General features: G+C 60.8%; 48 protein-coding genes, 3 tRNA genes and 1 pseudogene. 15 read left to right on the top strand and 37 right to left on the bottom strand.

Features of this window, described 5'->3' with window-relative positions; genetic code table 11:
- Positions 1-95: 95 nt before the first annotated feature.
- The 5 genes from OKB87_RS16650 to OKB87_RS16630 all read right to left on the bottom strand — a co-directional run bounded on the left by OKB87_RS16650 (position 96) and on the right by OKB87_RS16630 (position 5616).
- A complete protein-coding gene (locus OKB87_RS16650) occupies positions 96-431 on the bottom strand; it encodes a hypothetical protein (protein ID WP_005303968.1) in 336 nt (111 codons plus the stop codon).
- Between the two features lie 126 nt (positions 432-557).
- Positions 558-899: a DUF2956 domain-containing protein gene (locus OKB87_RS16645; protein WP_252411018.1), complete on the bottom strand. Its 342-nt coding sequence runs from the start codon at positions 897-899 to the stop codon at positions 558-560.
- 86 nt (positions 900-985) lie between these two features.
- On the bottom strand, positions 986-2824 hold the full coding sequence (locus tag OKB87_RS16640; RefSeq protein ID WP_011704942.1) for a bifunctional metallophosphatase/5'-nucleotidase: 1839 nt from the start codon (positions 2822-2824) through the stop codon (positions 986-988).
- 232 nt (positions 2825-3056) lie between these two features.
- On the bottom strand, positions 3057-4598 hold the full coding sequence (locus OKB87_RS16635) for a cyclic diguanylate phosphodiesterase (RefSeq protein WP_270828036.1): 1542 nt from the start codon (positions 4596-4598) through the stop codon (positions 3057-3059).
- A 178-nt stretch (positions 4599-4776) separates the two neighbouring features.
- The gene (locus OKB87_RS16630; RefSeq protein ID WP_270828035.1) at positions 4777-5616 is read right to left on the bottom strand and encodes a Tim44 domain-containing protein; all 840 of its coding nucleotides are present in this window, start codon (positions 5614-5616) and stop codon (positions 4777-4779) included.
- Positions 5617-6048: 432 nt separating this feature from the next.
- Here OKB87_RS16630 and dnaB point away from each other — a divergent pair, with 432 nt between their 5' ends.
- Both dnaB and alr read left to right on the top strand, forming a co-directional pair.
- Positions 6049-7443, top strand: a complete 1395-nt coding sequence (gene dnaB / locus OKB87_RS16625; RefSeq protein ID WP_011704946.1) for a replicative DNA helicase — start codon at positions 6049-6051, stop codon at positions 7441-7443.
- 150 nt (positions 7444-7593) lie between these two features.
- Positions 7594-8667, top strand: a complete 1074-nt coding sequence (alr, locus tag OKB87_RS16620; RefSeq protein ID WP_016349727.1) for an alanine racemase — start codon at positions 7594-7596, stop codon at positions 8665-8667.
- 83 nt (positions 8668-8750) lie between these two features.
- Here alr and OKB87_RS23690 read toward each other — a convergent pair.
- The 4 genes and pseudogenes from OKB87_RS23690 to OKB87_RS16605 all read right to left on the bottom strand — a co-directional run.
- A pseudogene (locus OKB87_RS23690) lies at positions 8751-8819 on the bottom strand (YfhL family 4Fe-4S dicluster ferredoxin); the annotation flags it as partial.
- A gap of 42 nt (positions 8820-8861) precedes the next feature.
- A complete protein-coding gene (locus tag OKB87_RS16615) occupies positions 8862-9110 on the bottom strand; it encodes a YfhL family 4Fe-4S dicluster ferredoxin (protein WP_005334896.1) in 249 nt (82 codons plus the stop codon).
- Position 9111: 1 nt separating this feature from the next.
- Positions 9112-10473, bottom strand: a complete 1362-nt coding sequence (trhP, locus tag OKB87_RS16610) for a prephenate-dependent tRNA uridine(34) hydroxylase TrhP (protein WP_270828034.1) — start codon at positions 10471-10473, stop codon at positions 9112-9114.
- 233 nt (positions 10474-10706) lie between these two features.
- Positions 10707-11444 carry an EAL domain-containing protein gene (locus OKB87_RS16605; protein WP_065476044.1) on the bottom strand — a complete coding sequence of 246 codons (738 nt, stop codon included), beginning with the start codon at positions 11442-11444 and terminating at the stop codon, positions 10707-10709.
- A 225-nt stretch (positions 11445-11669) separates the two neighbouring features.
- Between OKB87_RS16605 and OKB87_RS16600 the strand changes: the two genes are divergently transcribed.
- The 4 genes from OKB87_RS16600 (at position 11670) to OKB87_RS16585 (ending at position 16648) form a co-directional block, all read left to right on the top strand.
- Positions 11670-12392 (top strand): hypothetical protein, encoded by a 723-nt coding sequence (locus OKB87_RS16600; RefSeq protein ID WP_270828033.1) that lies wholly within the window; start codon positions 11670-11672, stop codon positions 12390-12392.
- A 30-nt stretch (positions 12393-12422) separates the two neighbouring features.
- A complete protein-coding gene (locus OKB87_RS16595) occupies positions 12423-12914 on the top strand; it encodes a CS1 type fimbrial major subunit (RefSeq protein ID WP_041216421.1) in 492 nt (163 codons plus the stop codon).
- Positions 12915-13093: 179 nt separating this feature from the next.
- Positions 13094-15427, top strand: coding sequence for a fimbrial biogenesis outer membrane usher protein (locus tag OKB87_RS16590; RefSeq protein WP_270828031.1), 2334 nt, complete (start codon positions 13094-13096; stop codon positions 15425-15427).
- 21 nt (positions 15428-15448) lie between these two features.
- On the top strand, positions 15449-16648 hold the full coding sequence (locus OKB87_RS16585; RefSeq protein ID WP_270828030.1) for a hypothetical protein: 1200 nt from the start codon (positions 15449-15451) through the stop codon (positions 16646-16648).
- A 28-nt stretch (positions 16649-16676) separates the two neighbouring features.
- On the opposite strand, the gene OKB87_RS16580 is transcribed toward OKB87_RS16585, so the two are convergent.
- Positions 16677-17315 (bottom strand): response regulator, encoded by a 639-nt coding sequence (locus tag OKB87_RS16580; protein ID WP_029301659.1) that lies wholly within the window; start codon positions 17313-17315, stop codon positions 16677-16679.
- A gap of 328 nt (positions 17316-17643) precedes the next feature.
- Between OKB87_RS16580 and OKB87_RS16575 the strand changes: the two genes are divergently transcribed.
- Complete coding sequence (locus tag OKB87_RS16575) at positions 17644-20868, top strand: response regulator (protein ID WP_333563328.1); 3225 nt, start codon at positions 17644-17646, stop codon at positions 20866-20868.
- Here the strand turns inward: OKB87_RS16575 and OKB87_RS16570 are convergent.
- From OKB87_RS16570 to OKB87_RS16555, 4 genes are all read right to left on the bottom strand, one after another.
- A complete protein-coding gene (locus tag OKB87_RS16570) occupies positions 20830-21123 on the bottom strand; it encodes a hypothetical protein (protein ID WP_270828029.1) in 294 nt (97 codons plus the stop codon). The two genes, OKB87_RS16575 and OKB87_RS16570, sit on opposite strands and share 39 nt — an antisense overlap.
- A gap of 134 nt (positions 21124-21257) precedes the next feature.
- Positions 21258-21342 (bottom strand) — tRNA-Tyr (locus OKB87_RS16565).
- 31 nt (positions 21343-21373) lie between these two features.
- A tRNA-Tyr gene (locus OKB87_RS16560) sits at positions 21374-21458 on the bottom strand.
- Between the two features lie 31 nt (positions 21459-21489).
- Positions 21490-21574, bottom strand: a tRNA-Tyr gene (locus OKB87_RS16555).
- A 335-nt stretch (positions 21575-21909) separates the two neighbouring features.
- Between OKB87_RS16555 and OKB87_RS16550 the strand changes: the two genes are divergently transcribed.
- Complete coding sequence (locus OKB87_RS16550) at positions 21910-23142, top strand: cysteine desulfurase-like protein (RefSeq protein WP_270828028.1); 1233 nt, start codon at positions 21910-21912, stop codon at positions 23140-23142.
- Between the two features lie 58 nt (positions 23143-23200).
- Here OKB87_RS16550 and OKB87_RS16545 read toward each other — a convergent pair whose 3' ends face one another.
- The 11 genes from OKB87_RS16545 to OKB87_RS16495 all read right to left on the bottom strand — a co-directional run bounded on the left by OKB87_RS16545 (position 23201) and on the right by OKB87_RS16495 (position 35947).
- Complete coding sequence (locus OKB87_RS16545) at positions 23201-24262, bottom strand: protein-glutamate methylesterase/protein-glutamine glutaminase (RefSeq protein ID WP_041216427.1); 1062 nt, start codon at positions 24260-24262, stop codon at positions 23201-23203.
- 10 nt (positions 24263-24272) lie between these two features.
- The gene (gene cheD, locus OKB87_RS16540; protein WP_011704960.1) at positions 24273-24743 is read right to left on the bottom strand and encodes a chemoreceptor glutamine deamidase CheD; all 471 of its coding nucleotides are present in this window, start codon (positions 24741-24743) and stop codon (positions 24273-24275) included.
- A 10-nt stretch (positions 24744-24753) separates the two neighbouring features.
- Positions 24754-25557 carry a CheR family methyltransferase gene (locus OKB87_RS16535; protein WP_029301656.1) on the bottom strand — a complete coding sequence of 268 codons (804 nt, stop codon included), beginning with the start codon at positions 25555-25557 and terminating at the stop codon, positions 24754-24756.
- Positions 25558-25613: 56 nt separating this feature from the next.
- A complete protein-coding gene (locus OKB87_RS16530; protein WP_270828027.1) occupies positions 25614-27782 on the bottom strand; it encodes a methyl-accepting chemotaxis protein in 2169 nt (722 codons plus the stop codon).
- A gap of 75 nt (positions 27783-27857) precedes the next feature.
- A complete protein-coding gene (locus tag OKB87_RS16525) occupies positions 27858-28430 on the bottom strand; it encodes a chemotaxis protein CheW (protein ID WP_016349735.1) in 573 nt (190 codons plus the stop codon).
- Between the two features lie 12 nt (positions 28431-28442).
- Positions 28443-30365, bottom strand: a complete 1923-nt coding sequence (locus OKB87_RS16520) for a methyl-accepting chemotaxis protein (RefSeq protein ID WP_206819474.1) — start codon at positions 30363-30365, stop codon at positions 28443-28445.
- Between the two features lie 15 nt (positions 30366-30380).
- On the bottom strand, positions 30381-32594 hold the full coding sequence (locus OKB87_RS16515) for a chemotaxis protein CheA (protein ID WP_270828026.1): 2214 nt from the start codon (positions 32592-32594) through the stop codon (positions 30381-30383).
- Between the two features lie 26 nt (positions 32595-32620).
- On the bottom strand, positions 32621-32947 hold the full coding sequence (locus tag OKB87_RS16510) for an STAS domain-containing protein (protein ID WP_017408761.1): 327 nt from the start codon (positions 32945-32947) through the stop codon (positions 32621-32623).
- Between the two features lie 14 nt (positions 32948-32961).
- The gene (locus OKB87_RS16505) at positions 32962-33330 is read right to left on the bottom strand and encodes a response regulator (RefSeq protein ID WP_011704967.1); all 369 of its coding nucleotides are present in this window, start codon (positions 33328-33330) and stop codon (positions 32962-32964) included.
- Between the two features lie 9 nt (positions 33331-33339).
- Entirely contained in the window at positions 33340-34554 is a 1215-nt protein-coding gene (locus tag OKB87_RS16500) for a methyl-accepting chemotaxis protein (RefSeq protein ID WP_270828025.1), read from the bottom strand.
- A gap of 304 nt (positions 34555-34858) precedes the next feature.
- Positions 34859-35947 carry a ketoacyl-ACP synthase III gene (locus OKB87_RS16495; RefSeq protein WP_270828024.1) on the bottom strand — a complete coding sequence of 363 codons (1089 nt, stop codon included), beginning with the start codon at positions 35945-35947 and terminating at the stop codon, positions 34859-34861.
- A gap of 202 nt (positions 35948-36149) precedes the next feature.
- Here OKB87_RS16495 and OKB87_RS16490 point away from each other — a divergent pair, with 202 nt between their 5' ends.
- From OKB87_RS16490 to OKB87_RS16475, 4 genes are all read left to right on the top strand, one after another.
- On the top strand, positions 36150-37091 hold the full coding sequence (locus OKB87_RS16490; protein WP_042049609.1) for a LysR family transcriptional regulator: 942 nt from the start codon (positions 36150-36152) through the stop codon (positions 37089-37091).
- 128 nt (positions 37092-37219) lie between these two features.
- On the top strand, positions 37220-37828 hold the full coding sequence (locus OKB87_RS16485) for a LysE family translocator (protein WP_016349742.1): 609 nt from the start codon (positions 37220-37222) through the stop codon (positions 37826-37828).
- Positions 37829-38067: 239 nt separating this feature from the next.
- Entirely contained in the window at positions 38068-39927 is a 1860-nt protein-coding gene (locus tag OKB87_RS16480; protein WP_270828023.1) for a peptidase U32 family protein, read from the top strand.
- Between the two features lie 88 nt (positions 39928-40015).
- The gene (locus tag OKB87_RS16475) at positions 40016-40678 is read left to right on the top strand and encodes a class I SAM-dependent methyltransferase (protein ID WP_270828022.1); all 663 of its coding nucleotides are present in this window, start codon (positions 40016-40018) and stop codon (positions 40676-40678) included.
- A 15-nt stretch (positions 40679-40693) separates the two neighbouring features.
- Here OKB87_RS16475 and OKB87_RS16470 read toward each other — a convergent pair whose 3' ends face one another.
- Positions 40694-41170: a methylated-DNA--[protein]-cysteine S-methyltransferase gene (locus tag OKB87_RS16470; RefSeq protein WP_211067212.1), complete on the bottom strand. Its 477-nt coding sequence runs from the start codon at positions 41168-41170 to the stop codon at positions 40694-40696.
- On the bottom strand, positions 41167-42744 hold the full coding sequence (locus tag OKB87_RS16465; RefSeq protein WP_270828021.1) for an AlkA N-terminal domain-containing protein: 1578 nt from the start codon (positions 42742-42744) through the stop codon (positions 41167-41169). The genes OKB87_RS16470 and OKB87_RS16465 overlap by 4 nt, the downstream gene beginning before the upstream one ends.
- A gap of 209 nt (positions 42745-42953) precedes the next feature.
- On the opposite strand from OKB87_RS16465, the gene OKB87_RS16460 reads away from it, so the two are divergent.
- Positions 42954-43355, top strand: a complete 402-nt coding sequence (locus OKB87_RS16460; RefSeq protein WP_017787743.1) for a VOC family protein — start codon at positions 42954-42956, stop codon at positions 43353-43355.
- Positions 43356-43424: 69 nt separating this feature from the next.
- Here OKB87_RS16460 and OKB87_RS16455 read toward each other — a convergent pair whose 3' ends face one another.
- The 4 genes from OKB87_RS16455 to OKB87_RS16440 all read right to left on the bottom strand — a co-directional run bounded on the left by OKB87_RS16455 (position 43425) and on the right by OKB87_RS16440 (position 46983).
- Positions 43425-44903, bottom strand: coding sequence for a carboxypeptidase M32 (locus OKB87_RS16455; protein ID WP_270828020.1), 1479 nt, complete (start codon positions 44901-44903; stop codon positions 43425-43427).
- A 133-nt stretch (positions 44904-45036) separates the two neighbouring features.
- The gene (gene smrA / locus OKB87_RS16450) at positions 45037-45618 is read right to left on the bottom strand and encodes a DNA endonuclease SmrA (RefSeq protein WP_270828018.1); all 582 of its coding nucleotides are present in this window, start codon (positions 45616-45618) and stop codon (positions 45037-45039) included.
- A 153-nt stretch (positions 45619-45771) separates the two neighbouring features.
- Positions 45772-45957 carry a DUF3149 domain-containing protein gene (locus OKB87_RS16445; RefSeq protein ID WP_011704978.1) on the bottom strand — a complete coding sequence of 62 codons (186 nt, stop codon included), beginning with the start codon at positions 45955-45957 and terminating at the stop codon, positions 45772-45774.
- A gap of 132 nt (positions 45958-46089) precedes the next feature.
- Entirely contained in the window at positions 46090-46983 is an 894-nt protein-coding gene (locus OKB87_RS16440) for a TraB/GumN family protein (protein WP_270828017.1), read from the bottom strand.
- Positions 46984-47070: 87 nt separating this feature from the next.
- Between OKB87_RS16440 and OKB87_RS16435 the strand changes: the two genes are divergently transcribed.
- Entirely contained in the window at positions 47071-47403 is a 333-nt protein-coding gene (locus OKB87_RS16435; protein WP_039215483.1) for a DUF1904 family protein, read from the top strand.
- Positions 47404-47560: 157 nt separating this feature from the next.
- Here the strand turns inward: OKB87_RS16435 and OKB87_RS16430 are convergent, their stop codons facing one another.
- The 5 genes from OKB87_RS16430 to OKB87_RS16410 all read right to left on the bottom strand — a co-directional run bounded on the left by OKB87_RS16430 (position 47561) and on the right by OKB87_RS16410 (position 54626).
- Positions 47561-48388, bottom strand: a complete 828-nt coding sequence (locus tag OKB87_RS16430) for an SDR family oxidoreductase (protein ID WP_016349753.1) — start codon at positions 48386-48388, stop codon at positions 47561-47563.
- 118 nt (positions 48389-48506) lie between these two features.
- On the bottom strand, positions 48507-49952 hold the full coding sequence (locus OKB87_RS16425; RefSeq protein WP_011704981.1) for an OprD family outer membrane porin: 1446 nt from the start codon (positions 49950-49952) through the stop codon (positions 48507-48509).
- A gap of 507 nt (positions 49953-50459) precedes the next feature.
- Positions 50460-52397 carry a methyl-accepting chemotaxis protein gene (locus tag OKB87_RS16420; protein ID WP_270828016.1) on the bottom strand — a complete coding sequence of 646 codons (1938 nt, stop codon included), beginning with the start codon at positions 52395-52397 and terminating at the stop codon, positions 50460-50462.
- Between the two features lie 118 nt (positions 52398-52515).
- Positions 52516-53412 (bottom strand): DMT family transporter, encoded by an 897-nt coding sequence (locus tag OKB87_RS16415; protein ID WP_270828015.1) that lies wholly within the window; start codon positions 53410-53412, stop codon positions 52516-52518.
- Between the two features lie 152 nt (positions 53413-53564).
- Positions 53565-54626, bottom strand: coding sequence for a PQQ-dependent sugar dehydrogenase (locus tag OKB87_RS16410; protein WP_270828013.1), 1062 nt, complete (start codon positions 54624-54626; stop codon positions 53565-53567).
- Positions 54627-54849: 223 nt separating this feature from the next.
- Between OKB87_RS16410 and OKB87_RS16405 the strand changes: the two genes are divergently transcribed.
- A complete protein-coding gene (locus OKB87_RS16405; protein ID WP_270828012.1) occupies positions 54850-56490 on the top strand; it encodes a SulP family inorganic anion transporter in 1641 nt (546 codons plus the stop codon).
- A 24-nt stretch (positions 56491-56514) separates the two neighbouring features.
- Here OKB87_RS16405 and ppk2 read toward each other — a convergent pair whose 3' ends face one another.
- A complete protein-coding gene (gene ppk2, locus OKB87_RS16400) occupies positions 56515-57339 on the bottom strand; it encodes a polyphosphate kinase 2 (RefSeq protein WP_270828011.1) in 825 nt (274 codons plus the stop codon).
- Between the last annotated feature and the right edge of the window lie 332 nt (positions 57340-57671).

The raw sequence follows: 57671 nt of genomic DNA, 5'->3' as shown, positions 1-57671 counted from the left end.
ATCCTCCCCCCAAGATGCCTGCAGGCCATTGTTTGTACAAGGGGCCCCCGTCACAGAGTGCCCCTTGAGTCATGTTCGCATCAGTGGCGAGCCGGTCAGTAGACCATGGCCAGGCTCATCAACATCAGGCCGAGGGCGGCGAAGGCTCCCTCCTTGATGGCGAGGCGCGGCACCAGCGCCTTGGGCAGGGCCGGGAACAGGCTGAGGGCGAAGCCGAGCCCCGGCATCAGCCAGTGAAAGGCCGGGTTGCGCAGGCTCGGGTCTGCCGCACCATTGATGATGATGAGCAGGATGAAGAGGGTGAAGGCCGGCAGAATAAACCAGCGGGCGCTGCCGGCCGCAACGGCGCGCAGCGGCGAGATGCGATAGAGCAGCAGGGTCACGATAAACAGCACCAGGGGTGCCAGCAGGTAGAGTGGAGCCGGGTTCATAACGGGTATCCTGAAAAAAGGCGTGAGCAGCAGTGGCGGGATTTAATCAGCCCGGGGCGGGGATGACCAGCCACAAGGGCCCGGGCTGTGAAGCAGATCCCGGGCAAAGGTTTGTCGGCCTGGGCTTCAGCGCAGCCAGAACCAGGCGGCAAAGCCCAGCCAGCTGACGGCCAGCAGCAGCCAGGGCAGCGGATGCTGGCGAGAAACCTCGACCAGCTCGACGATGTCGTCCGGTTCCTCATCCTGCGGCGCTGCGTGGGACTGTTTGGCCTTGGCCTGCAGTTTTTTCTGACGACTGGCCTCGCGGGCCCGCACCTTCATCTGTTTCTTGTATTCGTCTATGCCTTTCTGGATCCCCTGCGCGATCAGCTGGGTCTGCTCCTTGGTCTGCCCCGGCTTCTGGTTGGCACGGGCAATTTTCATCGCCTCCTGCTGGGTCTCGGGGGAAATCTTGTCGTACTTCGCCATCAAAGGGTCTCCTCGGCATCGATTGGCGGGGAGTATGCCATAAAAACGGCGCCCTCAGGCGCCGTTGCAACAGCTTGTGAGCCGGATCAGGGCTTGTAGTAGGTCACGGTCGCGTAGGGCAGCGGGTTGAGGGTGCCCTGGGACTCGGCATACTCCATGAACATCTCGTTCTCACCGACGCCGGAGTCGACGTAGTCACCCTTGTTGGGCAGCTCTTCACGCTTGAGCAGGCCGTTGTAGCCATCCTTGCCGGAAGCGATGTAGGTGTTGGCACCGACCCGGTACACCTTCTCGTCATCCAGCGGCTGCCACTGGCCGTTGGCGTCCAGCAGTTCCAGCTTGGTGATGCGGGAGCCCTTGGCCAGCTTGCCGTCGTAGGTGTAGCTCAGGTGGCCGACGTAGGGGAAGGCACCGCTGGAAGCGGCGATCCCGGTCTCCAGACCGATGGAGTAGTCAACGGCGTACTCCAGGGTGGCCCGAACGTCCTTGCCCTTGAGGTTGAAGGCGGCGATCTTGTTGCCAAACGGCAGCAGGGTACCCATCACGTAACCGACCGAGAGCGGGCCGGCATTCACGTCGGCACGCACGCCACCGGCGTTCTGGATGGTGAAGTCGACCTTGGTGTTGAGCTTGTTGAGCTTCCAGTAGAGCGACTCGGCCACCAGGGGATCGATGAGGCCGGCGCCGTCCGGAGTGGTCGGCACGCGCACGTGGGTCAGCTTGGTCGGCACGTCGGCGATGATCTTGGCTTCGAGCTCGGCCACGGCCGGCTTGTACTCGGTGTCGATCACATCGCGCATGGCGGTGTTTTCCGGCACGATCTCGATGACCGGGGACTTGTTGATGAAGTCGACCACATTGGTCTGCTCGGTGCCGCTGAGTGGCACTTTCTTCTTGGCCACTTCCTTGGTGAAGTCGTCGCCGGTCATCAGGGTGTTGCGGCCCTCACACTTGGTGAGCTGGCCTTCCTTGCTGAGGGAGACGTTGACCAGGCCGTAGCCCTTGGCCCATTCACCGGCCTGCACGATACAGGTCTTGCCGCCGTCCGGGTTGCTGACGATCTGGGCATAGGTATTGTCGTCGGCCGGGTTCTGGTTGTGGGCGGTGTAGCCGATGCTGTTGAGCTCGGTGATGTCGCCGAGGAAGGTCTGGGAGTGACCGCCGACGATCAGGTCGATGCCGTTGACGGCCTTGGCGACCGCCTGGTCATTTTGCAGGCCGATATGGGTGACCATGATGATCTTGTTGGCACCCTTGGATTTGAGGGTGTCGACCATTTTCTGGGCGGTCTCAATCATCGGCAGGAATTTGGTGTCGGTATCCGGTGAGGAGATGTCATGCATATTTTCCAGCACCAGCCCGAAAATACCCACGCTCTCGCCATTGACTTCCTTAATGACATATTCGTGAATATTTTCACTGTCCTTCAGGGTGGCGCTACTGGATTTCACCATATTGGAAGCCAATACCGGGAAATTCACCCGTGAGACAAAGTCTTTAATAGCCTGGTTGCCCAGATCGAATTCGTGGTTGCCGAGCACCATGGCATCGATACCCATGTCGGAGAGCAGCCGGGACTCCTCTTCACCCTTGAACTGGGTGAAATAGAGGGTGCCCTGGAAGGCGTCACCACCGTTGAGCACCATGAAGTTGCGGCCCTCGTTGGCGGCCTGGCTGCGCAGCTCGTCCAGCTTGAACTTCAGGCGCGGATAGCCGCCCAGCTTGGCGTTGAACTTGAACAGCTCCTGGCCGGTGGGCTGGATCGCCAGCGCATTTTCGGTCGGGTCGAGGTGGGCGTGGGTATCATTGATGTGGGCAATGGTCAGATCCAGCGGAATATGTTCCTTGCTGCTGTTTTCTGAATTGCAGGCGGTCAGCCCGAACAGGGTAATAGAGACGGTGACGGCCAGTAGCGTCTTCTTCATCGGTAATATTCCTCTTGTTGTTATAGTCCTGTATATCGTTCCTGCATGACAGGAGTGTGGCGATTCTAGGCAAAAAGTAATAATTGGAAATAAACAGAGCTGATTCCTTTGAGCTACTGCACATTAATAAAGCAAATAAACGTTTGCTCTATTTGGCAGAGCAGGGGAAGGCGCGGCGGGGATTTTCCGCCAGCATGGGTGTCAATGCAACCCCATTGGTGTCAGGGGCGCTTCAAGGTGCGGGAGTGGGGCTCAGCTGCTGCAGAAATTGCTGCGGGGTGAGCGGGCGGCCATACAGGTAGCCTTGCAGGTAATCGACCTGCCGCTCGACCAGAAAGTCGGCCTGCTCCTGGGTCTCGACCCCTTCGGCGATGGTTTGCAGCCCCAGCCGGGTCGCCAGGCTGATGGTGCTGTCAAGAATATGGCGGGAGAGGGCGTTGGTGCCGATCATGGCGACGAAGCTCTGATCGATCTTGAGATAGTCCACGTGAAACTGCTGCAGATAGGTGAGGCTGGAGTGGCCGGTACCAAAGTCGTCCAGCCCGATCCTGACCCCCATCTGCCGCAACTCCTCAAACAGCCGCTCGGTGAGGTGGTTGGGGGTGATGAGCTCGCGCTCGGTCAGCTCCAGCACCAGGGTGATCGGGTTGGCGGTGAAGGCGGCGAGAAAGCTGCGGCAGTCATCCAGCAGGCTCAGCTGCTGGCAGTGGCGGGCACAGATGTTGAAGCTGAAGTGAAAGCGGGGCGGCAGCGCCGCCGCGTGGGGGGCAAACTGCAGCCGCACCTGCTGCATCAGGGTCTGGGTCATCAAGATGATGAGGCCGCTCTCCTCCGCCAGTGGAATGAAGAGATCTGGCCGGATCAGTCCCTGGCGGTGGTGCTGCCAGCGCATCAATACCTCGCAGCCGTGCAGCTGGCCGTTCTGGCTGACGACGATGGGCTGCAGATAGGGCACGAACTCCTGCTTGATGATGGCGCGCCTGAGCTCCTGGGTCGGGGTCGAGATATGGCTCCACCAGCGGTAGGTGGCAAGGCCGGCCAGCCCCCCCAGGGCCAGGATCAGCAGCACCATGCTGCCCTGCTTTTGCAGGGTCATGGCCAGCACGGCACTCAGCGGGAACCCCTGGTTGAGGCTGTAGCCGAAGGTGGCCGAGTCGAGCCGGTAATTGAAGCCCCGCAGCCTGGGCGGTTGGCCATCGTGCACCTTGCCCTGCAGGTCGAGCCACTGCTTGCCTATTTGTACCCAGCTGTGGCGTCCGGCGAGATGCCACTGCAACGGTTTGCTCAGATGATAGGGGTTGATGGCGACCACCACCGCATGATCCCCTTCGCTCAGGTGGTAGAACAGCAGCGACGGTTTGCGTCCGAGCTGGGTGACCGCCTCCAGCCTGAGCAGCTCGTGCTGGCTGTTCTGCAGCCGGTCTTTGAGATCGATCTCGTCGAAGATGGAGGAGCAGTAGAGGCGGCCGTTGCGGGAGAGATTGACCGAGCGCACATAGGGGGAGGTGGCGACCAGCACCCGCAGCTCGCGGGCCACCTCGCGGCAGGGACGGCTGGCCAGCGGCAGCGCCGCCTTGGCCGCCAGGGTCGAGTGGTGCAGCGCGCTGTCGATCTGCGTCATGGCGCGTTCGGCGGCGGTCTGGGCCTGCTGGCGCGTCATCGACCAGGTCTGCCAGTAGAGGGTGACGAGGGAGATGAGGATCAGGGTGGCGCAGCACAGCAGGCTGGCCAGGAGACGAGGCATGTTGCTGCGACGCAGAAAAGGAAGAGCCATGGGCCACGCCTCGATGAAGAGTCAATTGAACAAAAAAAGGTCGGTCATACTACACAATCACACCTCAATCTCATAGCCGGTACAAGGGGCGGCATGGGCGGGCGCAGGGGGTTGGAAATGCCAAAAAGCAAAGACGGCCCGCAGGCCGCCTTTGTTTGTCATCGCAGGGAAAGCGCGTTTACAGCTGCTCGATGCCGACGATATGCCAGGGGGCATTGTCCTTGGCGAGGTTGCGCTCGAGGTGCCACACCTCCTTGATGTCCTCCTCGACCTGCTCCTGGCGATCCATGTAGCGGCCGCTGAAGCGCACGCTGACCTGGGCCCAGTCGCTGCCGTAGTCGGCACGCACCAGCTGGGTGTCCACATACATCACTTCGGTATGCTGTTCACCGGTGAGCTCGGCACGCTCGGCCTTGAGCTGTTCAAACAGCTCAGGACTCACGTACTCGCGTACCTTTTCCAGATCGTTTTTGTTCCAGGCTTCCTGCAGGGTGCGGTAGTGATCGCGAGCCCCGGCCAGAAAACCGTTCATGTCAAAACCTGGCGGCAGGCGGAACGGCACGTCGCTGTCGGCAAAACCGGTGGCCTGCGGGGCGCTGTGGTTCTGCTCGAACTGCTGGGGCGGCTGATAGCCGGCATAGGCCGTCTGCTGCTGTGGCGCCGCCATCTTGCCCTTGCGCAGGGTGCGGATCAGGAACACGGCCCCCAGTGCCAGCAGGGCGATCAGCAGGAAGTCCATCCCTTGCAGACCTTCAAAAGCGCCACTGCCCAGCAGGTAGGCGAACAGACCGCCGGCCAGCAGGCCGCCGAGCAGGCCGCCCATCATGCCGCCCTTCTTGGGTGCCTGGGCGCCCACGGTGGGGTTCTTGGTGTCGACGGGTTTGGCGGCCGGTTGGGCCGGAGCCGTTTTATAGCTCTTGCCAAAGGATTTGCCGCCGCCAAATTTCTTGGCCTCGGCAATGGGTGCCCCCAGGCCAATGGCCAGGATCACGGCAAACAGGGTCAGCATCTTTTTCATTTTGACTCTTTTCACTCTCATCAGTGGGTGGGGCATGCTCTGCTTTGGCAAGCTCAGCGAGGCGCATGGCAGGCTGCCTGTCCCTCGTTGTATTGCAGCTTGCGACTATGATTAACATGATTGGCATGAATTATTCATGAACAGATTGCCCCGATCGGGGGCGTTGCGAGGAGACAGGCCATGAAAAGTCGACGACCGAGCCGCAAGGAGCGCAAGCTGCGCAATAAGGCGAGAGCCAAACCGCAGGATCAGACCCTGGTCTGGCCCTTCATGATGGTATGAATGCGAAACGAATTTCATCGACAGGCGGCGCCAGCAACCATCAGGAGGGCGGTTGTGGCTGACAGAAGTGAATAGCGTGCATTTGCACTCGCGATGACGGGGTTTCTTTTGTAAAATTCCCGTCCCCTTCCCGCTGCGGTTTTTATGTGTATGGCAGAGCAAGTGACGGCGAAAAAAGACGCCAAGACACAACAGCTGAAAGTACCTCCCCACTCTTTTGAGGCCGAACAGTCCGTACTGGGCGGCCTGATGCTGGACAACGAGGCCTGGGATCGGGTCGCCGAACGGGTGATCGACAAGGATTTCTACAGCCGCCCGCACCGTCTGATCTTCCAGGCCATGACCCGCCTCTCCAATGCGGGTAACCCCATCGATCTCATCACCTTGCAGGAGGAGCTGGAGCGCTCCGAACAGCTGGAAGAGGCCGGTGGCTTCGCCTATCTGGTGGAGATCGCCAAGAACACCCCGAGTGCTGCCAACATCAGTGCCTACGCCGAGATCGTGCGTGAGCGGGCGGTAGTGCGGGAGATGATCTCGGTCGCCAACGAGATAGTCGAAGCAGGCTATGAGCCGCAGGGGCGCACCTCCGGCGATCTGCTCGACCTGGCCGAGAGCAAGGTATTCAAGATTGCCGAGCAGCGCAGCAGCGCCAACGAGGGGCCCCAGCCGCTCAAGCTTATTCTCGAGCAGACCGTCGACAAGATTGAAGAGCTGTTCAAGACGCCCCACAACGGCGTGACCGGGGTATCGAGCGGGTACGGTGATCTCGACAAGATGACCGCCGGCCTGCAGCGCTCGGATCTGGTGATCGTCGCCGCCCGTCCCTCCATGGGCAAGACGACGTTTGCCATGAACCTGTGCGAGCATGCGGCGCTCACCGCCGACAAGCCGGTACTGATCTTCTCCCTCGAGATGCCCTCCGAGCAGATCATCATGCGTATGCTCGCCTCGGTGGGGCGCATCGACCAGACCAAGGTGCGGACCGGTCAGCTCGACGACGAGGATTGGGCGCGGCTCTCCTCCACCATGGGATTGCTGCTGGAGAAGGGCAAGATGTACATCGATGACGCCTCCGGCCTCACCCCGACCGACGTGCGTTCTCGCGCCCGTCGTATCGCCCGTGAGCACGGCGGCCTCTCGATGATCATGATCGACTACCTGCAGTTGATGCGGGTGCCGGCGCTGTCTGACAACCGGACCCTGGAGATCGGCGAGATCTCCCGCTCCCTCAAGGCCTTGGCGAAAGAGTTGCAGTGCCCGGTGGTGGCGCTCTCCCAGCTCAACCGAAGCCTGGAACAGCGGGCCGACAAGCGCCCGGTCAACTCGGATCTGCGGGAATCGGGCTCCATCGAGCAGGATGCGGACTTGATCATGTTCATCTACCGCGACGAGGTCTATCACGACGACAGTCCCGACAAGGGGATCGCCGAGATCATCATCGGCAAGCAGCGTAACGGTCCCATCGGCCGGGTACGCCTCACCTTCCAGGGCCAGTTCTCGCGCTTTGACAACTACGCGGGCCCGGCGTTTGATGATGACTACTAAGTAAGCCGGGAGCCTGCTCCCGGTATCCAGAAACAGTTTTCCCGGTTCGACAATTCTGCCGGTCCGGCCTTAGACGATGACAATTAAGGGCTGACACCCCCCGGTGCCTGGCGCGTTCGCGCGTTATCATGCCCTCGTAAGGGAAAACAGATGAAAGCGGCTATCGCCCAAATCAATACCGCGGCCCTGCGCCACAACCTCGCCGTGGTGAAACGCCACGCCCCCCAATGCAAGATCATTGCCGTGGTCAAGGCCAACGCCTATGGCCATGGGCTGCTGCCGGTCGCCCGCACCCTGGTGGATGCGGATGCCTATGCGGTGGCCCGCATCGAAGAGGCGCTGATGCTGCGCTCCTGCGCGGTGGTCAAGCCCATCGTGCTGCTGGAAGGCTTCTTCAGCGCGGCCGACCTGCCGGTGCTGGCGGCCAACAACCTGCAGACTGCGGTGCACACCTGGGAGCAGCTTGAAGCGCTGGAGCAGGCGGATCTGCCTGCCCCCGTGGTGGCCTGGCTCAAGCTCGACACCGGCATGCACCGCCTCGGCGTACGGGCCGACGAGATGCCCGCCTTTATCGAGCGGCTCGCCAGGTGCAAGAACGTGGTTCAACCGTTCAACATCATGACCCACTTCAGCCGCTCCGATGAGCTGGAGCAGCCCACGACTCGCGAGCAGATAGACTTGTTCAGCCAGTTGACCGCGCCGCTGTTGGGCGAGCGGGCCATGGCCAACTCCGCGGGCATCCTGGCCTGGCCGGATTCCCACTGCGACTGGATCCGCCCCGGCGTGATCCTCTATGGCGTCTCCCCCTTCCCCAACACGGTGGCGGCCGATTACGACCTGCAGCCGGTGATGACCCTCAAGACACAACTGATCGCGGTGCGGGATCACAAGGCGGGCGAGCCGGTGGGCTATGGCGCCAACTGGGTGTCGGATCGCGATACCCGACTCGGTGTCATCGCCATCGGTTATGGCGACGGCTATCCACGCATGGCCCCCAACGGCACGCCGGTGCTGGTCAACGGCCGCATCGTGCCGCTGGTGGGTCGGGTCTCCATGGACATGACCACGGTGGACCTCGGCCCCGGCGCCACCGACAAGGCCGGTGATGAGGCGGTGCTGTGGGGTGAAGGGCTGCCGGTAGAGCGGGTGGCCGACCAGATCGGCACCATCCCCTACGAGCTCATCACCAAGCTCACCTCCCGGGTCTTCATGGAATACGTCTAGGTGCCGTGAGCGCCAAACGTCAAAAAGCCCCGCATGCGGGGCTTTTTTTATGTGTCGTCAGCGACCTACGGATTACCGATATTTTACTGCCTGTGCATCCGCACAAACTTCTCCATCAGCTGATCTTCGGTTTCCACCATATGGACGGGATCCCGGAGGGTGCCGTCCATGTAGAGCAGATGCTGATGCCGAGGTTACTGCCGGTGCATCCGTACAAACTTTTCCATCAGCTGATCTTCGGTTTCCACGTGAGCGGGATCCCAGATGATGCAGTCGATGGGGCAGACGCTGATGCAGGTCGGCTTCTCGTAGTGACCGACGCACTCGGTGCAGCGACTGGGGTCGATCTCGTAGATCTCCTCGCCGAGGCTGATGGCCTGGTTCGGACACTCGGGATCGCACATGTCACAGTTGATGCACTTGTCGGTGATGAGCAGTGCCATCTCAGGCGGCCGAGTGCGGCTGACGGGTATCCTGGCGCTCACCGAGGTTGCGCAGCAGGATGCCGTAGTCAACGTCCACTTCCTTCGGCACCGGCACATAGACCACGTGGCCGTTGCCCGGCGCGGTGTCGATGAGCTCGCCCTTGCGGTTCTGCATCTGCTCCAGATTGAAGCTGAGGTTGCCCTGCGGGGTCATCAGTTCCAGGCTGTTGCCCACCAGGAACTTGTTTTTCACCTCGACTTCCACCATGTCACCGTTGCGACCGGTGATCTCGCCGACAAACTGTTGGGTGTCGGAGACGGAGTAGCCGTAGTCGTAGTTCTGGTATTCGCTGTGGTTGTGACGACGCAGGAAGCCCTCGGTATAGCCGCGGTGGGCCAGGTTTTCGAGGGTGCCCATCAGGCTGCGGTCAAACGGCCGGCCGGCTACCGCATCGTCGATCGCCTTGCGATAGACCTGAGCGGTGCGGGCGCAGTAGTAGAAGGACTTGGTGCGGCCTTCGATTTTCAGGGAGTGCACGCCCATCCTGGTCAGTCGCTCGACGTGCTCGACCGCGCGCAGATCCTTGGAGTTCATGATGTAGGTGCCGTGCTCGTCTTCGAACGCGCTCATGTACTCGCCCGGGCGGTTGGACTCTTCCAGCAGCACCAGCGCATCGGTCGGTTTGCCAAGACCCAGGGTGTTGTCCGGGCGGATGGCGATGGGCTCCTGACGGTGGACGATCTGGCCCACGTCATCTTCCTTGCCTTCGTGCACCTTGTACTCCCAGCGGCAGGAGTTGGTGCAGGTGCCCTGGTTGGGGTCACGCTTGTTGATGTAGCCGGAGAGCAGGCAGCGGCCGGAGTAGGCCATGCACAGCGCCCCGTGGACGAACACTTCCAGCTCCATCTCCGGCACCTGCATGCGGATCTCCTCGATCTCGTCCAGCGACAGTTCGCGGGAGAGGATGACCCGGGTCAGGCCCATCTGATGCCAGAACTTCACCGTGGCCCAGTTGACCGCGTTGGCCTGTACCGAGAGGTGGATCGGCATGTCGGGGAAGGCTTCGCGCATCATCATGATGAGACCGGGGTCGGACATGATCAGCGCATCCGGCTTCATCTCCACCACAGGGCGCATGTCGCGGATGAAGGTCTTGAGCTTGGAGTTGTGGGGCTGGATGTTGGCCACCACGTAAAACTGTTTGCCGAGGGTATGGGCTTCGTTGATGCCGAGCTGCAGATTCTCGTGATCGAATTCGTTGTTGCGCACCCGCAGGCTGTAACGGGGCTGGCCGGCATAGACGGCATCGGCGCCATAGGCGTAGGCGTAACGCATGTTCTTGAGGGAACCTGCGGGGGAGAGCAATTCTGGTTTAAACATGGCGGACTCTTCGTATCTGATTGCAAATCAGGACGGCGCCACCTGATGGCGCCGTATGGGTTGAGCTGCGCCGGGAGTGGATACTCGCTCGGCGCGACCCGATAACGGCATATCCGGGCTGCAGCAGCATGCACCGGATAAACGGGGTGCGAGATTGTACTCGCCCTCACCGCATCATGCAATTTGGCAGGGGAACGTCCCCGGCGCGAGTCGGCGGTCAAAAAAGGGGCGGTTCAGGCCCAGCGAGAGAGGGGGGAGGGCATGGCGTAGGCGTAGCCTTGCTGATAGTCACAACCGAGCCGGTTGGCGATCTCGATGTGTTGCAGGGTCTCGACCCCTTCGCACACCACCTTCATGCCGAGCCGCTGCAGGTACTCCACCAGACCGGTCAGCATGCGCAGGGCATGGGGCGTCTTGCTGGCTTGCAGCAGCAGGGAGCGATCCAGCTTGATGACCTCGTAGGGCAGCGCCAGCATGCGCTGGAAGTTGCACTCCAGGGTGCCGAAGTCATCGCAGGCAATATGGGCACCGTGGCTGCGCAGTACCTCGATCAGTGCCCTGTGCTGCCGCTGCAGTGGGGCCTGTTCCAGCACCTCGAACCAGACCTCGATCCCCAGCTTGCGCGCCTGCATCAGCACCAGCAGCAACAGGTTCTGATAGGTGGGGCTGTTCAGGGTCGGGTTGAGATTGATGGAAAGAAAATAGGGTCCGGCCTGCGCCAGGGTCGGCAGATCCCGCATGATGGCCCTGAGCATGACGATGTCCAGATGCAGGGATTGCTCCTCACTGAGGGAGGCAAAGTCGATGCCCTGATAGCTCTGCTGGGCCGGCTCCCAGCGTCTGGCCAGCACCTCATAACCCTTGACCTGATGATCCCGACCTATGATCGGCTGATAGAAGGGCACGGCAAGATCGGCCACCGCGATGCTTGCCATGTCACTTATTGGGTACTCTTCTTGAAATGCAAACACGGCACTCACCTGTTGACGGATATGGCTGCGGATAATACAGGAGAGATGGGTTAATGCTCTGTAGGAATTGTCCGATAATGCAGCTGAATTTGTAAAGTCAATATAGGACTATTCTGATTAACTTCTCCTCGGGTTCTAAATAGACTGGCTCCAGTGATATGCAGCCAGCTTGTATTTTTTTTGATAAATAAAAATCTGGCATGTGGAACCCAGTCTGGAATTGTCATGAAAAAAATGTTCTTTATCTTGTCGCTGATATTCAGTGGCAATGCGCTGGCATCGGCTGAAATCAGTATAGGTACGCTCTATGACTATATGTCTGGCCAGCAGAGTACTTATTTAAAGCGTATTCGTAATCAGGGTGATGCTACCGCCTTTGTAAAAGTCTCCATTCACGAAATAACCTACGATACGGCTGGCCAGCCGCAGGAGTCGGCAGAGTTAACCGAGGGGCGTAGAACACTGATTGCCAGCCCCTCCCGCATGATTATTCCGGCCAATGGGGTGCAGGCGACCCGGCTGCTGTTTATGGGTGAGCGGGACAAGGAGCGCTATTTCAGGGTCCGTTTTATTCCTGTGTTGCCAAAGCAGGAGGATGGCTTCGATTTGGATGCCAATTCGGTTCAGAAGGAACAGCAGCAAGTCTCAGCCGGGGTAAATATATTGACAGGCTTTGGCGCCATTATTTTTGTGATGCCAACAAAGAGTCGGTTTGATACCCAGTTTATAAAAACGGACACCATGACGACAGTCGTGAATAAGGGTAACGCCACCATAGTGCTGGATTTTTTTGAAGAGTGTGATGGGCGGAAAAAAAACTGTTCCACCCCAAGCAAGATCCATCTGTTGCCAAATATGCAGAAGCAACTGATGAAAAAGAGCGATCACCTTTACCGGTTTGAACTGATTGAGGGTGACAAGAGCAGAAACATGGTGATTGGTCACTGATGTTTCTTATATCCGAGAGAGGAGAGAGTAATGAAAGTATGGATAGCTGCGCCCCTGGCCATGCTTGTGTCGGCCAATCTGATGGCTGCTGAACGTATTGAGCATCAGGTCACTGTGACCGCCCAGATCCCGACCGAAGCTTTCTATGTACAGCCGACCGGCGGGGACAACTGGATGAGCACGCCGCAGAAGCTGGCCTACAACCCTTATACCAAGAAGCTGGACAAGCTGAGCAAACAGCTGGATGCCAAGAGCACCATAGGTGCCATCACCGGTTACCTGACCAACCCGGCCGTGATGGCCAGCGGCAACGACAACATCGCACTGACTGTCAAAATCGGTGGCGTCGCCCTGTCGACCACCTCCGTTGAAGTAATGAAGGCTGATGATGCCAAGACCGGCAAGTTGCTGGGGCTGGAAGTGATCCCGGCGGATGCCCCGGTCGCTGGCTACAAGCCAGGCAACTACCAGGGGGTAGTCAACATGATATTTGAATCGGAAGCCCCTAAAGGCGGCGCATAAGCCGATTGATGGAGGCTCCCTGTATCGGGGGAGCCTTTTTGTCTGCGCTTAGAAGAGTGAGATAGGTCGTGCCGTATTTATCTTTCCTGTTGCTCCTGGTTGTATTGTGCGTACCGGCCTGGGCCACAACAGGGGGGCGCGTCGCACAACCTCTTGATCTGCTGCAACAAGCAGAAGAGTTGCCTGATGGTTTTGCCGATCACTTCTTCGGCGTCCCGCTGGCGGTGCGCATCCTGGTGGATGGGCAGTTGTTGGGGGAAGGCGAGATAGTGTTGGGCAAAGACACCAGTGTACAACTGCTGGCTCTGACTGACAGCCACGAGAGCGAGCTGGAAGAACGGGACCGCCAGCGCTGGAGCAAGGTGCTGACGGCATCCCATCGACTGGGCCCATGTCAGAATCTGTGCACAGACGAGGTTCTGGCGCTGGAGTACAGCCTGGAGAACTCCCAATTGTCGGTGCTGACGGCCGGTGCCGAGAAGGGGCAGCCGCTGACCCGTTATCATAACCTGCCCAGTGGGGGCAGCTATGGCGCTTTGTTACGTCACCAGTTGAACCTGACCCAGGGGGAAGGGGATCAGCGCAGTGGCCGTTACAACCTGATGGCACAGGGCAGCATAGGACAGTGGACTCCGCTGCTGGAGGGAGAAGTGAGCCAGTCTGGCAGCGGGCAGGCGGCTCAGCATCATGTGCAGCAACTTTATGCCGAACACGAAGGTACAGGACATTTCTATCGGCTGGGCTACTTCTCGCCCTATGCCCAGGGGCTGGTGCGTCAGCCCACCCTGTTTGGCGGCGGCACTCCGACCGTGCTGGGGGTCATGCTGGGTGACTCCGACACCCTGTTGATAGAACAGGGCCAGGCCAGTACCACACCTGTCTATGTCACCCCGAGCCGACCCGGCATGGTCGAGATCTATCGAGATGGGCAGCTCATCAACTCGCAGCAGGTGCTCTCCGGCTTGCAGGCGCTGGATACCAAAGTGCTGCCCACCGGCATCTACGAGGTGGAGCTGCGTGTGCTGGAAGATGGTCAGGTGACCGAGCGGCGCAGAGAGATGATCTACAAGCCGATGAACTGGCAAAACCCGGATGAAAGCTGGCGCTTCAACCTGTTTGTGGGCCAGCAGACCCGCTTGTTCAGCAACTGGGAGGAGGACACGGCCCGGCCTCTGAGCAGCGGCGTCATGCTCAACCATCTGCTCACCCCTTCGGTGGTAGTCGGGGCCTCCAGCCAGTATATCGACCAGCGCTGGCAGCATGGTCTCTCTGCCGACTGGAGCTTGGATAAACAGTGGCGGTTGTTTGGCAACCTGATGGCGACCCAGGCGCTCGGCAGCGGCTTCGATCTGCAGGCCTTGTATCACTATGGCGAAGGCAGCCTGGTGCTGAGCCACCAGCAGCAGCGCCAGCATGAGCAAATGGGGGAGGAGAGCCGTGACCTCAAGCAGAGCAACCTGTCGTTGCAGCAGCGGCTCGATGAGCGCCACTCTGCCAACTTTTATCTGGCACACCAGGTGGGGCGGGGGCTGGGGGCCGATCTGGGCTGGCGTTACAACGGAGAGTTGCTTGGTCAAACAGTGAGCTGGAATCTGACAGTGTTTGACCGGCCAGGTAGCATCAGTACCGATCATGCGAGGGACAGGGGTGGCATGCTCTCCCTGAGCATGAATCTGGGAGGAGAGCGTAGCCTACTGGCCATCGGTATCGGCAGTCGAACCTCTCGCTCCGGTGGGCAGGAGCGCAACGCCTCCCTCGGGTACCAGCAACAGTTGGAGTGGGGCGCACTGCAGAGCGTGGGGGCCAATTTGACTACCGACAGTTACGGCGTCGGCACGGCAGGCTACGCCAGGTTTCAGGAGGAGTTGGTCAGTGGTGATGCCCACCTGCAATCATCCTCCTATAACCGTGCGCTGAGCGGGGGGCTCAACCTCGACAGTACCCTGGCGTTTGGCGATGACGGCAGCCTGACCATGACAGGTCAATCGCAAGGGTACGAGGCGGGCATGATAGTGGACCTGGAGTCCGATATGCCCGAGCTGACCCTGCGCGCCGATGACGATCAGGGTAGCAATATCAAGTTGCGGCCCGGTCGCAACCTGATACCCGTTGCCGCCTATCGCAGTGGCGCCGTGCAGCTGGATCTGGCAGAGCACGATGCGCCCTCGGTGAGCATTCGCCCCAACGTGCTGCCCTATCATCTCAACAAGGGGGGGGTGGCCTATCACAAAGTCAGGGTCATGCAGACAGTCACCGTCATCGGTCGATTGTTGGATGAGAAGGGCGATCCCTTGAGAGGCGCCATGGTGGTCAACCACGCGGGCCGCACAGTCAGCGAGGCCGATGGCTTCTTTGCGGTGGAGATGAGCGAACGCAATCCCAGCTTGCAGGTGGAATATCAGGGAGCACAGCAGTGCGATCTGGCGCTGGACACGGCCCGAGCCGAACGCCAACAGGCTGTGTTGTTACTGGGTGATCTGGTCTGCAGTGCCCAGGCCTGGGCCAGTCAATAAGTGCTTGAGCAGGAAGAGATAATGAGAGCTGGTGCGATGTACGGATATTGGTGGTTAATAGCAGGCTTGCTCTTTGGATTTCCATGTCAGGCTGCAGTCGTTAAAGTGACTGCTGAATATAAGCCTGCAGTCTATGAGGCTGATAATGGAACCTTTGTTAGCACTACAAAATGTGTGAAAACCAGTGAGGGAATGTGGCTTTCATCCTGTAGTGGCGGTGTAATGTCACTTGATAGCTTGTTGTTTTCATTAAAAACTAAAGTAAAGCGAAATGTGAAAAGGGATTTTTCAAATACAAGAGATTCTTTTGTTTCCCTAGGTTCGTTGGGAAACAAAACCATGATTATTACATCTGATAAAGGGCAACAGTTCTCGGTTTTATTTAAGCCTGATAAGTTAGGAGTGCATTTTGATTCTGTTGTCAATCCAAATGATGGCTGGAAAATTTATAATACCGCATTTACAAACCCTAAGGGGGGGTGCCGATATCTTGAACGAGAGGTTGCAGGCAATATTAATCTAACCTCTTGGATCGTATTATGGGGAGATGTTGGGGGGAAATCTTGTTATACAGGCCTGTCTGTGGATGGTACATCTGATATACAAGCGATGTTTTTTGGATTTAAAATAACACCTCCTTCTCCGCTGAAAATGCCAAATGGAATTTATACCGGTTCAATAATTCTCTCTGTAGGCCAAAATAAAGATATCGATCTTGGTAATGGGGTATATGAAGATAATCAACTGATAATAGAATTGACATTAAAAGTTCAACATCAAATAAAGGTAGAGTTTCCTCCTGGTGGTGACAAAGTCGTGTTGCAACCTCCTGGTGGATGGCATGATTGGATTTATCGTGGGAAATCACGTATTCCTCCCTATTTGATTGCGGAGTTACCATATCGACTATGGAGTAGTTCAGATTTTAATGTCTGGCTGAACTGCCAGTATGCCATTGGTGAAGTCTGTATGCTGAATAATGAAAGGCTCGGGATGCAAGTCAGACTTGATGTGATTTATGTAAATAAATCCAAAGAAGAGATTCCCTTGAAACATGGCGTCAAGAAATTATTCTCAGCAAGTTTACGAGGCCCATATTTCATAAATGAAGAGCGAAGCATCATATTTAAAGTTCAGGAACCAGTCTTGGCCTTGATGATGGAATATCCGGGCAGCACTTATAAAGGTAATGTAACCCTTATTTATGATGCCGCTATTTAAGGCTCGGGTGATTCACCAAGGTCAAGATTCAGGCCAGCCCTTGCTCTTTGGCATAGTGAAACAGGTCGCTATCGCTTTGCAGGCCGAGGCGTACCATGGCACTCTTTTTCTGGGTGCTGATGGTCTTGACGCTGCGGTGCAGGTACTCGGCCACCTGGGTGACAGACATTCCACTGGCTAATAAACGCACGACTTCGCTCTCCTTGGGGGTAAGTTGACCCAGGCTGGTCTGGTGATCCAGGCCCGCTTCGGCCAGCAGGGTTTTCACTGATCTGCCGATATAGTTGTGGCCAGATAATATTTGACGAATGGCTTCGGATAGTTCGCTGATCACAGCTTTTTTGAGCAGGACACCGCTTACCCCCAATTGGAGCAATGACTGCAAGATGCCGGCATTGTGGATCTGGGTCAGCACCAGAATAGGTAGGGTAGGATAATCTCGTTTCAATTGCTGGATCATGGTCAGCCCATCGCTGCGTTCATCCCCTGGCATACTGAAGTCAGTGATCAATAGATTACAGGGATGTTTCTTTAATGTGTTTAAAAGTTCGGAGACTTGATGTGCTTCGGCAACAACTTCGCAACCAGGCTGATTGTGTGCAATAAGGCTGCGGATACCTGCCAGTATCAGTGGATGGTCGTCGGCAAGAATGATCTTGAAAGACATAGGTGAGCCCCATATAAAACAGCGAATAATATTTAAACTACCAAACATCTCATTTCTATACTACTTTGCGCACCGCATTTTTTCGAGCGTTTATATGATGTCACCTTTTTCAGGATTGGCACGATGAGGTGTTCTCATGTGGCTATATCCCGATGCATAATCGTTATACTGGTATTTAATATCAGTATATTCAGTCAACCACTCTTTGCGAAAAAAAACGCGTTATTACCAACAGTAAGTGTCGGGTTACTAGTGGGGGGGGTGGGGGCCATTTCAGCAGTGGGATGGTCATAATGCCAGTGGTTTCAGCGTCGCCCTGATCAGCATATTGGCCAAGAACCTTGATTACCGGATTGAGTGGAAAGTATATCCGGACTGGACTCGCCTATATGCGGCCAGTTGTCGTGGTGAGGTCGATATTCTACTGGATGCTTTTCGCGCGGAAGAGCGGGAATGCATTTCATACACGCGCCCTTATTATTCGTCATCGACTGTGGTCGTGGTGCGCCATGACTCTCCTTTCTTCCGTGATGTCAGTGGTTTGAATCAATCTCGTATCGCTATCGAAGCTGGTTTTCTGACCGAAAAGCTGGTTAGGATCCATTATCCCGATGTGTCTCGTATTCTATTTCGGGACTCCAGTTCTGCTTTGCAGGCGGTGCTGGATAAACGAGCCGATGCCTATATTGGCAATTTGCATGTCACGAATCAGTTTATTGCCCAACATCCAGAACTGGCCGTGGTCGCTCAGGCCCCCTTGTTGATGGAGAGCCTTCACCTTGGTATCAGCAAACATAAATCCAGACTGGGAGTCCGGTTTGATACCGCGATTCAGGCGCTGACGGTAGAGGAGCGCAGCGCTCTGGAGCAAAGCTGGCTGGGTGACAGCAGTTTGAGTTTTCAGGGGCACAGCGGTTTTTTACTGCGCCCTGATGAGCGTGAGTGGCTCTCCCGTCTGCCTCCCCTTAGGCTGGGTTTTATTCCTGGGTGGGTGCCGTTTTCCTATGCGGATCACGAGGGTAAATTGACGGGGTTGATAGGCGACTATCTGGATGTATTCAAGGACAAGCTGGGCTTGGCCTATCAATACCGTGTTGATCAGAGTTGGCCAGAGTTGCTGCAGGCATTGCTCCATCAAGACGCTGATATTGCAGTCATTCCTATTCGAATCAGCCAGAGGGTTGCGGGTTGGCAGGTGAGCCAACCTATTGCGTCCTTTCCCGTGGTCATTGCCATGTCTCGTGGCAGCAGCACTTTTGGGGGATTTGCAGAGCTGGCGGGCAAGCACTTGATCGTCACCGACAGCTTGTTGATCGCCGAGTTGAAGTCCCGGATCCCTGACATACAGACCACGGTTGTTTCCAGCCCAAGAGAGGGGTTGGCGATGGTGGCCTCCGGCAAGGGGGATGCCTATATGGGCAATCTGGCGGTGATATCACGGCTCATCAACGAGTATTTTGATGACTCGCTGCATATTGTCGCTCCCACTCCTTTCAGAGATGAGCTGGCGGTCGCGGTGAGAGATGCCTATGCCCCGCTGCTGCCGCTCATCAATCGGGTACTCGCCAGCATGAGTGACAAGGAAAAGCGGCAGATCCGCAATAGCTGGCTGGCGGTGAACTACAACGAAGGGATTTCATGGCACAAGCTGATCAGCACTCTGATCCCTGTCGGTGCCGGTATCACCCTGTTTATTCTTTCACTCTCTATCGCGTACTTTCACCTGCGCGAGGAGATAACCCGCCGGCGCCAGGTGGAGGCCGATCTGGCCTTTGCCAAGGAGGCGGCCGAGCTAGCCGCCAGGCAGAAGGCCGATTTCCTCGCCACCATGAGCCACGAAATCCGGACCCCCATGAACGGCATCATCGGCATGGCGGAACAGCTGCGTTTTACCTCGCTCGATCCGGAGCAGCGCCAGATGGTGGGCATCATCAATCAGGGGGCGGAAGGACTGCTCCAGCTGATCGGCAATGTGCTGGATTACTCCAAGCTGGATGCCGGCAAGATGGAGTTGGCACCCACCAGCTTTCTGCTGCGTGAGCTCATCGACAGCGTGCTGACAATGACCAGTAGCGAGTTGCAGCGCAAAGGGTTGCAACTCTATCTGCGTGTTGATGATGAAGTGGGCGCCCGTTTCTATGGTGATGTGCTGAGGCTCAAGCAGGTGCTGTTCAACCTGGCCAGCAATGCGATCAAGTTCACCGAGCGCGGCTTCATCGAACTGTCGATCAGGGTAGAGGGAGAGACAAATGAAGAGCAGTGGTTGTTGCTTGGGGTGCGGGATACCGGCATCGGCATGAGCGAAGATGTGCAGGCCCGTGTTTTCAATGCCTTCGAGCAGGCGGATGGCGCCACGACCCGCAGTTATGGGGGGACCGGACTCGGTCTCAGTATCAGCCGGACGCTGGCGACGCTGATGGGGGGGCGATTGAGGCTTGAGAGTGCCCCAGGGCTGGGTACCCATACCGGCTTGTCTATCCCCCTGGGACTGGAAGCTCGCCACGAGCCGGATCCCAAGCTGGCGGGGCTGAGTGCCTTTATGGCATTGCCGGATGGCAAACTGCGCCACACGCTGCGGCTGCATCTGTTGTCGCTGGGGCTTAGGTTGTGTGAAGCCCCGCAGGGCGCAGACTTGCTGTTTGGTGACCTGAGCGAACCGGCCACCATCAGTGTTGCGCCGCTTGGCAGCGTGCTGGGTTATCAGCTTGGTGATGATGGTCATTATTGCCTCAACAGTAATCCCCTGACTTGGCAGGCCGTGAGGGATGTCTGCTATCGCCAGCTGAGCCTGGCAGAGCAACTGCCGTCCGATTTTCCGTCAGGTGGAACGGATGAACCACCATTGCAGCAGCGATTGCTGGTCGTCGAGGATCACCATCTGAATCAGGTTCTGGTGCAGCGCCAGCTCAAACAGCTCAATCTGCAGTGCGATCTGGCTGAGAATGGTCGACAGGCGCTCGCCATGCTGACTTTTCACCGCTATGACCTGATCCTGTGCGATTGCCAGATGCCGGTGATGGATGGTTATGAGTTTACCCGCCGGGTGCGGGCCACAGAGGGGCTGGCACAACTTCCCATCATTGCCATGACGGCCAACGTGTTGCCGGAGCAGGCACAGCGTTGTCTGGCGGCCGGCATGAATGATGTGCTGGGCAAGCCCGTACTCATGGACGGACTGCGCCAGATGCTGATGAAGTGGCAGATATTGCCGGTCCCCAGGTTGCTCGACATCAACCTGTTACAGGCAGCATTTGGTTCTTCACTTGAGACAATGCTGCTGTCGTTTCGTCAGGATCTGGAACAATCCCTTGGCTTGAGCCATGAGGATGACAAGGCGCTTGCAAATTGGGTGCATCGACAGGCGGGAACGATAGCCATGATGAGGGTTGACGAAGTGGCAGAGCAGGCATGGCATCTGGAAGAGCAAATCCGCAAAGATGGGCGGGCAGGATGCGAGGTGGAGCTGACGAAATTTCGCGATGTTTTGCAACAACTTGTCGATGAGCTAGCGGCACTATCCCGAGACTGTCGTCAGCCTGCTGTGGCTCTTTGATGACAACGCAGGATGACCGGAGGAGGGAGCGGGCTGTACGGCCTGTGCCAACCAGGTCCAGTCGAGCAGGGGGGTATCGGCTTTGAAGCGCTGATAGGCAAGGCCCTGGTCGATGGTCAGAAACAGGGTGGTGGGCAGGCCGATACGGTTGATGTAACGCACCATCACCTCGCCGCGATAGGAACTCAGTCGTTGCTGCAGTTGCGGCAGACTCAGCCCGGTTGCCTGTCCCTTTTCATCCCAGATCTCGAACATGGTCATGTCTCTTGATGCGATGGCAATACTGTTTCCAAAAGCGGGCCGGCAGGCAATTGTCAGATCTGACAGTGTCAAATGGAGAAAGGCATGAAAAGCGAAAACCCGGCACTGGGCCGGGTTTTCTTGAATGATGGTGGAGGGAGAAGGATTCGAACCTTCGAAGGCAGAGCCGTCAGATTTACAGTCTGATCCCTTTGGCCGCTCGGGAACCCCTCCACAGGGGCCTTGCATGTTGTGTTCAGGAAGATGGTGGAGGGAGAAGGATTCGAACCTTCGAAGGCAGAGCCGTCAGATTTACAGTCTGATCCCTTTGGCCGCTCGGGAACCCCTCCACGGGGTATTTTCCTGATTGTTGCACTTGAATGGTGGAGGGAGAAGGATTCGAACCTTCGAAGGCAGAGCCGTCAGATTTACAGTCTGATCCCTTTGGCCGCTCGGGAACCCCTCCCCAAGTGCGAGGCGCATACTATCAGATCTTCGCTCTTTGTGAACCCCTGGTGGGCCTATCTGGCGATAAAAAAGTGCCATTCGGTCATTTTTTGATATTTGTCGCTCATTTTTCACGCTTATCAACGACTTCCCTGTCGCTGTCAGACCGGATCCAGGACTCATCGCGGGTGTGACGCGTCATCAGACAAGATATACCGAGTAGCGTTTTGTACTGAAAAAGTCACCTTCTCTTCTAAGTGTGATGGCTGACCGCTTCCTTGATGGACATTGCTGCTGCCGCATTTTACTCTCGCCATGTTATTCAACTGTTAACATGGATTGTGGACTCTCCCTATGCAGGCTCTCGATATCGCCGTGTTGCGCGGCCAGTTTCCCGCTCTCAATCAGCTGGTTGAGGGCAAAGCCCCCATCTTCTTCGATGGCCCCGGCGGCGCTCAGGTGCCACATGCCGTACTCACCGCCATGACCGACTACCTCGGTCACTTCAACGCCAATCTGGGCGGCCCCTTTTTCTCGGCCAGGGTGACCGAGCAGCAGGCGCTGCGGGCCAGGCAGGCGGTGGCTGCGTTGCTGGGGGCTGAGCGGGCAGAGGAGATAGTGTTCGGCGCCAACTTCACCACCCTGACCTTTGCGCTCAGCCGAGCGCTGGCGCGGGAGTGGCAGGCCGGTGACGAGATCATCGTCAGCGCGCTCGATCACTACTCCAACGTTTCCAGCTGGCAGCAAGCGGCGGCGGATCGCGGCGTAGTGGTGCATCAGGCAAGAGTGGACGTGGCCACCGGCGGGTTGGACTATGAGCATCTGTTCAACCTGCTGGGGCCCAAGACCCGGCTGGTGGCGGTGACGGCGGCCTCCAATACTACCGGCACCCTGGTCGATATTCCTCGCATCGCCGATGCGGTGCACGGGGTCGGGGCGCTGCTTTATGTGGATGCGGTTCACTTTGCGCCCCACGAGCGTATCGATGTGCAAGCCTGGGATTGCGATTTTCTGGGGTGTTCCGCCTACAAGTTCTTCGGCCCGCATCTCGGCATTCTCTACGGCAAGCATCGTCACCTGGCGCATTTCACTCCCTACAAGGTTGAGCCGGCCAAGAACGTGGCGCCCTACAAGTGGGAGACCGGTACCCAGAGCTGGGAAGCACTGGCCGGGGTGGAGGCCACCGTCGAGTACCTGGCCTCCTTGTCCGGGTTGGACGACGCAGAGCATGAGCTGGAAGCGCGCCTCGATCTGGCGTTTGCCCGCAGCCAGGCCCATGAACGGCAACTCAGCGAGCATCTGCTGGCCAAGCTGGCTGAGCGGCCCTGGTTCACCCTGCACGGCATTCACGGCAGCCAGGGGCGCACCCCGACCTTCGCCCTGACGTCAAACCGCCATACCCCGGCCGAGATGGCCGAGTTTTTGGGGCTGCATCAGGTATGCAGCTGGGCCGGCCACTTCTATGCCTTGGCACTGGTTGAGCAACTGGGTGTGAGTGATGGGGTGCTGCGCATAGGCTGCATGCACTACAACACCTCGGCCGAGATTGACCGCCTGTTTGCCCTGCTCGACGATATGCCGCATTGATATAAAACAGCCCGGTCATACCGGGCTGTGTCGTCTCATCTCATCTCTCTGTTGCCTGCTAGCGGCCCACGATGGCGTGATGGATATCCTGCAGCGGCAAGACATGGCGGGCGGCACCAAGCTTGATGGCCTCCTTGGGCATGCCGAAGACCACGCAGGAGGCCTCATCCTGGGCGAAGGTGTTGGCGCCCGCCTCCAGCATTTCCCGCAAGCCGCGGGCGCCGTCATCCCCCATCCCGGTCATGATGATGCCGGTGGCATTGCCGCCGGCAAACTTGGCCACCGAGCGAAACAGCACGTCTACCGAAGGGCGGTGGCGGTTGATGAGGGGGCCGTCCATCACGTCGACGTGATAGTAGGCGCCGCTGCGTTTGAGCAGCATGTGCTTGCCGCCGGGGGCGATCAGCGCCAGCCCGGGGATCACCCTGTCATTGCTCTTGGCCTCTCGCACTTCTATCTGACACAGGTTGTTGAGCCGCTCGGCAAACGAAGCGGTGAACTTCTCCGGCATGTGCTGCACGATGACAATGCCGGGGCAGACCCTGGGCAGGGTGGTCAACACGGCCTCCAGCGCCTGGGTGCCGCCGGTGGAGGTACCGATCGCCACGATCCGCTCGGTGGTCTGAGCCATGGCATGCTGGCTGGCGGCGGGCATGATGGCGTCAGCGTTGAGCTTGGGGGCGACGCTGGGGGCGGGCACTTTGGCCAGTCGTCTGACATTGGCCTGGGCGGCGGCGCGTACCGCCATGGCCAGCTCCTGCGCCGACTCCTGCAGAAAGCTTTTCAGGCCGACGGTGGGCTTGGTGATGATGTCCACGGCGCCGGCGGCCATGGCCTGCAGCGTGGTCTCAGCCCCCTTTTCGGTCAGGGAAGAGCAGATGACCACGGGAGTGGGGTGCTCGGCCATGATCTTGGTGAGGAAGGTGATGCCATCCATGCGCGGCATCTCCACGTCCAGCACGATCACGTCCGGCCACTCCTTCTTCAGCTTTTCCAGTGCAAACAGCGGATCAGACGCGGTGGCGATGACCTTGATATCCGGCTCCTGTTCGAGAATGGCCTGCAATACCTGCCTGACCACGGCGGAATCATCCACCAGCATGACCTTGATCTGTTTCATTCCCGTCCCCTTAGCGATGTGGCAAGCGGTGATGACGCACCCAGACATTGCCGTTGGCCAGCTCAAAAATCAGGCTTCTGTGTCCCGCATGGCCAAGATGGTGGGCCTTGATGGTGAGGCCCAGGTGCTGGGTCAGTTGCCAGGCAGCCTTGATGTTTCTGATGGCCACATTCATGGTGTTGAGCGTTTGTTGTTCGATAAACATGTTGCCGCCACCAAACAGCTTGACCTCGTATTCGTGGATGGGGGCGGGATATTTGCTTATCTCATTGATAAATAGCTGAATTGCCTCATCGGCATAGCGACCGTCCAGACTCATGGTGCTGTGACCGCGGCTGGGCAGCATGTAGTGGCACATGCCGCCTCGCTTCTGTTCCGGGTGCCACATGGTAATGGCCACACAGGAACCAAGATGGGTGCGGATGATGGTGTCATCCTGCCCAAAATAGAATTCACCCGGTTGCAGCGAGACCTCTCTCATATTGAAACCCTTATGGTTTCAGATAGATGGAAGGCGATACTAGTTGCAGACCATGGGGCAGACCGTTCAGGCTCTCGGCATGGCTGACGATGAGATAGCCCCCTTTGCGCAGGCGCGGCACCAACCGTTGCAGTACCTGGGCCTTGGTCTCCCGGTTGAAATAGATCATCACGTTGCGGATCAGGATGACGTCGAACAGCCCGATGTCGGGCAGTTCCTGATTCAGATTGATGTGATGAAACTGCACCTTCTCGCGCAGCTTGCGATCGATGATGAAGGTGCCTTCCTGAAAACCGACCCCTTTCAGGCAGTACTTCATCAAAAATGGCAGCGGGATGTTGTGGGCCCGCTCGATGGGATATTGCCCCGCTCTGGCCTGCTCCAGCACCCGGGTCGAGATATCCGAGGCGATGACCTCCCAACTGCCATGGTTCAGATTGTCGGCCAGGGTCATGGCCAGGCTGTAGGGCTCTTCACCGGAAGAGCTGGCCGCGCTCCAGATCCGCACCGCCCGTTCTTTTGGCAGTTGTGCCAATACCTTGTTGCCGAGAAATTCAAAGTGCTTGGGTTCGCGGAAAAAATAGGTCTCGTTGGTGGTGAGCAGATCGAGTGCGACCTGCAGCTCTGCCCCCCGGTTATTCATGATCAGGCTGAAATAGTCGCCATAGCTCTCCAGCTCGTAGTGGCAGAGCCGCTTTGACAGGCGACTGGCGACCAGGGCCTTCTTGGCCGGTGACAAGTCGATACCCGCCGTTTGGTGGATCCAGCGTTGAAACTGCGCAAATTCATCATCATGCAACTGGGTCTGATACACGCGCGAACTCCCTGCGGTGAGCGGGATGCGGGTGAGCTTGGCCCACCCGCATCAGGCTAGAAGCGGATAAAGTCGGCGTCATTGTGAGGGCGGGGCGTGGTGCCTACACCTTCCTGGCCGTTGCCCTCGTGCATGAAACGCCCCCGTGGGCCACCGCGGGCGGGTGCCTTCTGGTTGGCGCCGTGCTTGTGCTGTTCCAGCGTGAAGAACTCCATCGCCAGTTGCAGTTGCTCTGCCTGGCTGCTCATCTCCTCGGCGGTGGCGGCCAGCTCCTCACTGCAGGAGGCATTTTGTTGAGTGACCTGGCTCAGCTGATTCATGGCGATGTTGATCTGGCTGACGCCGGTGGACTGTTCGGCGGAGGCGGCGCTGATCTCCTGCACCAGATCCGAGGTCTTGTTGATGGAGGGCACCATCTGATCGAGCAGACGGCCCGCCTTCTCCGCCATGTCGACACTGCTAGAGGCCAGCTCGCCGATCTCCTGGGCCGCGACCTGGCTGCGCTCCGCCAGTTTGCGCACTTCGGCGGCCACCACGGCGAAGCCCTTGCCGTGATCCCCGGCCCGGGCGGCCTCGATGGCGGCATTGAGGGCCAGCAGATTGGTCTGGTAGGCGATGTCATCGATGATGCCAATCCGCTTGGCGATCTGCTTCATGGCATCGACCGTGAGCTTGACGGCCTCACCGCCTTCCACGGCCTCCTTGGCGGCCTTGCTGGCCATGCCATCGGTGACCTGGGCATTGTCGGTGTTCTGGTTGATGCTGGCGCTCATCTGCTCGATGGAGGCGCTGGTCTCTTCCATGCTGGAAGCCTGTTCGCTGCTTGACTGGCTGATGGACTGGGCGGTGGCGCTGACCTGCTCGGCCGCGCTGGAGAGATTGTCAGATGCGCCCCGTACTTCGGTGACGATATTGGTCAGCGAGACGATGGTCTGGTTGAGGGAGTCCTTGGTGGTGCCAAACACTCCGGGGTAGTCGGCCTCGACCTGTTGGGTCAAGTCGCCTCTGGCCAGGGATTGCACCACCCGGATCACGTCGTTGAGGCTGGTATCGATCACCTCAGCGATGCGATTGATGCCCTCTCCCAGGGTCTGGAAGAAGCCATTCTTGCCGGTCAGGTCCATGCGACGGTGCAGTTCGCCGTTGATCACCGCCTGCACTATTTCCGACATCTCCCGCTCGATGGCGACTTCCTTGGTGCGATCCGACCACTCGACCACGGAGCCGAGTCGTTCGCCATCGTCACCAAACACCGGGTTGGCGATGAGCGAGAAGGTGCGCCCGCCGAGCAGGATCTGGGTGCGATAGGTGTTGTTCAGCTTGGCCAGCATGCTGCGCTGATGGCCCGGATTTTTGTGGAAGCTGTCGATGTTGGCCCCCATCAGGGTGGCTGAATTGAAGTTGTAGAGTTCTTTGCGAATATCGGATTCAGCCAGGCTCAGCATCTCTTTGACGGATTCATTCATGTAGATGATGTTGAGATCGGTGTCGGCGATCATCACGTTGGTGCTGGCACCATCGAGCGCCTTCTTGACGCGCAGGCTCTCTGCAGCGGCGATCTTGGCCGCTGCGCTGGCTGCCTTCATCTCGTTTTCGATGGCGATCTCCTTGGTCCGGTCTGCCCACTCGACAACGGAGCCAAGCCGTTCGCCGCCATCGTTGAAGACCGGATTGGCGATCAGCGAGAAGATACGTCCCCCGACGGTTATCTGGGCGCGATAGGTGCTGTTCAGTTTGGCCAGCATGCTGCGCTGATGGGAAGGGTCTTTGTGGAAGGTATCAATGTTCTTGCCCATCAGCTGTCTGACATCAAAATTGGGCAGATCCTTGCGAATGTCAGATTCGGCCTGGCCCAGCATGGCGAGCACGGCTTCATTCATATAGACGATGTCGAGATTGGTATCGGCGATCATCACATTGGTCGAGGCGCCATCCAGCGCTTTGCGCACTCGCAGGTTTTCGTCATACAGGGTCTGGTTGGCACTGATGGTGGCGAGGGTGTTGCTAAGGCGCTCCCCCAGCAGCGCCAGCACGGTATTGAACTCCTGACAGAGTTCCCGCAGCGGGCTGCTGAGCGAACCCAGCTCCAGCTGGGCTGACTGGTCGCCTTGTCTGATCCCCTGCTGGAGCGATCGGGTTGCACCAATGAGCTGGAGCAGTTGTTCCTGCAGCAAGGCATGAGCGCTGCCGTTGCCGAACAGATTGCCAAAAAATGATTGAGTCATGAGCCTTATCCTTGTGCGACATGTCATTGCTGTGTGGTGTGGTGAGCGACACTCTTGTTGCTTGCTACGCCTGAATCACGGTGTCTGTGGCTTCTGTTCCAGCAACCGTTCCTGCTGCTGGGTCAGTTCGCTGAGCTGTGCCATCTCATCGATGGAGAGCACCTTCTCGGTATTGATGAGGATGACAAATTTGCCATTTACCTTGCCCATGCCGCTGATAAAGTCGGCCCGGATGCGCGCCCCGAAGCTCGGTGGTGGCTCTATCTCATTGCAGGGAATGGTCAGCACTTCGGAGACGGAGTCCACCACCACGCCGATGTCCTGATTGCCGTGTTCCGGGTCGTCCGGATGCACTCCCTCGATAATGACGATGCAACTGCGGCGGGTGATGCTGGAAGGGGCATTGCCAAAGCGGGCATTGAGATCCACCACCGAGACCACGGCTCCCCTGAGGTTGATCACGCCGCGGATGAAGCTCGGCATCATGGGGATGGGGGTGATGTTGCCGTATTCGATGATCTCTTTGACCCCTAGAATGTTGATGGCAAACATCTCGCCGTTGATGAGAAAGGTCAGGTACTGGGCATCGCCCTGGTTATCAGGGGCCAGCGTGCCGGGCTGGACGGCCACTTCGGTAGACATGCTCATGGGGCTCTCCGGTTAAAAACGGACAAAATCGGCCTCGTCAACCTGAGGTTGCGCTGCCGTATTGCCGTGCAGTGGGTGCTGGGTCGGCATGACAAATTTGCCTCTGGGGGGCAATCCTTTATGTCCGCTCTCGTGAGTCCTTGCCGGTTTGCTCAGGTTCTCCAGCGAGAAAAAATCCATGGTTTGCTGCAACTCATTGGCCTGAGAGCTCATCTCTTCGGCCGTGGCTGCCAGCTCCTCGCTGCTGGCGGCGTTTTGCTGGGTCACCTGATTGAGCTGGCTCATGGCGAGGCTTATCTGGTTGGCGGCGCTGGCCTGCTCACCGGAGGCGGCATTGATCTCCTGCACCAGATCGGAAGTCTTGCGAATGGAGGGCACTATCTTGTCGAGCAGGCTGCCCGCCTTCTCGGCAGTATCGACGCTGCTCGATGAGAGCTCGCCTATCTCCTGAGCCGCTATCTGGCTGCGTTCGGCCAGTTTGCGGACCTCGGCGGCCACCACCGCGAACCCCTTGCCGTGTTCACCGGCCCTTGCTGCTTCGATGGCGGCGTTGAGTGCCAGCAGATTGGTCTGGTAGGCAATGTCGTCGATGATGCTGACCTTGCGGGCGATCTGCTGCATCGCTGCCACCGTCTGCTGGACCGAGCGGCCACCTTCGGTGGCTTCAAGCACGGCACTGCTGGCCATGTTGTCGGTGACCTTGGCGTTGTCGGTGTTCTGGTTGATGCTGGCGCTCATCTGCTCGATGGAAGCGCTGGTCTCTTCCACGCTGGCAGCCTGTTCGCTGGTGGCCTGGCTCAGGGACTGGGCCGTGGTGCTGACCTGGTTGGAGGCATTGGTCAGGTTGTCGGCGGCGTTGCGTACTTCTTCGATGATGGCGGTCAGCGCCTCTATGGTGCTGTTGAGGCCATCCTTGGTCTGGCCAAAAATGCCCGGATAGGGTTGCTCTATTTTCTGGGTCAGATCACCCCGCGACAGGGCGGTGGCGATGCGCATCACATCGTTGAGGCTGGTGTCGGTGACGTTGGATAGACGGTTGAGTAGTTCGGACAACCGCTTGATGTAGCCCTGGCGTCCATCCAGTTCGATCTTGTAACTGAAGTTTCCCTGCTCGACGGCGGCAGTCACCAGGGTCTCGATGTCGTTGATGAGTGCGCTCAGCTTGTTGACCATGTTCTGCATGGCCAGCAGCAGTTGTCCGGCTTCGTCGTGGGCACCAATGTCGATGGTCACATCAAGGTTGCCTTCGGCCAGGTGGTTGGCTACCTGCAGTGCCTGGTTGATGGGAGAGATGATGCTGCGGATAAGGACGATGCCAAACCAGGCGGCAGCTACCATGCCTGCGGCAACGACCGCCAGCATGGTGAGCAGCATGACGTCGTACCAGGCCTGCGCCTGCTCGTACTCGGACTTGGCGACGTCGAGCTGCAGGCTGACCAGCTCGGTTATCTTGCCGCCGATGGGATCGATGGAACTGTAAAGCTTGCCATCAAATTCGTTGAGCATGCCGGTGACGACACCGCGCTGGGTCGAGAGAAACGCTTCCAGCCGGGTGATATCCCGATCCGCTGCGCTGAACAGGCTGTTGGCCTCGGCTGACAGCTTCTGTTCGGCTTCAGTCAGCTTGGTGGCCTGGTAATGCTGCCACTCCAGCTTGATCTGCTGCTGGGCATGCTGGATCTGCTGCCGCGCCTCTTCGGCACTGATGAGGCCCGCATTGGCCTTGTTGACGTTGTCGATGATGGCGACGGCATAATTGTCTGAGATGGTCTTGAGCTGTTTGAGCGGCACCACCCGATCGTTGTAGACCCGCTGCAGACCCTTGTTGCTGCTCTGCATGTTGTAGAGCCCCAAGGCACCCACTCCCAGCAGCAGTGCGCAGAGTAGGCAGAGTAGAATGGTGAGTCGCAGCTTGATGGTGGAGTTTTTGAACATGACAGGCTCCTGGCGTTAATTGACTCTAGGTTGGGTTTGCAGACGTGGAATGGCGTACTGGCTCAACTGGCCCAGCTCCTGTTCGATGGCGTGCTGAATGAGAGAGGGGATATCCAGAATGAGGGCAACTTCACCGCCTCCCAGAATGGTGGAGCCGCTGATCCCCTGCAGGCGCTGGAACAGCTTGCCGAGCGGTTTGATGACGGTCTGGAATTCACCCAGCAGCTCGTCGACCACCAGGCCGGATTTCTTGCCGCCGTGGCTGACGACCACGATGTTTTCCCTGCGACCTCTGGTGCCCTCGACGTCGAAATAGTGCTGCAGCCGGACAAAAGGCAGCACTTCCCCGCGCAGATTGATGTAGTTGCGCCCCTGGGTATCGGCCAGCGCGCTTTGGGTCAGCTCCACACATTCGATCACCATGTCGAGGGGGATGACGTAGTGGGTCGTGCTGACGCGCACCAGAAAACCATCGATGATGGCCAGAGTGAGCGGCAGCCGGATTTGGACCCGGGTGCCGAGGCCGGGTTTGCTGTCGAGTTCGACACTGCCGCGCAGAGCCTGGATGTTGCGTTTGACCACATCCATGCCCACCCCGCGGCCGGAGAGATTGGTGATGGCCTCCGCCGTGGAGAAGCCGGGTTCGAAGATGAGCTGGTAGATCTCCTGGTCCGTCAGAGTGGCATTGGTGGTTACCAGGCCGCGTTCTTGCGCCTTTTGCAGGATCCTGGCCTTGTTGAGGCCGGCGCCATCGTCCTGGATTTCGATGACGATGCTGCCGGAGTCGTGATAGGCGTTGAGAGTCAGGGTACCCCGTGCCGGCTTGCCGGCGGCCACTCTTCTTTCAGCCGATTCGATGCCGTGGTCCATGGCGTTGCGTACCAGGTGCATCAAGGGGTCGCCGATCTTCTCCACCACCGATTTGTCCAGTTCGGTATCGCCGCCGGTGATGACCAGGGCGATGTCTTTGTCCAGTTCATGGCTGACATCCCGCACTACCCGCTGGAAGCGGTTGAAGGTATCGCCGATGGGCACCATGCGCAGGCGCAGTGCCCCATCCCGGATCTCTTCGACCAGCATGGCAATGGTGGAGTTGGCCTCCTGCAGCTGGCTGTCCCGTGAACGCTGGGCCAGCAGGTTGGCTCCCGAGCTGGCGACCACCAGTTCGCCCACCAGATTGATCAGGTCATCCAGCTTGTCGGCATGGACCCGGACATAGCGTCCCTCCTTGTTTTTGCTCTCCTTGTTCTGGCTCTGCTTCTTGAGCGCGGCATCCACCACCACCTCGCTGACGGCACCCTGGGCAATCAGGATCTCTCCCAGCTTGCCGGCGTCGGTCTGCGGTTGTTCATGCTGGGCTTGCAGCCCGAGTACCAGCTCGCTGGCAGTCAGGGCGCCGGTCTTGACCAACAGCTGCCCCAGCATCTCGTTGTCTTCCGGCAGGGCATTGATGAGGTCGATGTACTCGGCCAGCTTGCTGTGGGGTGGAATGATGGTGATACGGCAGTCATCGCGCACAAATTCGAACACATCGCTCAGGGCATTCTTGTCGGCCTGGGTGTCCAGATCGAGTTCGTAGCCCAAGTAGCAGCTCTCCGGATCGAAATGTTCCCAGTCGGGCAGAGCATGGTGAATGGTCTCGATGGCGCAGAGGGTACCCATGGTGCCGAGGTAGCGTAGAAAAGAGGTGGGATCCATGCCGTTGCGCAGCACATCCGGGCCAAAGCGCAGGGAGATGTGCCACAGAGACGTGGCGCTGACATGACCCTCCTCCTTGCTGACCGGGCTGGTCTCGGCTGGTGGGTTGCGTTCAGGCAGACCGGTTTGGTTGGTGGTTTGATGGCGTGCCAGGTTGCTTCTCAGTTGCTCATCCTGAGCCTGTTCATCCGCACCGAGCGCTTCCCCTTGTTCGGCCACCAGGCTGACCAGGCGTTCGATGTGATCCCGGCTCTCCAGCAGATCCTTGATGAGTGCTTCACTGATCGCCAGCTGCTGGTTGCGCACTTGATCGAGCAGATCTTCGACTATGTGGGTAAAGCTGACGATGGGTTGCAGGCCAAACAGGCCGGCGGAGCCCTTGATGGTGTGGGCCGCCCGGAAGATGGCGTCGATGAGCTCGCTATTGTCCGGCTCGTTTTCCAGCGTCAGCAGTGCGGACTCCATCTCCTCGAGCAGCTCACGCGCCTCGGCGATGTAGGTTTGCAGGGCCTGATCAAGATTGATGCTCACGAATGACTCCTTGTCCGTGGAACCGGCTAGGCGTGATCGGGGTGGGGGATGAGGGTGGGATCGCCGAAGAAGGTTGCCAGCTGGCACAGCTCAAGGGCATCGAGTACCGCATGGCTGTGCATGACCAGATGCAGTGGATAGCCGCCCTGCAGCGCCGTCTTCTTGGCGGCCAGCAGCAGTTGCAGACCGGCACTGTCCATTTCGCTGACCTGGGAGAGATCCAGCTCCAGCTCTTGCTGGCGATAGAGCAGGGGAGTGAGCGCCTGTTTGAGCTCGGCTGCGGTATAGATGGTCATCTCGCCCGCAATGGCCACAACCGTCTTCTCTTCGCCCGTTTCGATATGCAGCGGCATGAATGCCTCCTGACTCAGGGCATGATGAGCTTGGCGACGGCAGCCAGCATCTGGTCCGGCTGGAACGGCTTGACCACCCAGGCCTTGGCTCCCGCAGCCTGCCCTTCCTGCTTCTTGCTGTCCTGGGACTCGGTGGTCAGCATGATCACCGGGGTGAACTTGTAGCTGGCCAGTTTCTTGGCCTCCTTGACGAAGCTGATGCCGTCCATGTTCGGCATGTTGACGTCGCTGATGATGAGGTTGATCTTCTTGCCGTCGAGTTTCTTGAGGGCGTCCTTGCCATCACAAGCCTCCATCACCTCATAACCGGCTCCCTTGAGCGTCATGCCGACGACCTGGCGTATGGTTGCCGAGTCATCCACGATCAGGACTGTTTTGGCCATATCTCTCTCCTAGAAAAAAGTGACATCAGCGTTGCTGGATGGGGTTGCCGTCGGGGTTTTGCGACCGTGATGGATATTGCGCTGCTCATCGGTGGCATATGAGAGTTCCATGTCTGCCAGCCAGCTTTCCGCATCGATCTGGATGGGGCCGGACTGGTGCGTTCTGGTGCGCGACGAGATCAGGTGATCGTTGAGGCTGTCCATGTTCTGACGAACATGGCCAAGGATTTGACTGACTCTATCCTGGAACTGTAACGAAACGATGACATCGGAAATTTCACGGTGGATCCCGGTACTCTCGCTCTGCAGCAGGGCAGCCGACTCGGCCAGGCTGGTGGTGGCCATCCGAAAGCGCTCCAGTACCTGTTCGATGGCGTGTTCGGCGTCGCTGACGGCGGCCTGATCCCGCCCCGCCGCACTCTCGGCAATCTGGAAGGCCCGGCCGATGCCGGTATTGATGGTATCGACCTTGTCAGTCATCTTCTGGGCGGTCTCGCTGGAGAGGCGCGACAGGGTGCGCACCTCGTCCGCTACCACCGCGAAGCCACGACCCGCTTCACCGGCTCTGGCCGCCTCGATGGCGGCGTTGAGGGCCAGCAGGTTGGTCTGGGAGGCTATTTTGGCCACGTCGAGCGCCATGGTGTTGAGCTCGATGGTGTAGGCGGTGAGGGTTTTTATCTCTGCCAGCATGGCGTCACGGTTGGCCTGGGTGGAGTGCATGATGGCGACGACCTGGTTGAGCTGGGCCTGACTCTCGGCCAGCACGGCGGCCATGCCGGCGGATTTCTCGCCGCCCAGATCACCGGCTGCGTTGTGGGAGGCGGCGACCGCCTCTTCCAGCTTGGTGGTCAGCCCGGCAAAACGCTGGGTGAGGTCAATCATGGCCCCTTCGGTTTGCTGGCGAGAGTTTTCAATCTGTTGCGACCAGATGGGCACGGCCTTTTCGCACACCTGCTCGAGCCCGATGATGGAGTGGTTGAGCCCGGCAGCGGACCATGACGGAGTCTGTTCTTGTTCATCGGGCTGGCCGGCAGGTTTGGCGTGGTAGTGGCGGGCACCCCACAGGGCGGCAGCCACTGCCAGCACCAGGTTGGCCAGCAGATACGGCAAGGGGCTGCCCGCAAGTACCAGCAGCAGGGTGCTGAACAGGCCCATGCCAAGGCCGCAGGCCCAGCTGACAGGCTCCCAGAAAGGGGAGGAGTGTGCCCTTGTGTTGTCTGTCATACGCGAACTTGCCCCTGCATATGGATGGAAGAAGGTGAACCGCCGTCCCCTCAGGTAGGGACCCAAGCGCCAACTTGCTAGTTATCAATAGCTCAGTAAGGTTAGCGCAAAAAAATGGGCTGGTTACAAATTGGTCCTATTCGGGGGGGCGCTACTGAGAAAACTGGAATATGGCGACTGTCACAGGGCCATCGTCGGGAGCCGAAGCCATGGGAGGGCCGGAGTCTGGGAGGAGGGGAGAAGTGCTGGACGCGGCAATAAAAAGAGCCTGCATTGGCAGGCTCTTGGTGCTGTATGTATAGATTTACGCTTCGTCGGCATGGGCCTTCTGGCACCCTTCCACAGCATGAGCGATAAGCTCGAGCGCGCTCTTGTCACACGGCGGCAGTTCGGCCTCGCACGCCTTGATGGGGGTCACGCGATCGCCCCATTTGATGATGGCGGCGCCCCAGGTCAGGCCGGCACCGAAGGCGGCGGTCAGCAGATAGCTGTTCGGCTGGACGCGGCCCTGCTCCAGTGCCTCGCACAGGGCGATGGGCACGGTGGCGGCGGAGGTGTTGCCGTAGTGTTCGATGTTGACCATCACCTTCTCCATCGGCGTGTTCATGCGCTTGGCGAGGGTCTCGATGATGCGGATGTTGGCCTGGTGCGGCACGATCAGGTCGATCTGCTCCGGAGCGATGCCGGCCTGTGCCAGTACCGTGTTGGTGGCTTCGCCCATGCCGCGTACGGCCCGCTTGAAGATCTCCTGGCCTTCAAAGTTGAAGGTAAACAGACCGTCGATGTCGGCAAAGCGTACCCGGTCGGTGCCGAAGTTCGGCACGTGCAGGATCTCGCGCGCCTCGCTGTCACAGCCCAGCTTGTTGGCGATCAGGCCGCTCTCCTGCTCGCTCGCCTCGATCACCACTGCGCCGGCGCCGTCGCCAAACAGCACGGCGGTATCGCGACGGGCCCAGTCCAGCAGATAGGTGAGGCGCTCGGCGCCGATCACCAGCACCTTCTTCATCATGCCGGTCTGTACCAGCGAGGTGGCAACCGAGAGGGAGTAGACGAAACCGGTGCAGGCCGCGTTGAGGTCGAATACGGCGGCATTGACGGCGCCCAGCTTCTTCTGCACCGCAGACGCGGCGCTCGGCAGCAGGTTGTCCGGCGTGGCGGTGGCCAGGATGATGCCGTCGAGGTCGCTGGCTTCCAGCCCGGCGCAGGCCAGCGCACGACGTCCGGCCAGGGTGGCCAGATCGGAGGTGCTGACGTGGGAGATGCGGCGAGCCTTGATGCCGGTGCGCGGGTAGATCCACTCATCCGACGTATCCATGATGGTGCTGAGGTCGTCGTTGGTCAGTACGGAGGGAGGCAGGCATTTGCCCCAGCCTGTGATATTGGCGTATTTCATCTTGTTACCGCTTCTCAAGTGGATCGCCCGCGGGCGGAAAATCGCGCAATTATGCCGCACGGGGCAACCACTGTCATCTTGTGGTCATGGTTATCTGGCTGCTGGGTCACGCCAGGTTGCGGGTGCCGACGGGAAATTTCGCTTAAACCACAGGGCTTGCCTGCCCTAAGATAGGGCTTTCACCACTGGATGGAATCACCCCTTGCACAAAGCCAATCTCAACCTGCTGCCCACCCTCAAGGTGCTGCTGGAGACCCGCAACATCAGCCGGGCGGCGGAGCTGCTGCACCTGAGCCAGCCCTCCATCAGCAAGCAGCTGGGCCAGCTGCGCAGCGAGTTTGGCGACGAGTTGCTGGTGCGGGAGGGGCAGCGCTGGCTGCTGACGCCACGGGCCGAGGCGCTGGCTGCCCAGCTGGCGGACTCCCTCGGTGCGCTGGAGCGACTCTACGAGGCCCCCGGTTTTGACCCGAGCCGCTGCGAGCGGGTGTTCCGGCTCGCCTCCTCCGATTACGTGGCTCAGCACATTCTGCCGGATATCTGCGCGGCGTTGGCCAGGGAGGCGCCGCTGGCGGCGCTGGAGTACAGCCTGTGGGACAAGCGCCTGCTGCCGCAGCTGTGGCAATCCGAGCTGGACATGGTTTCCACCATCACCGAACTGGTGCCGGATCAGATCCGCGGCCTGCATCAGGGGGAAGATCGGCTGGTGGTGTTGATGGGTAGCCACCATCCGTTGGCAGGGCGCTCGCTCAGTCTCGATGACTACCTCGCCTGGCCTCACCTGCAGGTGAGCGGCGGTGGCGACAAGGACAGCCCGGTGGAGCAGGTGCTGGCACCGCAGGGGCTGTCCCGGCGCTGGTTTGCCCGGGTGCCCTTCTTTCAGGCGGCGGTGGAGGTGTTGCTGCGCACCGACTGCCTGCTGACCACCCCGGCTCACATCGCCTGGCAGCTCTCCTGCGAGCACGCCCTGCATTTTTGCGATCTGCCGTTTGCCAGCCGTACCCAGCAGTATCATCTGCTGTGGCACCAGCGCCATCACCAGGATCCGGCCCACAAGTGGTTTCGCGAACTGGCCTATCCCTTCCTGCGCGAGCACCTGCAGCGCACGGTGGCGGCGAGTCGGAAGGTGTTGAACCCGCCCCGCTAACAATAGACGCTTGTGTTGGCCTATAGCCATTGGCTATGGGGTCTATTCTCAACTTTCACTTCTGGCATAACCAGGGGCCCTTTACCCTGAGCGCAGACATTCATATTCCGCTTGAGACAAGGAACACCATGGAACTGACGAGTTGGCTGGCACTGGCCGCAATCTGCGTGATGGGGGCCATCAGCCCGGGGCCGAGCCTGGCGCTGATCATCCGCAACACGGTGCAGGGGGGGCAGGGACACGGAGTGGCCACCGCGCTTGGCCACGGCTTCGGGGTTGGCATCTATGCGCTGATCACGGCTTTGGGTCTGGCCATCCTGATCACCCAGACCCCGCTGCTGTTTGATGTTATCCGCTACGGCGGCGCCGCATTTCTCGCCTGGCTCGGGGTCAAGGCGCTGCTGGCCAAGCCTGCCAAGGGGGAGGCGAGCGAAGAGGTGCACCAACTGCGCGGTCGGCAAGGCGCCTTCGAAGGCTTTATGGTGGCCTTTCTCAACCCCCAGCTCGCGGTCTTCTTCATCGCCCTGTTCAGCCAGTTTGTGCATGCCGACACCGGCTGGCGCGAGGGGGGCATCATGATGCTGACCGCCGGCGGGATCGACGCTGTCTGGTACGTGCTGGTGGCGCTGGTGCTCTCTCGTGGCCCCGTATTGGCCTGGCTCAAGGCCAAGTCCTTCGTCATCGACAAGGTGAGCGGTCTGGTGTTGCTGGGGCTGGCCCTGAAGGTGGTGCTCTAGTCATTCCGCGGCACGATCTGCTGCTGGCCTGGCTCAAGGCCAAGTCCTTCGTCATCGACAAGGTGAGCGGTCTGGTGCTGCTGGGGCTGGCCTTGAAGGTGGTGCTCTGATCCGGCGCCCCTGAGATAAGGGTCTGATCCAATCCTGTATTTTGCGGTGATCTTAAGCGGGATCAAGGCGGGGAGGGCGGCAATGCCCTAGAGTGGCGCCCATTTGCTGTCCGCCCTGATCCCGAGACCATGCACCAGAACAAGCACCCGTTAAGCCACACCAACCGGTTGGAGCTGCTGGCTCCGGCCAAGAACCTCGCCTACGGCATCGAAGCCATCAACCACGGCGCCGATGCCGTCTACATGGGCGGCCCCGCCTTTGGCGCCCGCAGCGCGGCGGGCAACTCCCTCGAGGATATCGAAGCGCTGGCGCGCCACGCCCATTGCTTCGGTGCCCAGGTCTTCGTCGCCTTCAACACCCTGCTGCACGATCACGAACTGGAACAGGCCCGGCGGCTGACTCACCAGATCTACGAAGCCGGTGCCGATGCGCTGATCGTGCAGGATATGGGGTTGCTGGCGCTCGATTTGCCCCCCATTGCGCTGCATGCCAGTACCCAGACCGACAACCGCACCCCGGAGAAGGTGAAATTCCTGCAGGATGTGGGCTTCTCTCAGGTGGTGCTGGCGCGCGAGCTGTCCCTTGCGCAGATCCGCGAGATAAGCGCCACGACCAATGTGCAGCTGGAGTTCTTTATCCACGGTGCGCTCTGCGTCTCCTACAGCGGTCAGTGCAACATCAGCCATGCCCGCACCGGCCGCAGCGCCAACCGTGGCGAATGTGCCCAGCTCTGTCGCTTGCCCTGCTCGCTGCAAAAGCCGGATGGCGAGGTGTTGGTGGCCGATAGCCACCTGCTCTCCCTCAAGGACATGGATCAGACCGACAACCTGGAGGCGCTGATCGAGGCGGGGATCCGCTCCTTCAAGATTGAAGGGCGCCTCAAGGGGCTCGATTACGTCAAGAACGTCACCGCCTGGTATCGGCAGAAGCTTGATGCCATTCTGGATAGCCGCAGCGATCTGGTGGCCTCTTCGGCCGGCCGTTGCAGCTACAGCTTCACGCCTGATCCCAAAAAGAGCTTCAACCGCGGCAGCACTGACTACTTCCTCCATGGCCGCCAGCCCGGTATCGACTCCACCAGGAGCCCGAAATACGTGGGCGAGCCGATGGGCCGGGTCACCAGAGTCAACAAGGATGGCATCGAGATCGACGGCAAGCCCGTGAGCCTCAACAACGGCGATGGCCTTGGCTTCTTCAAGCAGAACAACGAGCTGGTGGGGATGCGCCTCAACAAGGTGGAATGTAAGCAGTTACTCCTGTCAGAGCGCATGCCGGGCTTGAAGGTAGGCACCGAAATCTACCGCAACCACGATCAGGCGTTCAGCAAGATGCTGGAGAAGACCAGCGCCGATCGCCGCATCCGGGTCGATATGGTGCTTGCTGAGTGCGATGAGGGCTTGCACCTTACGCTTACCGACGAGCAGGGCATCAGTGCCGCCGTCGCGCTTCCCTGCGACAAGCAGCCAGCTGACAATCCGGAGCGGGCGCTGCAACAGGCGCGGGATCAGCTTGGCAAACTCGGCAATACCCTGTTTGTGGCGCGCAAGATTGAGTTGGCGTTTACTCACCCGCTATTCGTTGCCGCATCCATGCTCAACGGCTTGCGCCGGGATGGCATCGCCGCGCTGGAGGCGGCGCGTATGGCCAGCTACCAGCGCCCCGAGCGACGCATCGCGCTGCGGGATATCCACTATCCCCAGCATCGTCTCTCCTACCTTGGCAACGTGCTGAACAGCGCTGCCGAACAGTTCTTCCGCGAGCACGGGGTGGAGCGCATCGCCCCCGCTTATGAGGCGAACAAGGAGGAGCGGGAAGTGGTGCTGATGATCACCAAACACTGCATCCGCTACAGTCAGAACCTCTGCCCGAACGAGGTGCCCGGCCTCAAGGCCGAGCCGCTGGAGCTCAAGATGGGCAAGGACACCTTCCGCCTGCGGTTTGACTGCCACCGCTGTGAAATGCATGTGATGGGGAGTTTGAAGCGTTGATGAAGCTCACCTCTCCCGATATCTGATGCTTTACCTTCTCCCGGCGGCAGGCTCTATCAAGGAGTTTTCACGGGGAGGAGAGGCGAGGATGACGCGATTCAATGGAGAGGGGGCGCTGGATTATGACCAGCGCATTACTCGGCTGGTGCCCGGTTATGAGCTGCTGCACCAGCTCAGCGCGTCCCAATTGATGGGGCGGCTTGGGCCGGAGGCGCGCGTTCTGCTGGTAGGGGTCGGCACGGGCAGCGAACTGCTATTGCTGGGCAGCCAGTGTCCCCGCTGGCAGTTCATTGCCCAGGACAAATCGGCCGACATGCTGGCGCAGGCCAGAAGGCAAGCCGAGCAGGCGGGGATGGCGGCGCGGATCACATGGTGGGAGGGGCCGTTGCCGGCCGACAGCATGGCGTGTGACGGTGCACTCTGTCTGCTGGTGCTGCACTTTCTGCCGCAGGAACAAAAGGCGGTACTGCTCGCTGACATCGCCCGCCAGCTCAGGCGCGGTGCCCCTCTGTTGCTGGCCGACCTGATGGCTGCGCAAGACGATGACGAGCGCGCCGTGATGGGGCTGCACGCGCACCGTGCCGGTCTGCCTCGGAGCGCCAGCGAACAGATGGTGCTGCGTTTGGCACAGGACTTCTTTCCTCTCGATGAGAAACAGACCCGACACCTGTTGCAGACGGCGGGCTTTGGCGTTGGTCGGCGCTATTTTCAGGCGCTCGGCTTCCACGGCTGGCTGGCCGAGCGCCTGTGAGTGGGCGCCGTGTCGTCAACAGGAGATCCCTTCCAGCGTGAGCAGCGCCTGCTTGATGGGCAAGCCCCCCGCATAGCCGGTCAGGCTGCCGTTCTGGCCGATCACCCGATGGCAGGGGATGATGATCGAGAGCGGGTTGCGGCCGTTGGCGGCGCCCACCGCCCGCACCGCATTGGGCTTGCCGATGGCGCGGGCGATGTCGCTGTAGCTGCGGGTCTCGCCGTAGGGAATGTCGCACAGCGCCTGCCAGACCGCTTGCTGAAACGCCGTGCCTCTCGGTGCGAGCGGCAGGGTGAAGCGTTGCAGGCGGCCGGCAAAATAGGCCTCAAATTGCGCGAGAAAAGGGGCCAGCGCCACCTTGTCTTGTAGCCAGCCACTCATGTCGGGCAGCGCGCGCAGTCCCGCCACGAAGTCCACGTGCAGCAGGCCGCGCTCGTCGATGGCCACCAGCAGATCGCCGCAGCGGCTGGGCAAGATATCGTAGCGGATCATGGGGTTGTCTCCTCTGATGGGTTGTCGCTTGCTGCGCGGCCTGGTGTCGGCTCGGTCAGCAGTGCCGATTCGGCCAACAGAGCCGGCTCCTCGCTCATGGCATGCCACAGCCAGCTCGCCGCGTAGCCGCGCCAGGGCCGCCACCTTTCGCTGTGGGCCAATACCGCTTTCACCGGCAACTTGGCGCCGCCGCCCAGCGCTTTTTGCAGCACCAGATCCGAGGCGGGGAAGGCATCCGGGTCCAGTCCGCAGCGCAGCCGCCAGTAGGCGACCGTCCAGGGGCCGATACCGGGCAGTGCCAGCAGCTGTTCATCGCTGGCGCTGATCAGGCTCAACTCGCCGCTGGCCAGCGCCTGTGCCAGCCCCTGCAGCGTTCTGATCCGGCTGCCGGGCATGCCGATACCGTCCAGGTTGAGCTTGCACAGCTGGGCAGGGGTGGGCAATTGCGCCACCCCGAATTGCGCCTCGGTACGTGCCACCAGCCGTCCGAGTATGGTGATGGCCCCCTTGACCGACACCTGCTGGCCGACGATGGCACGCAGCATCACCTCGTACTCATCCCAGCCGGCGGGCAGCCTAACTCCCGGCCAGCACGCCTGCAGACGCGCCAGCAGCGGATCCTGCCCGAGCCGCGCACCGATGCGCTGCATGTCGGCATCGAGATCCCACATCCGGCGCACCCGATACAGCAGATCCGGCAGCGCGGCGGGCGGCAGATCATGGACGCTGAGCTGCAGGCTGTGCCCCTTGCCCTGGCTGATGCGCACCCGCGCGAGCTGATCGCCGACCCGGTGCCAGCGTTCATACCCCTCGCCATCCACCCGCTCCAACCCCGGAATGGCGCGCAGCCGGTAGAACGCCAGCATGGCTGCCACGTCGTACGGGGGGCGGTAGGGAAGTTGCAGCGTGAGCATCGCCCCCTCCTCGGGCTGCGGCGCAGCCTGCGTCAGGGCGTCGCCAGCTGGCTCGCTCTGACGGCGCAGGGCCCGCGGCGCCAGCCCGTATGCCTGCTGCCAGGCGTCATTGAAGCGGCGAATGCTGGCAAAGCCCGCCGCAAACGCGATGTCGGTGATGGGTAGCCGGGTTTCGGTCAACAGTCGCTTGGCGAGCAGCAGCCGGCGCGTCTGCTCCACCTGTTTCGGCGAAGCGCCGAGGTGCTGCTCGAACTGGCGGCGCAGCGTGCGCTCACTGATGCCGGCCTGTTCCGCCAGCGTGGTGAGCGAGCCTTCCGCCAGCTCGCCGCGATCGATCCGGGCCAGCAGGCGCGCCAGCACCGGTGGCAGATCGCCGGGGGCGGCGGGCGCGAGCTCCGGCCGGCAGCGCAGGCAGGGGCGCAGGCCGTGCTGCTCCGCTGCGGCGGCGCTTTGGAAGTAGCGCACGTTGTGCTCGTGCGGTGGCCGCGCCGGACAGACAGGCCGGCAGTAGATGCCAGTGGAGAGCACGCCGGTAAAGAAGCGGCCGTCGAAGCGCGCATCGCGGGCCAGGCGGGCGGCATGGCACTGCTCGGCGCTGAGCGGCAGGTCTGCCTCATCCTCTGTGGCCGGCGGCATCGTCATGGCGTGATCTGTTGGCATCGGTGGCTCCTTGCGCCGAAAACGGGGCGGGCGCGGCGGCCCGGATGAGTGAGAGACTAAGCAGGAACGAAGGCGATGACTAGCCAGAAACGGACAGCAATTGAAATAAAGCCGAGGCCGCGCCCGCGATCGCAGGGCGTGAAAAACAGATCGGTTTGGCGGGGCAAGTGTGCGAATCTGGGGTGACAACATCCAAGGAGGAGAGAGCCATGCCAGGACCCGCACGTGCCGGCGCCCTGATCTATGCCAGGGATCCCGGCCTGCTGAGCCACTTTTATCGCACCCTGCTGCAGATGGAGATCCGCAGCCAGAGTGACGAGCTGATCGTGCAGGAAAACGCCGACATCCAGCTGTTGCTGCACGCAATCCCCGCTCCCTATGCCGAGCAGGTGGTCATCACCACGCCGCCGCAGCTGCGTGAGCAGGGCGCCATCAAGCTGTTCTTTACCGTGCCGAGCCTCGCCTGGGCGGAGGCGAAGGCGGCCGATCTCGGTGGCGGCTTGCTGCCGCAGCAATGGTCCGGCCCCGGTTTCGTGGTGCGCAATGCGTTTGACCCCGAGGGCAACATCCTGCAGTTGCGCGAGTTCACCGGCGTGCCGGACGGGCGCTGACGCGCCACGTTACCATGAAAAACGGGACCGCGAGGCCCCGTTTGTTATCTGCTGGCGGGTGCGCTGGCCCTACTTCAGATAGCGCTGCTCCAGATGGCGGCGCAGCCAGTGCGGGTTCAGCACCTCGCCGGTGGCACGGCTGACCAGCTCGTCGGTGCCGTAGCGGCTGCCCTGGGACCAGATGTGGCGGCCCAGCCAGGTGAAGATCTCCGGCAGGCGGCCCGCCGCGATCAGCTCGCCCATGTTGCCGAGCTCCCGCTCGAGCGCGAAGCGCAGCTGCGCCGCGTACATGGCGCCGAGCGTGTAGCTCGGGAAGTAGCCGAACGAGCCGTCGGTCCAGTGAATGTCCTGCATGCAGCCATTTTGGTAGTTGCCCTGGGTGGAGAGCCCCAGCCACTGCTGCATCTTGGCGTCCCACAGCGCGGGGATGTCCGCCACCTCGATGTGCCCCTCGATAAGGTCGCGCTCCAGCTCGTAGCGCAGGATGACGTGGGCCGGATAGGTCACCTCGTCCGCATCGACCCGGATAAAGCCGGGCTCGACCCGATTGTAGAGCTTGACCAGGTTCGCCGGCGCCAACGCCGCCTGTTCGCCGAAGTGGGCGCGAATGTGCGGCGCCAGCAGCGTGAGGAAGGCGGGATCATGGCCGAGCTGCATCTCGCAGAACAGGCTCTGGCTCTCGTGAATGCCCATGGAGCGCGCCTCGGCCACCGGCTGGCCCAGCAACTGGCGCGGCAAGCCCTGCTCGTAACGGGCGTGACCTGTTTCGTGGACGATGCCCATCAGGCTGGAGACAAACTCCTGCTCGTTGTAGCGGGTAGTGATGCGCACGTCGGTCGGCACCCCGCCGCAGAACGGGTGGCTGCTCACATCGAGCCGGCCATGGGCAAAATCGAAGCCGAGCAGCCCCATCACCTGCTGGCCGAGCGCCTGCTGGGCGGCGATGGAGAAGGGGCCTTGCGGGATCTGCACCGACTCGCGCTTTTGCTGCTCGCTCACAGTCTGGATCAGGTTTGGCAGCCAGCCGGTCAGATCGCCGAAGATCTCGTCGAGCCGGGCGCTGGTCATGCCCGGCTCATAGAGCGCCAGCATGGCATCGTAGGGGCGCACCCCCAGCGCGTCGGCACGCAGGCGAGCCACCTCGCGCGAGAGCGTCACCACCTCGGTGAGGTTGGGGGCAAAGCCCGCCCAGTCGTTCTCCTTGCGCTGGCGGCGCCAGGCGTGTTCGCACTTGCTGCCAGCGAGCGACAGCGCCTCCACGAGATCCCCGGGCAGCAGGCTCGCATCCTGCCAGTGGCGCTTGATTTCGCGCAGGTTGGCGCGCTGGAGCTCGTCCAGCGGCTCGCTCTCGGCCTTGGCAATCCAGTCGCTCAGCTCGGGGGCGATGCGCTTGTGGTGGATCAGCAGCCCCAGTTCGGCCATGGCCTCGGCGCGGGCTTCGTTGCCCCCCTCCGGCATCATGGCGGCCTGATCCCAGCCACAGATGGCCGAGAGGTGGGAGAGCCGGTGCAGCTGTTGCTGATGTTGTTCAAGTTTCTGATATGACATGGGATTGTCCTTGTTATCGTCCCTGATGGCGTGCACCCCGTACCTGGCATGCTCGGGGCCGATCGATGCTAGCACTGCCCTCGTGCGTTTTACCACCCTGGCTTAGGATGACTGACCAGATGACGGGCGCTGGCTAGCCGAGCCGTTTCTGATGGCGTTCGCGGTTCTCTGCCTTCTTGCGCTCGCTCTTGCGCAGCAGCACGTAGAGAGCCCCGCCGCCGCCGTGGCGACGCTCGGCGCTGTGCATGGCCATCACCGCCGGCAGTTGCGGCAGCCAGGCGCTGACATAGCTTTTGAGCAGGGCGCGCGGCGTGCTGCGCTCTCCCTTGCCGTGCAGGATCAGCAGGCAGCGGATGTCGCGCAGTTCGCAATCCGCAATGAACTGCACCAGGCTCTGGCGCGCTTCGTTCAGGGTCTTCTGGTGCAGATCCAGGCTCGCCTGCAGCTCGTATTTGCCGAGTCGCAGCTTCTTGTAGACCCCCTCCTGCACCCCGTCGCGCTTGAAGCCGACAATGGCGTGGGGGTCGAGCATCTCGATTGCCTCCATGCTGAGGTGATCCAGGGCGAGCTGCTCGGCGGTGGCGGCCTGGCGCCGCGCCAGCTGGGCATCGGTCGGGCTGCTGCCGGCCGTCTGGAGGCGGATATGGTCGTTGCGAATGGGGCGCACATCGGCCACTTCATTGCGAAACAGTGAGAGTTCGTCGTTATGAGTCACGGCAGGCTCCCCGCAGGTGGAATGAGCGGCCATTATAGCGGGCGGGGGCGGATCTGAAAGTGGCGGGTGCGCTGGTGGCGCCGGGTTGTTCAGCCCGTGAGCAAAGGGGAGGCGAGAGCGGGATCAGGCGATCGGGGATCGCCTGACGCAGGCTTATTGGCCCTCTTTCGGCGGCTTGGCGTTCATCACCTTGTAGATGAAATAGGCCGCGTAGGAACTGATCAGCAGGAAGGTACCGATAATCACCAACATGGACATCAGTCCCACGCTGTTGCCGAACATCAGGTTCATCCAAAATTCCATCTCATGCACTCCAGTCATCCCATTGATGACAGGCATGATAGATACCTCTTTGGGAGCAAAGAGATGATCTCGATCAAGTCCTTCCGTGGTTATTAAATCGGCAGCCGGATCTGTGAGCGCCCTCCCATATCAAGACCCTGACGGGGCCGATGTGGCCCCGCCTGCGCCTTATTGGCGGGCCTGCTTGCGCGGACCCGGCTCGGTGAGCGGGGTGATGCGCCAGCCCTGTTGTTCCAGCAACGCGAGCAAGCCCTGGTCGCCGTAAAGATGCAGTGCACCTACCACGATGAAGCTCTCGTTTGGCAGGGTGGACCACTTCTTCAGCCAGTTGTGGTTGCGCTCCGCCAGCAGGGTCTGCTCCAGCCAGGCCTGCAGCTTGGGCGGCGCCATTTCCGATTTGAGCAGGTTGATGAGGGTCGCCTCGTCCCCCTCTTCCCACGCCTTCATCACCTCGCGAAAGCCACGCTCGAGCTCGGGTAGCTCGTCCAGGGTGCTCTCCAGCATCAGGGTCTGGTTGTCACCGACGCTGGCGAGGTAGCCGAGCTGCTCGAGCAGGGTCTCGAAGCCGATGATGGGCTTGCCGCTGTCGCCGGCCTGTTTGGCGAAGTGCTGATCCACCCCGAGCGCGCTGCTGAAATCGGTGCGCTCCAGCGCCGCCTGGGTGAGGGTGATGGCGGCAAACCAGGGGCGCAGCGGGGCCAGCATGTTCTCGGTCAGGCCGTTCTGGCCGGCGGCGATGATGGTGCGCCGGTAGAGATCGAGCGGCAGGTGCTCCTTGAGGGTCTTGCCGTCCACCAGCCGGGTGATGGCCCCCATCTCCTGCCACTGCTGCTGGCTGATGTGGGTCAGGTCGACCTCCAGCACCAAGGCGCGGCTCTGCAGCCAGGCCCGCTCGATGGGGTCGGGCAGCGGATAGAGCGAGGGCTTGCCCGCGTGGATGGAGCCCAGCAGCCAGTGCTGCTGATCGCCCTTGCTGACCTTATAGAAGGCGGGGTCGGCAAAGGCGCTCAGCGGCAGCAGCAGGCAGAGCAGGAAGGGGAGCAGCAGGCGATGGAGTCTCATGGGGCACCTTATGTCAGCGGATGGCTTCTCTTCGTCACAATAACCCCTATGATAAGTCCTCATTTGTCACAGCCAAGAGGTTTTCCCATGCCCCACCTTCGTTTTCGGGCCGTCTCCGTCGACACCCTCAAGCAGATAAGCGCCCCCCTGCTGGCGGATCTCTGTGCCCTTACCGGGGGCAAACCGGAGTTCGTCACCCTGGAGAGCATCGACAGCCACTGGGTGCGCGAGGGGGAGGTCGAGGCCGGCTTTCCGTTCGTCGAGCTGGTCTGGTTCGAACGCCCGCAGGAGCTGCAGGACGCGGCCGCGGCGCTGATCACCCGTCACCTGAAAGCGGTGCTGGGGGAGCAGACCTATGTGGTGGTGCAGGTGCTGCCCATCGTCAAGAGCTGCTATTACAGCAACGGCCAGCACTACTGAGCGGGGACTGCCAGGGATGGCGGCTTGGCTGATTCAAGCCACTCTGGCGCCGCACTCTGGTGCCGGTTGGTGGGGATGAGACGAGAGGCGACGACGCTCGTCGTCGCCCCTGGCTGCAGGCTGCTTGCGGGCGTGCCGGGTGGCGAAGCGGTCGCCGTCAGGCCGACTTGGCGAGGATCCGGTCGAGCAGGCGGCTTGGCAACAGGCGGCGCAGCACCCCGAACAGCCGGGTCGGGAAGGTGATCGGGTAGCGGTGTTTGGGGCGCGGGCTGCCGAGTGCGTGCAGCAGCGGTGCAATGCAGGCCTCGCTTGGCAGGGTAAAGCCACGGGCACCCCCTTCACGCTCCAGCCGGCTCAGGGTCTGCTGGTAGGCGGCCTGATGGCGGCTGGCGGCGGGCTCTATGTGGCGCAGGAAGGCGGCGCGGGCATTGGCCCGAAAGCGGGTGTCGATGGGGCCTGGTTCGATCAGGCTGATCTGCACGCCGCTGCCGGCCAGCTCCAGGCGCAGGGTATCGGTATACCCTTCCAGCGCGAACTTGCTGGCGTTGTAGGCGCCGCGATACTTCATGGCCACCAGCCCCAGCACCGAGCTGTTCTGCACGATGCGCCCCTCGCCGGCCGCCAGCATGGCCGGCAGCAGCTGGCGAATGAGGTGGTGCCAGCCGAACAGGTTGGTGTCGAACTGCTCGCGCAGCGCCTGGGTGGGCAAATCCTCCAGCGCGCCGGGCTGGCCGTAGGCGCCGTTGTTGAACAGGCCATAGAGGCGGCCGCCAGCCAGTGCCTGCGCCTCGGCCGCGCCCCGCTCTATGCTGGCCTCGTTGGCCAGATCCAGCTCGACCGCCAGCAAACCCAGCTGGCGCAGTTGCGCCACGTCCTCGGCCTTGCGGGCGGAGGCGATGACGGTGTAGCCGTGCTGGCCGAGCGCCTTGGCGGCAGCCAGGCCGATGCCGCTGGAGCAGCCGGTGATCAGAACGAAGCGGGACATGGGCGCATCCTTGTGTGACGAGGCAGGCAGAAGCGCCTGCGGCTTTGCATGTTAACCCGCAGATCAGAAAAAAGAAAACCGGGCCAATTGGCCCGGTTTGCTAACTTCAACCACCTGCTTACAGGATGGTGAACGGCATGATGATGTGGAACTTGACGTCTTTCTCGGAGGCGAAGATGTTGGGGTATTCGGTCCAACCGCCGCTCTGGCTGATGTCGTTGTTGTAATCGGTGTAGTGCAGCTTGAACAGGGTGCCCTTCAGCTTGCCATCCTGCACTGTGTACATGACGTCGAAGTTGGCTGCCCATTCGGTATCTTCACCGTTGGTGGCCTTGGTGCCGTCGCCTTTCTGGATATCCCAGCCGTAGGCACCGGAGACACCGACGGACCAGCCAGGTGCACCCACCAGGTCATCCAGGGAACGGGTCACGCCGAAGTACAGCGCTTTCTCGTTGTTGGCGTTCCAGTCGGAGCGGGAGTCCCACCAGATTTCGTTCGCGCCCTGAGAGTTGCCGTAGCCACGGGTCAGACGGGGCAGGTAGTTGCCTTCGTTACCCTCGGCCTTGGTCCACAGACCTTCCAGACGGAAGCCGTACGGGCCCATGCCCCAGGCGGCGGTCAGTGCTTGCTGCCATGCCAGGCCATCGTAAGTCTCGATGTCGGCACCACCCTTCTGATAGGTCTTGGTGTCGGAACCGTAGAACTGGTAGCTGGTGGAGAGGCCGTTCAGCACGTCGAATTTATGGGCCAGCTTGAAGTGGTAGCTGTCCATGTAGTTTTCGGAGTTACCGTAGGAACCTGTGATGGCGGTGCCGTTCTCGAAGGTGTAACGGGCGGCGACACCCTGGATGTAGTCGATGACGTTTTCATCGGCGAACGGATCCATCCATGCCTTGGCACGGGAGAACTTCTGGGTCTCTTTGTACCAGGGAGATTTGTACTCGTCGGCGATGGCGTAGGTCAGGTAGAGGCCACCGAAGTTACCCTCGATCTGGCCACCACGGTAGGTACCCGGCTGATAGGACCAGTTCACGCCGATCACGCCCGGTACGTAGAGCTGGGTCAGACCACCCTTGGCGGTGAGGGCACCGTCCAGCGCCTTGAATTTCAGCGAGGCGTTGGCCAGGCTGAAGCCGCCTTCCGGGGAGCCGTCCTTGTAGTTTTCGCCCCATTTGTTGCCGGCGAAGGAGAATTCGTTCTCTTGGTTGACCGGGTGGTTCTCGGTCACGGCCAGATCATAGGCACCGAAACCGCCCACATCGATACCCACCACGTCCCAGGCGTAGCCGGAGTTGAAGTTCAGGGAGGCCTGGGTGGTGGCGTGGCTCAGGTTGGACTGGTATTTGCCTTCTTTGTTCTTGGCAGTGGGGTCGCCGTCGATACGCTGACGATCACGCTGGAAGTAGAAGAGGCCACCGTTGAGTTTGCCTTCTTCATAGAATTTGCTGGCGGCGGCTGCATAGGTGGGGCCGGCTTCGTCGGCAGCCAACACCATACCGGGGGCGAGCATGGCAGCAACGATGGCTGCGCTCAATGCGGCACGTTTGAAGATCACTTTTTCCATTTTGTATTGCTCCTGATTTTATGGACTTAGCTTTTTTTGTCCGGCAGTCAGGCAAGCGCCCGCCGCTCGGTATTGGCATTGCAATCAAGACCCCGAAGGGCAAAAAGTTCGAGTATGTCGGCTGCGGCCGCGACGTCTTGGCACATCTGCGGTGGTGCAGTTCTGTTCATCACATATTTTGTTTTTTTGTGTTCCGATCCTTGGCTATCGGACAATCCAAGAGTACGTTCGCGGTGCGAAATATCAATGGAAAGTTCCCACCAAGTTTCAAAAATATGACCGAGTGCAAATAATCATGACGCTTGCTGTGGACACTCCCAGCCCGCTGATATCGGTGATGACAACGTTTTCAGATGAAATTGCCGGCCGATCCGGACGGATCGCACTGTGCAGAGGGATCTTTCTTCGTTAACCAGCGGATAACAGATAATTTTGTGCCACAAAAAAAGATAAACCCCTGCGCGATGGCAGGGGCCGGGTAGGGGACGCCGGCTAAACCGGCACGGCTCAGGCCTGATGACCGAGGATGCGCGGGATCTGGCTGGCCTGGTGGTGGATGTGCTCCGACACCTGCACCGAGAGGCGGCTGCCCTGGCGGGCGTGCTGGCTGATGCGGCCGATGAGATCGGCAAAACTGGCCAGCTTGTGCTCCTGGCTCTTGGCATTGTCGGCCCCCTGCAGGGCGATGACCGCCGTGCTGCGCGCCATCTCCCGCACCGCCTGGGTGGTCTGGCGCAGCTGCTCCGCCTGCTGGCGCTGGGCGGCGGCTTCTGCGGTGATGCGCGCCAGCACGGTACCGAGCTGCTCCCCCGCCTGGGTCAGCCTGGTCAGGATTTCGGTGATCTGGCCGAGGGAGCGCTGGGTATCGGCAGAGAGGTGGCGCACCTCGTCGGCCACCACCGCAAAGCCGCGCCCCTGCTCGCCCGCCCGGGCCGCCTCGATGGCCGCGTTGAGCGCCAGCAGGTTGGTCTGCTGGGAGATGTGGCCGATCACGTCGACGATGGCGGTCACGTCTTCCACCGAGCGCTTGAGCTGGGCCAGGGCGCCGCCACTTTCGTCGATGGCGAGTCCGGTCTGGGCGGTGGCCTGCAACATGCCGCCCACCAGCTGCTCGCTCTGGCTCATGGAGCGTTCGTTGTGCTGGGCGTGCTGCGCTATCTCGGCGGCCACCTGATGCACCTCGCCGGCCAGCTGGTTCAGCTCGCTCATCATCAGATCGCTCTCGTCCACCGCCTGCTCCGTGGTGCGGGTGCTGTGATGGATCTCCTGCACCTGGTTGACCATCCCCTGCAGGCTTTGCGACACCGCCGACAGCTGGCCCTCTTTCTGCTGCTGATCCTGCTGCAGCCGCAGGATGAGGCGGTTGTAGCTGGCGACGATGTCGGCCAGCTCGTTGCGCTCGCGTCCCTCTGGCAGGGTCTCAGCCTGCCCGGTCTCGTCGAGCTGCAGGAAGGCCGTGCGCAGGCGCAGCAGCGGCCTGACCAGCCAGCGGCGCTGTACCAGCGCAAATAGCAAGGCGACCAGCACCAGACAGAGCGCCAGACTGCCGAGGATGGCGGCCAGCCGCTGGTTGACCGCCTGGCGGGCAGCGGCCAGTTCGCTGCCCATCTGGCCGGTGGCCTGCAGCATCTGGCCTATGTCCTGCTGCACGGCGAGACGGCCCGCCTGCTGCTGTTGCAGCGCCTTGCGGCTGTTCTCCAGCTCCTGCGGGTAACGCTTGAGCAGCGAGAGCAGTTCGGCTTTGGGCAGATCCCCGAGTTCCTTGCGCTCCGGTTCCCCCAGGGTGAATTCGTCGGCGGGGGGCGCCTCGAACAGGCCGAGCGGCGGCAGGGCCGCCAGCTGTTCGGCCTGTTTTTGCAGGGCCGCCAGCTCGAACTGCAACCCTTCCAGCAGCTTGGGGCTGGCCTGCTCCATGTAGTTCTGGCGCAGGTGAGCGAGCCCCGGCAGGGCCGCCAGCAGGTCGCCGGCCAGCTGGCGATAACGCTCGGCGCTGGCCGGGTCGCTCCCCGTTGCCCCTTGCTGGCCGTAACGCAGCACTGCCCTGGCCTGATCGGTCAGCTCGTTCTCGGCATTTTGCAGCAGCCACTGGCTGTTGCCGGAGAGCTTGCCGGCCGCCAGATAGTCGCTGTCGATGCGCGTTCCCATCTGTTCGAGCAGGGTGCGCAGCTGGGCCGTGAGCGCCACATCCTGCTGGGTGAGCTGGGCAAGCGCCTGTTTGCGCACCGCTTCGGCCTCGGTCAGCCGCAGCGGATCGCCGCTGGCGAGGTAGTCGCGCAGGGTGCCCTGCAGGGTGCCGGTGAGCCGCTGCTGCAGCCGTTCGTGCTGGTACTGGGCCTGCTCGGCTTGGTTGAGCTGTTGCCAGCCGTGCCAGAGGGCACCGACCTGCACGGCGGCGACCAGCAGCAGAGCGAGGGAAGAGAGGGAGGCGTAATGGGCAATTTTCACGGCAGCATTCCTGCTTGTTGAACCACGGCGATGGGCGTCGGCGTGAGCTTAAGCAGCAGAGATGGCGCTTTTATGACAGTCAGCCCGGCGGCTCGGACTGACTGTCGAGGAGGCTGGCTTACGGCTGCGGTGCCGGGGCTTCCTGCTGCTGGCGGGCAGGGGGCTTGCCCAGCATGCCGAGCAGGGCGCCCCCCATGATGAGAGCACCAGCCAGCAGGTGACGGGGGGTGAGCTGCTCGCCATTGAGCAGCACCAGCAGCAGCGTGCTTAGCAGCGGCGTCAGATAGGCCAGTGCCCCGATCCGGCGCGGATCCCCGTCCCGCAGCGCCAGATACCAGGTGACGAAGGCCGCCCCCATGGGGCCGAGCGCCAGCCCGATGATGAGGCCCCAGTCACCGGCCGGGATGCGGGCCACCGGCAGCGGTCCCTCCAGCAGCCAGGCCAGCAGCAGCGCCAGCAGCCCGGCGGGCAGGCAGGCTGCCGCCGTCATTACCGCCGGGGCCGGCGGCAGCCGGCGCGACAGCACCGAGTAGGCGCCCCAGACGATGGCGGCCCCCAACGCCAGCAGATAGCCCGGCAGATAGGCCTGTTGCAGCTGCAGCTCGCCGTTCACCATCACCAGTACCGAGCCGGCCAGACCCAGGGCGCCGGCCAGCAGGTGACGGCCGTGCAGCGGGTGACCGGGCAGCAGCAATGGGGTGAACAAGATGATGCACAATGGCCACAGGTAGTTGATGAGGTTTGCCTCCAGCACGGGGGCGTGGCGAAAGCTCATGAACAGCAGCAGGTGGTAGAGCAGCAGGGCGCTGATGGTCACAAGCCAGTTGACCGGACGAGCCCGCCACTGACGCCAGAACGGCAGGGCTCCCACCCCGCAGAAAAACAGCACCAGCCCCACCAGCACCAGCGGCGACACGCTGGTGACCCGGGAGGTGAGCGCCGCCAGCGAGGCCCACAGCACTATGGTGAGCAGCGCCAGCCCGGTGGACTTGTCCCACCACGAAGCAGCAGACATCCAACACTCCTTTGCAGATGAATGAACAAAAGGAGGGCCAGTCTAGCAGACCGGCCCTCCCAGGGCATAAAGTGTTGCCCTTCATTTACCGGTGGCGGGGATGCCTGTTCTCATGCCACGGAGTATTGCAAGATTGCGGACCACCATGGTCATCAGGGACTCAGTTTGAGCAGGCGTCCCTGACCTGAGTCCGTCAGCAGATAAAGCACGCCGTCGGGTCCCTCCTTGATGGTGCGGATCCGCTCTCCCTGCTCGGTGAGCAGCCGCTCTTCCCCGATGATCTTGTCCCCCGCCAGCTGCAGTCGTACCAGAGCCTGGCCACGCAGGGCGCCGATCAGCAGATTGCCCTGCCAGCCTCGAAACAGCTCGCCCTGATAGAAGATCATGCCTGATGGGGCGATGGAGGGCACCCAGACCCACTTGGGGGGCGTCATCCCGGGAGCTTCGCTGCCAGAACCGATCTTGCCGCCGCCATACTCCTCGCCGAAGGTCACTCTGGGCCAGCCATAGTTGTGACCGGGCAGGATGAGATTGACCTCGTCCCCGCCCTGGGGGCCGTGCTCGTAGGCCCAGAACTGCTGGCTGCCGGGGCGCAGGGCGGCCCCCTGCATGTTGCGATGACCCAGGCTCCAGATCTCCGGCAGGGCGCCGGGTGTCTTGACGAAGGGGTTGTCGGCGGGGATCCGGCCATCCTTGTGCAGGCGTACCGTCTTGCCGAGGTGGTTGTCGAGGGACTGGGCCTGCTCCCGCTCGCTGAAGCGATCACCCAGGGTGATGAAGAGGTAGCCATCCTCCGTCAGCAGCAGCCTCGATCCGAAGTGAGCGCCCCCGGCGACCTTGGGCTGCTGACTAAACAGCCGTTGCCAGTCGACGAGCACATCCTTTTGCAGCCGTGCCCGGCCCACGGCGGTTCCGGCCCCACCGTTGCCTGGCTCGCTGTAGCTGAGATAAACCCAGCCATCGTCATCCAGGGCGAGATCGAGCAGGCCACCCTGACCTGTAGCGGCAATCGCCGGCAGTCCCCGGATGGAGTGGTGTTCGCCAGTTGCGTCTATGCGCAGCAGCCGGCCGGGCCGCTCGCCGACTAGCCATTCGCCATCGGGCAGGATAACCAGCCCCCAGGGGTGGCTCAGCCCCTCTGCCAGCGGGGTCAGGGTCAGAGCCCGCAGCGGAGTTACCAGACAGATCAGCAGCAGGGTGAGCAGTCGCAACATGGTGTCCCTCTCTCAAATCGGGCCTGTGTCCAAATCGGGTCGGTGCGTCGCCAAAACGCCGCTGAAGTATAGGGGCAAGAAAAACCTGAGGCACAACAAGCTGCTGCGTCATCGGTGTGCATACACTTCATGCTGTCTGCGCAGCATTGGCAGGGTTGGCAAACCACAGTCCAGGTCGGCGCACCGCGGCAATTCGCTCTCCCAGGGAGCATGGAGGAGTCACATGTCATCATTCGCATCGGCGCCCAGGCGCCTTCTTCCCGATTTGCTGGCCGGCATCACCGCGGCGGCGGTGGTGCTGCCCAAGGCCATGGCCTACGCCACAGTGGCCGGGCTGCCGGTGGCGATCGGTCTTTACACTGCGTTCGTGCCCATGCTGATCTACGCGCTGCTGGGCTCCTCCCGGGTGCTCAGCGTCAGCTCCACCAGCACCCTGGCGATCCTGACCGCTACCCAGCTCGGGCTGGTGGTGCCGGATGGCGATCCCGGCAGGTTGATCACGGTGACGGCCACCCTGACCCTGCTGGTCGGCGCCATGCTGCTGCTGGCGGCTGTGCTGCGGCTAGGTTTCGTGGCCAACTTCATCTCGCTACCGGTGCTGGTGGGGTTCAAGAGCGGCATAGGGCTGGTCATCATCCTCGATCAGTTGCCCAAGCTGTTCGGGGTACATATCCAGAAGGAGAACTTCTTTCTGGATCTCTACCATCTGGGACAGGCTCTGCCCCATACCTCCTGGCTGACGCTGGGGGTCGCCCTCGTTACCCTGGTGGTGCTGGTGGTCATGGAGTGGCGTTTTCCCCATTCGCCCGCACCCCTGCTGGGGGTGAGTCTCGGCATAGCGCTGGTATGGGGCTGGGGTCTGAACGAGGCTGGGGTTGCCATCGTCGGCGCCATTCCCACCGGCCTGCCCAGTGTGACCATGCCGGACTTGACCCTGGTACTGCAGCTGTTGCCGGGGGCGGCGGGCATTGCGCTGATGAGTTTCACCGAGACCATCGCCGCCGGCCGGGCCTTCGTAGGGAAGGAAGAGCCCGAGATCAACCCGAACCGCGAGCTGGTGGCCACCGGGTTGTCCAACCTGGGAGGCTCCCTGTGTGGCAGCATGCCGGCAGGGGGCGGCACCTCCCAGACGGCAGTGGTACGTTCCGTTGGCGGCATGAGCCAGCGGGCCTCCGTGGTCACCGCCGTGATGGCGCTGGCGACCATGATTTTTCTCGCCCCGCTGCTCTCCTGGCTGCCGAGCGCCACTTTGGCGGTGGTGGTCATCGTCTATTCGGTGGGGCTCATTCAGCCGGGAGAGTTTCGCAAGATAGGGCAGATCCGGATGATGGAGTTTCGCTGGGCCGTCATCGCCTGCCTGGGGGTGCTGCTGTTCGGTACCCTGGAAGGCATAGTGGTGGCGATCCTGGCCTCCTTGCTGGGGCTGGCCAGCCAGACGGCGCAGCCGCCGCTCCATGTGATTGGCCGCAAGCCCGGTGAGGATGTGCTGCGCCCGCTGGCGGCCCGCCACCCGGATGACGAGACCATTCCGGGCCTGCTGATCCTGCGACCGGAGGGACGCCTCTTCTTCATCAATGTGCAGCATGTGGCGGCCGGGATGCGCGAATTGATCGCGCGCCATCAACCCCGGGTGGTGGTGCTCGATATGAGCCGGGTACAGGATGTGGAGTATTCGGCTTTGATGATGCTGATGGAAGGGGAGCAGCTGGCCAGATCCAAGGGGGTTACGCTCTGGCTGGCCGGACTCAATCCCGGGGTGCTCGAGAATGTGCGCCGCAGTGGCTTGGCTGCCCAGCTGGGGGAGAGCCGCATGCTGTTCAATGCCAGGGCCGCCATCCGTCAATACCAGCAGAATCAGGGGTGAGCACGGACTCACCCCTGCCGCTGTCTAGAAGGGTTCCGGGATAAAGCGGAACGGGTGCTCAGAGGGTTTGACCTTGCCTATCTTGCGTTTGGGCAGCTTGATGGGCTCGGCCGGGAGATCCTGGTAGGGAACGTGGGCCAGCAGGTGGGAGATGATGTTGAGCCGCACCTTCTTCTTGTCCTCGGAGCGGGCCACGAACCAGGGGGCCCAGGCGGTGTCGGTGGCGGTGAACATGGCGTCCCGTGCCCGGGTGTAGTCATCCCAGCGATCGAATGATTTGATGTCCATGGGGGAGAGCTTCCAGATCTTGCGGCCATCGTCGATGCGATCCCGCAGTCGCCGCTCCTGCTCGTCGGGGGTTACCTCCAGCCAGTACTTCAGCAAAATGATGCCGGAGTCGACCATGGCCTGCTCCACCATGGGAACCCCGGCCAGAAACTTGTCGCTCGCCTCCTCGCTGCAAAAGCCCATGACGCGCTCCACGCCGGCCCGGTTGTACCAGCTGCGATCGAAGATGACGATTTCGCCTGCTGCGGGCAGATGCGGGATATAGCGCTGGAAGTAGAGCTGGCTCTTCTCCCGCTCGGTGGGGGCCGGCAGCGCTATGACCCGGAACACCCGAGGACTGACCCGCTCGGTGATCGCCTTGATGGTGCCCCCCTTGCCGGCGCCGTCGCGCCCCTCGAACACGATGCAGACCTTGAGCCCCTTGTGCACCACCCACTGTTGCAGTTTCACCAGCTCCACGTGCAGGCGACGCAGCTCCTTTTCGTATGCCTTGTTGCCAAGGGGCTGCTGTGCGTCGGCCACGGCCTGCTGTTCTATTTTGCTTTTTTTGTTGTTACCCATGATGCCCTTCTTTTTGTCCCAAACGGATTAGAGTGCGACCGTCATCCCGGACGGTGCATTTCAAGCGTAGATGAGGGTTTTTCGGGCATGGGGATAGAGAAGACAAAGGGAGGCCATCATCTGGCGCAGGGCGTAGGGGAAAGTCCGGCTGAATGGCGGCCTTGGCCTGAAACGAGCAAGGGGTTGGCATCGTGATGATGCCAACCCCTTGTTTTGTATGGCGCTCCCGACTGGAGTCGAACCAGTGGCCTGTCCCTTAGGAGTCCAGAAATTATTAGTTTCATATAGAATCAGTTGGTTTTATATGAAATGTTTTTTTGATTAAAAACAGT

This window comes from Aeromonas sp. Y318-1 (assembly GCF_027706125.1).
Taxonomy (GTDB): Bacteria; Pseudomonadota; Gammaproteobacteria; order Enterobacterales; family Aeromonadaceae; genus Aeromonas; species Aeromonas hydrophila.
Note: the sequence above shows the minus strand (reverse complement) of the source record. Positions and strands in the feature narration are given on the sequence as shown.

Coding starts and splice junctions, on each gene's coding strand:
- OKB87_RS16465 (WP_270828021.1), bottom strand. CDS start 42,744: ATGCCAACAGATCACGCCATGACGATGCCGCCGGCCACAGAGGATGAG.
- cheD (WP_011704960.1), bottom strand. CDS start 24,743: ATGAGAGAGGTCTCGCTGCAACCGGGTGAATTCTATTTTGGGCAGGAT.
- OKB87_RS16475 (WP_270828022.1), top strand. CDS start 40,016: ATGACGCGATTCAATGGAGAGGGGGCGCTGGATTATGACCAGCGCATT.
- OKB87_RS16405 (WP_270828012.1), top strand. CDS start 54,850: ATGTCATCATTCGCATCGGCGCCCAGGCGCCTTCTTCCCGATTTGCTG.
- OKB87_RS16630 (WP_270828035.1), bottom strand. CDS start 5,616: ATGAAAAAGATGCTGACCCTGTTTGCCGTGATCCTGGCCATTGGCCTG.
- OKB87_RS16510 (WP_017408761.1), bottom strand. CDS start 32,947: ATGCCGCTGCATATCGAAACGGGCGAAGAGAAGACGGTTGTGGCCATT.
- OKB87_RS16530 (WP_270828027.1), bottom strand. CDS start 27,782: ATGACTCAATCATTTTTTGGCAATCTGTTCGGCAACGGCAGCGCTCAT.
- dnaB (WP_011704946.1), top strand. CDS start 6,049: ATGGCAGAGCAAGTGACGGCGAAAAAAGACGCCAAGACACAACAGCTG.
- OKB87_RS16435 (WP_039215483.1), top strand. CDS start 47,071: ATGCCCCACCTTCGTTTTCGGGCCGTCTCCGTCGACACCCTCAAGCAG.
- OKB87_RS16480 (WP_270828023.1), top strand. CDS start 38,068: ATGCACCAGAACAAGCACCCGTTAAGCCACACCAACCGGTTGGAGCTG.
- alr (WP_016349727.1), top strand. CDS start 7,594: ATGAAAGCGGCTATCGCCCAAATCAATACCGCGGCCCTGCGCCACAAC.
- OKB87_RS16525 (WP_016349735.1), bottom strand. CDS start 28,430: ATGAGCATGTCTACCGAAGTGGCCGTCCAGCCCGGCACGCTGGCCCCT.
- OKB87_RS16570 (WP_270828029.1), bottom strand. CDS start 21,123: ATGTTCGAGATCTGGGATGAAAAGGGACAGGCAACCGGGCTGAGTCTG.
- OKB87_RS16635 (WP_270828036.1), bottom strand. CDS start 4,598: ATGGCTCTTCCTTTTCTGCGTCGCAGCAACATGCCTCGTCTCCTGGCC.
- OKB87_RS16600 (WP_270828033.1), top strand. CDS start 11,670: ATGAAAAAAATGTTCTTTATCTTGTCGCTGATATTCAGTGGCAATGCG.
- OKB87_RS16640 (WP_011704942.1), bottom strand. CDS start 2,824: ATGAAGAAGACGCTACTGGCCGTCACCGTCTCTATTACCCTGTTCGGG.
- OKB87_RS16520 (WP_206819474.1), bottom strand. CDS start 30,365: ATGTTCAAAAACTCCACCATCAAGCTGCGACTCACCATTCTACTCTGC.
- OKB87_RS16460 (WP_017787743.1), top strand. CDS start 42,954: ATGCCAGGACCCGCACGTGCCGGCGCCCTGATCTATGCCAGGGATCCC.
- OKB87_RS16440 (WP_270828017.1), bottom strand. CDS start 46,983: ATGAGACTCCATCGCCTGCTGCTCCCCTTCCTGCTCTGCCTGCTGCTG.
- OKB87_RS16545 (WP_041216427.1), bottom strand. CDS start 24,262: ATGAAACAGATCAAGGTCATGCTGGTGGATGATTCCGCCGTGGTCAGG.
- OKB87_RS16645 (WP_252411018.1), bottom strand. CDS start 899: ATGGCGAAGTACGACAAGATTTCCCCCGAGACCCAGCAGGAGGCGATG.
- OKB87_RS16595 (WP_041216421.1), top strand. CDS start 12,423: ATGAAAGTATGGATAGCTGCGCCCCTGGCCATGCTTGTGTCGGCCAAT.
- OKB87_RS16495 (WP_270828024.1), bottom strand. CDS start 35,947: ATGAAATACGCCAATATCACAGGCTGGGGCAAATGCCTGCCTCCCTCC.
- OKB87_RS16430 (WP_016349753.1), bottom strand. CDS start 48,388: ATGTCCCGCTTCGTTCTGATCACCGGCTGCTCCAGCGGCATCGGCCTG.
- OKB87_RS16445 (WP_011704978.1), bottom strand. CDS start 45,957: ATGCCTGTCATCAATGGGATGACTGGAGTGCATGAGATGGAATTTTGG.
- trhP (WP_270828034.1), bottom strand. CDS start 10,473: ATGTTTAAACCAGAATTGCTCTCCCCCGCAGGTTCCCTCAAGAACATG.
- OKB87_RS16410 (WP_270828013.1), bottom strand. CDS start 54,626: ATGTTGCGACTGCTCACCCTGCTGCTGATCTGTCTGGTAACTCCGCTG.
- OKB87_RS16585 (WP_270828030.1), top strand. CDS start 15,449: ATGAGAGCTGGTGCGATGTACGGATATTGGTGGTTAATAGCAGGCTTG.
- OKB87_RS16455 (WP_270828020.1), bottom strand. CDS start 44,903: ATGTCATATCAGAAACTTGAACAACATCAGCAACAGCTGCACCGGCTC.
- ppk2 (WP_270828011.1), bottom strand. CDS start 57,339: ATGGGTAACAACAAAAAAAGCAAAATAGAACAGCAGGCCGTGGCCGAC.
- OKB87_RS16615 (WP_005334896.1), bottom strand. CDS start 9,110: ATGGCACTGCTCATCACCGACAAGTGCATCAACTGTGACATGTGCGAT.
- OKB87_RS16650 (WP_005303968.1), bottom strand. CDS start 431: ATGAACCCGGCTCCACTCTACCTGCTGGCACCCCTGGTGCTGTTTATC.
- OKB87_RS16425 (WP_011704981.1), bottom strand. CDS start 49,952: ATGGAAAAAGTGATCTTCAAACGTGCCGCATTGAGCGCAGCCATCGTT.
- OKB87_RS16505 (WP_011704967.1), bottom strand. CDS start 33,330: ATGGCCAAAACAGTCCTGATCGTGGATGACTCGGCAACCATACGCCAG.
- OKB87_RS16470 (WP_211067212.1), bottom strand. CDS start 41,170: ATGATCCGCTACGATATCTTGCCCAGCCGCTGCGGCGATCTGCTGGTG.
- OKB87_RS16580 (WP_029301659.1), bottom strand. CDS start 17,315: ATGTCTTTCAAGATCATTCTTGCCGACGACCATCCACTGATACTGGCA.
- OKB87_RS16415 (WP_270828015.1), bottom strand. CDS start 53,412: ATGTCTGCTGCTTCGTGGTGGGACAAGTCCACCGGGCTGGCGCTGCTC.
- OKB87_RS16485 (WP_016349742.1), top strand. CDS start 37,220: ATGGAACTGACGAGTTGGCTGGCACTGGCCGCAATCTGCGTGATGGGG.
- OKB87_RS16550 (WP_270828028.1), top strand. CDS start 21,910: ATGCAGGCTCTCGATATCGCCGTGTTGCGCGGCCAGTTTCCCGCTCTC.
- OKB87_RS16500 (WP_270828025.1), bottom strand. CDS start 34,554: ATGACAGACAACACAAGGGCACACTCCTCCCCTTTCTGGGAGCCTGTC.